48 protein-coding genes and 3 tRNA genes (1 of these 51 running past the window's edge) are annotated in these 57,671 nt (G+C 56.2%); 26 read left to right on the top strand and 25 right to left on the bottom strand.

Annotation, left to right across the window (positions count from 1 at the left end; all coding sequences use genetic code 11):
• Positions 1–1,186: the 5' portion of a cysteine desulfurase gene (locus DC3_RS18650; RefSeq protein WP_146886997.1), read on the bottom strand. Its footprint begins 44 nt before the window's first position; the window shows 1,186 of its 1,230 coding nt (coding positions 1–1,186); the start codon lies at positions 1,184–1,186; its stop codon lies beyond the left edge, outside the window.
• A 491-nt stretch (positions 1,187–1,677) separates the two neighbouring features.
• Here DC3_RS18650 and glnA point away from each other — a divergent pair, with 491 nt between their 5' ends.
• From glnA to DC3_RS18605, 9 genes are all read left to right on the top strand, one after another.
• Positions 1,678–3,018, top strand: coding sequence for a type I glutamate--ammonia ligase (glnA, locus tag DC3_RS18645; RefSeq protein ID WP_146886995.1), 1,341 nt, complete (start codon positions 1,678–1,680; stop codon positions 3,016–3,018).
• A gap of 533 nt (positions 3,019–3,551) precedes the next feature.
• Positions 3,552–4,532, top strand: a complete 981-nt coding sequence (locus tag DC3_RS18640) for a branched-chain amino acid ABC transporter permease (protein ID WP_146886993.1) — start codon at positions 3,552–3,554, stop codon at positions 4,530–4,532.
• 9 nt (positions 4,533–4,541) lie between these two features.
• Positions 4,542–5,855 (top strand): branched-chain amino acid ABC transporter permease, encoded by a 1,314-nt coding sequence (locus tag DC3_RS18635; protein WP_146886991.1) that lies wholly within the window; start codon positions 4,542–4,544, stop codon positions 5,853–5,855.
• A complete protein-coding gene (locus DC3_RS18630; RefSeq protein WP_146886990.1) occupies positions 5,855–6,643 on the top strand; it encodes an ABC transporter ATP-binding protein in 789 nt (262 codons plus the stop codon). The genes DC3_RS18635 and DC3_RS18630 overlap by 1 nt, the downstream gene beginning before the upstream one ends.
• On the top strand, positions 6,643–7,353 hold the full coding sequence (locus DC3_RS18625; protein ID WP_146886988.1) for an ABC transporter ATP-binding protein: 711 nt from the start codon (positions 6,643–6,645) through the stop codon (positions 7,351–7,353). The genes DC3_RS18630 and DC3_RS18625 overlap by 1 nt, the downstream gene beginning before the upstream one ends.
• 227 nt (positions 7,354–7,580) lie before the next feature.
• Positions 7,581–8,747 carry a branched-chain amino acid ABC transporter substrate-binding protein gene (locus DC3_RS18620; protein ID WP_146886986.1) on the top strand — a complete coding sequence of 389 codons (1,167 nt, stop codon included), beginning with the start codon at positions 7,581–7,583 and terminating at the stop codon, positions 8,745–8,747.
• A gap of 347 nt (positions 8,748–9,094) precedes the next feature.
• Positions 9,095–10,678: an ABC transporter substrate-binding protein gene (locus DC3_RS18615; protein ID WP_146886984.1), complete on the top strand. Its 1,584-nt coding sequence runs from the start codon at positions 9,095–9,097 to the stop codon at positions 10,676–10,678.
• A 98-nt stretch (positions 10,679–10,776) separates the two neighbouring features.
• Positions 10,777–11,805, top strand: a complete 1,029-nt coding sequence (locus tag DC3_RS18610) for an ABC transporter permease (RefSeq protein ID WP_146886982.1) — start codon at positions 10,777–10,779, stop codon at positions 11,803–11,805.
• Positions 11,806–11,812: 7 nt separating this feature from the next.
• Positions 11,813–12,778 (top strand): ABC transporter permease, encoded by a 966-nt coding sequence (locus DC3_RS18605; protein ID WP_146886981.1) that lies wholly within the window; start codon positions 11,813–11,815, stop codon positions 12,776–12,778.
• 61 nt (positions 12,779–12,839) lie between these two features.
• On the opposite strand, the gene DC3_RS18600 is transcribed toward DC3_RS18605, so the two are convergent.
• From DC3_RS18600 to wrbA, 16 genes are all read right to left on the bottom strand, one after another.
• Positions 12,840–13,235 (bottom strand): HEAT repeat domain-containing protein, encoded by a 396-nt coding sequence (locus tag DC3_RS18600; protein ID WP_146886979.1) that lies wholly within the window; start codon positions 13,233–13,235, stop codon positions 12,840–12,842.
• A gap of 122 nt (positions 13,236–13,357) precedes the next feature.
• The gene (locus tag DC3_RS18595) at positions 13,358–14,305 is read right to left on the bottom strand and encodes an oxidoreductase (RefSeq protein ID WP_146886978.1); all 948 of its coding nucleotides are present in this window, start codon (positions 14,303–14,305) and stop codon (positions 13,358–13,360) included.
• A 110-nt stretch (positions 14,306–14,415) separates the two neighbouring features.
• Positions 14,416–15,012 (bottom strand): TetR/AcrR family transcriptional regulator, encoded by a 597-nt coding sequence (locus tag DC3_RS18590; RefSeq protein ID WP_146886976.1) that lies wholly within the window; start codon positions 15,010–15,012, stop codon positions 14,416–14,418.
• Positions 15,013–15,176: 164 nt separating this feature from the next.
• The gene (locus DC3_RS18585; protein WP_146886974.1) at positions 15,177–16,457 is read right to left on the bottom strand and encodes a VanW family protein; all 1,281 of its coding nucleotides are present in this window, start codon (positions 16,455–16,457) and stop codon (positions 15,177–15,179) included.
• A gap of 210 nt (positions 16,458–16,667) precedes the next feature.
• Complete coding sequence (locus DC3_RS18580; protein ID WP_146886973.1) at positions 16,668–16,982, bottom strand: antibiotic biosynthesis monooxygenase family protein; 315 nt, start codon at positions 16,980–16,982, stop codon at positions 16,668–16,670.
• Between the two features lie 11 nt (positions 16,983–16,993).
• Positions 16,994–17,563: an RdgB/HAM1 family non-canonical purine NTP pyrophosphatase gene (gene rdgB / locus DC3_RS18575; RefSeq protein ID WP_146886971.1), complete on the bottom strand. Its 570-nt coding sequence runs from the start codon at positions 17,561–17,563 to the stop codon at positions 16,994–16,996.
• A 12-nt stretch (positions 17,564–17,575) separates the two neighbouring features.
• Entirely contained in the window at positions 17,576–18,280 is a 705-nt protein-coding gene (gene rph, locus DC3_RS18570) for a ribonuclease PH (protein ID WP_146886969.1), read from the bottom strand.
• The gene (gene murI, locus DC3_RS18565; RefSeq protein WP_246130735.1) at positions 18,273–19,130 is read right to left on the bottom strand and encodes a glutamate racemase; all 858 of its coding nucleotides are present in this window, start codon (positions 19,128–19,130) and stop codon (positions 18,273–18,275) included. Before murI ends, rph begins: the two co-directional genes overlap by 8 nt.
• A 76-nt stretch (positions 19,131–19,206) precedes the next feature.
• Positions 19,207–20,256 (bottom strand): 4Fe-4S binding protein, encoded by a 1,050-nt coding sequence (locus DC3_RS18560; RefSeq protein WP_146886966.1) that lies wholly within the window; start codon positions 20,254–20,256, stop codon positions 19,207–19,209.
• A 97-nt stretch (positions 20,257–20,353) separates the two neighbouring features.
• Positions 20,354–20,638 (bottom strand): YkgJ family cysteine cluster protein, encoded by a 285-nt coding sequence (locus DC3_RS18555; protein WP_146886964.1) that lies wholly within the window; start codon positions 20,636–20,638, stop codon positions 20,354–20,356.
• Positions 20,635–21,267 (bottom strand): HAD family hydrolase, encoded by a 633-nt coding sequence (locus DC3_RS18550; RefSeq protein WP_146886962.1) that lies wholly within the window; start codon positions 21,265–21,267, stop codon positions 20,635–20,637. Before DC3_RS18550 ends, DC3_RS18555 begins: the two co-directional genes overlap by 4 nt.
• The gene (locus DC3_RS18545) at positions 21,267–21,749 is read right to left on the bottom strand and encodes a GNAT family N-acetyltransferase (protein WP_146886960.1); all 483 of its coding nucleotides are present in this window, start codon (positions 21,747–21,749) and stop codon (positions 21,267–21,269) included. Before DC3_RS18545 ends, DC3_RS18550 begins: the two co-directional genes overlap by 1 nt.
• A complete protein-coding gene (locus DC3_RS18540) occupies positions 21,749–22,225 on the bottom strand; it encodes a GNAT family N-acetyltransferase (protein WP_186816114.1) in 477 nt (158 codons plus the stop codon). Before DC3_RS18540 ends, DC3_RS18545 begins: the two co-directional genes overlap by 1 nt.
• Entirely contained in the window at positions 22,219–22,701 is a 483-nt protein-coding gene (locus DC3_RS18535; protein WP_146886956.1) for a DinB family protein, read from the bottom strand. The genes DC3_RS18540 and DC3_RS18535 overlap by 7 nt, the downstream gene beginning before the upstream one ends.
• A complete protein-coding gene (locus DC3_RS18530) occupies positions 22,698–23,783 on the bottom strand; it encodes a GrpB family protein (protein ID WP_146886954.1) in 1,086 nt (361 codons plus the stop codon). Before DC3_RS18530 ends, DC3_RS18535 begins: the two co-directional genes overlap by 4 nt.
• Before the next feature lie 528 nt (positions 23,784–24,311).
• On the bottom strand, positions 24,312–24,944 hold the full coding sequence (wrbA, locus tag DC3_RS18525; RefSeq protein WP_146886952.1) for an NAD(P)H:quinone oxidoreductase: 633 nt from the start codon (positions 24,942–24,944) through the stop codon (positions 24,312–24,314).
• 494 nt (positions 24,945–25,438) lie between these two features.
• Here wrbA and DC3_RS18520 point away from each other — a divergent pair, with 494 nt between their 5' ends.
• The 3 genes from DC3_RS18520 to DC3_RS18510 all read left to right on the top strand — a co-directional run bounded on the left by DC3_RS18520 (position 25,439) and on the right by DC3_RS18510 (position 29,285).
• Positions 25,439–27,232 carry a PAS domain-containing sensor histidine kinase gene (locus DC3_RS18520; RefSeq protein WP_146886950.1) on the top strand — a complete coding sequence of 598 codons (1,794 nt, stop codon included), beginning with the start codon at positions 25,439–25,441 and terminating at the stop codon, positions 27,230–27,232.
• A gap of 147 nt (positions 27,233–27,379) precedes the next feature.
• Positions 27,380–27,937 (top strand): DUF4384 domain-containing protein, encoded by a 558-nt coding sequence (locus DC3_RS18515; RefSeq protein ID WP_246130734.1) that lies wholly within the window; start codon positions 27,380–27,382, stop codon positions 27,935–27,937.
• Positions 27,938–28,076: 139 nt separating this feature from the next.
• Positions 28,077–29,285: an aminotransferase-like domain-containing protein gene (locus DC3_RS18510; protein WP_146886948.1), complete on the top strand. Its 1,209-nt coding sequence runs from the start codon at positions 28,077–28,079 to the stop codon at positions 29,283–29,285.
• Positions 29,286–29,337: 52 nt separating this feature from the next.
• Here DC3_RS18510 and DC3_RS18505 read toward each other — a convergent pair whose 3' ends face one another.
• A complete protein-coding gene (locus tag DC3_RS18505) occupies positions 29,338–29,925 on the bottom strand; it encodes a TetR/AcrR family transcriptional regulator (RefSeq protein WP_246130740.1) in 588 nt (195 codons plus the stop codon).
• A gap of 114 nt (positions 29,926–30,039) precedes the next feature.
• Here DC3_RS18505 and DC3_RS18500 point away from each other — a divergent pair, with 114 nt between their 5' ends.
• Complete coding sequence (locus tag DC3_RS18500) at positions 30,040–30,882, top strand: N-acyl homoserine lactonase family protein (RefSeq protein WP_146886944.1); 843 nt, start codon at positions 30,040–30,042, stop codon at positions 30,880–30,882.
• A gap of 27 nt (positions 30,883–30,909) precedes the next feature.
• Here the strand turns inward: DC3_RS18500 and DC3_RS18495 are convergent, their stop codons facing one another.
• Complete coding sequence (locus DC3_RS18495) at positions 30,910–31,767, bottom strand: alpha/beta fold hydrolase (RefSeq protein ID WP_146886942.1); 858 nt, start codon at positions 31,765–31,767, stop codon at positions 30,910–30,912.
• A 318-nt stretch (positions 31,768–32,085) separates the two neighbouring features.
• Between DC3_RS18495 and DC3_RS18490 the strand changes: the two genes are divergently transcribed.
• Complete coding sequence (locus DC3_RS18490) at positions 32,086–33,642, top strand: acyl-CoA carboxylase subunit beta (RefSeq protein WP_146886940.1); 1,557 nt, start codon at positions 32,086–32,088, stop codon at positions 33,640–33,642.
• 72 nt (positions 33,643–33,714) lie between these two features.
• Here DC3_RS18490 and DC3_RS18485 read toward each other — a convergent pair whose 3' ends face one another.
• A complete protein-coding gene (locus DC3_RS18485) occupies positions 33,715–35,172 on the bottom strand; it encodes a serine hydrolase domain-containing protein (RefSeq protein ID WP_146886938.1) in 1,458 nt (485 codons plus the stop codon).
• Positions 35,173–35,287: 115 nt separating this feature from the next.
• Between DC3_RS18485 and DC3_RS18480 the strand changes: the two genes are divergently transcribed.
• From DC3_RS18480 to DC3_RS18445, 8 genes are all read left to right on the top strand, one after another.
• Positions 35,288–36,097 carry a hypothetical protein gene (locus DC3_RS18480; protein ID WP_146886936.1) on the top strand — a complete coding sequence of 270 codons (810 nt, stop codon included), beginning with the start codon at positions 35,288–35,290 and terminating at the stop codon, positions 36,095–36,097.
• Positions 36,098–36,320: 223 nt separating this feature from the next.
• Positions 36,321–39,785 (top strand): DNA-directed RNA polymerase subunit beta, encoded by a 3,465-nt coding sequence (gene rpoB, locus DC3_RS18475; RefSeq protein WP_146886935.1) that lies wholly within the window; start codon positions 36,321–36,323, stop codon positions 39,783–39,785.
• Positions 39,786–39,868: 83 nt separating this feature from the next.
• Positions 39,869–44,446, top strand: coding sequence for a DNA-directed RNA polymerase subunit beta' (locus tag DC3_RS18470; protein ID WP_146886933.1), 4,578 nt, complete (start codon positions 39,869–39,871; stop codon positions 44,444–44,446).
• Between the two features lie 78 nt (positions 44,447–44,524).
• Entirely contained in the window at positions 44,525–45,118 is a 594-nt protein-coding gene (locus DC3_RS18465; protein WP_146886931.1) for a hypothetical protein, read from the top strand.
• 140 nt (positions 45,119–45,258) lie between these two features.
• Complete coding sequence (locus DC3_RS18460) at positions 45,259–46,083, top strand: SDR family NAD(P)-dependent oxidoreductase (RefSeq protein ID WP_186816113.1); 825 nt, start codon at positions 45,259–45,261, stop codon at positions 46,081–46,083.
• 38 nt (positions 46,084–46,121) lie between these two features.
• Positions 46,122–46,712 (top strand): hypothetical protein, encoded by a 591-nt coding sequence (locus DC3_RS18455; protein WP_146886927.1) that lies wholly within the window; start codon positions 46,122–46,124, stop codon positions 46,710–46,712.
• Positions 46,713–46,783: 71 nt separating this feature from the next.
• Positions 46,784–47,422: a hypothetical protein gene (locus DC3_RS18450; protein ID WP_146886925.1), complete on the top strand. Its 639-nt coding sequence runs from the start codon at positions 46,784–46,786 to the stop codon at positions 47,420–47,422.
• Positions 47,423–47,480: 58 nt separating this feature from the next.
• A complete protein-coding gene (locus DC3_RS18445; RefSeq protein ID WP_146886923.1) occupies positions 47,481–48,389 on the top strand; it encodes an NAD(P)-dependent oxidoreductase in 909 nt (302 codons plus the stop codon).
• Positions 48,390–48,464: 75 nt separating this feature from the next.
• On the opposite strand, the gene DC3_RS18440 is transcribed toward DC3_RS18445, so the two are convergent.
• The 5 genes from DC3_RS18440 to DC3_RS18420 all read right to left on the bottom strand — a co-directional run bounded on the left by DC3_RS18440 (position 48,465) and on the right by DC3_RS18420 (position 55,796).
• The gene (locus DC3_RS18440; RefSeq protein WP_146886921.1) at positions 48,465–49,904 is read right to left on the bottom strand and encodes an ATP cone domain-containing protein; all 1,440 of its coding nucleotides are present in this window, start codon (positions 49,902–49,904) and stop codon (positions 48,465–48,467) included.
• Between the two features lie 233 nt (positions 49,905–50,137).
• On the bottom strand, positions 50,138–50,740 hold the full coding sequence (locus tag DC3_RS18435) for a TetR/AcrR family transcriptional regulator (RefSeq protein ID WP_146886919.1): 603 nt from the start codon (positions 50,738–50,740) through the stop codon (positions 50,138–50,140).
• A gap of 317 nt (positions 50,741–51,057) precedes the next feature.
• A complete protein-coding gene (locus DC3_RS18430; RefSeq protein ID WP_146886917.1) occupies positions 51,058–51,987 on the bottom strand; it encodes a phosphotransferase in 930 nt (309 codons plus the stop codon).
• A 120-nt stretch (positions 51,988–52,107) separates the two neighbouring features.
• On the bottom strand, positions 52,108–53,964 hold the full coding sequence (locus DC3_RS18425) for an ABC transporter ATP-binding protein (RefSeq protein ID WP_146886915.1): 1,857 nt from the start codon (positions 53,962–53,964) through the stop codon (positions 52,108–52,110).
• A complete protein-coding gene (locus DC3_RS18420; protein ID WP_146886913.1) occupies positions 53,961–55,796 on the bottom strand; it encodes an ABC transporter ATP-binding protein in 1,836 nt (611 codons plus the stop codon). The genes DC3_RS18425 and DC3_RS18420 overlap by 4 nt, the downstream gene beginning before the upstream one ends.
• 353 nt (positions 55,797–56,149) lie before the next feature.
• On the opposite strand from DC3_RS18420, the gene DC3_RS18415 reads away from it, so the two are divergent.
• The 4 genes from DC3_RS18415 to DC3_RS18400 all read left to right on the top strand — a co-directional run bounded on the left by DC3_RS18415 (position 56,150) and on the right by DC3_RS18400 (position 57,545).
• Positions 56,150–57,079 (top strand): L-lactate dehydrogenase, encoded by a 930-nt coding sequence (locus DC3_RS18415; protein ID WP_146886912.1) that lies wholly within the window; start codon positions 56,150–56,152, stop codon positions 57,077–57,079.
• Positions 57,080–57,257: 178 nt separating this feature from the next.
• Positions 57,258–57,333, top strand: a tRNA-Thr gene (locus tag DC3_RS18410).
• A 46-nt stretch (positions 57,334–57,379) separates the two neighbouring features.
• Positions 57,380–57,465, top strand: a tRNA-Tyr gene (locus DC3_RS18405).
• 5 nt (positions 57,466–57,470) lie between these two features.
• Positions 57,471–57,545, top strand: a tRNA-Thr gene (locus DC3_RS18400).
• The last annotated feature ends 126 nt before the right edge of the window (positions 57,546–57,671 follow it).

Raw genomic sequence — 57,671 nt, 5'->3', positions numbered from 1 at the left:
ACAGGTCGATGTCTTCCCGGGTATTGTACAGATAGAAACTGGCCCGTGCAGTGGAACCCACCCCCAGGGCACGCATCAGGGGCTGGGCACAATGGTGCCCGCTTCGCACACAGATGCCCTGCTCATCCAGGAAACCGGCCACATCATGGGAGTGAACGCCTTCGAGGTTGAAACTCAGGACGCCTGCACGGTCCTCTCCGATGGGACCATACTGGGTCAGTTCTGGAACATCCCTGATGCGTTCCAGGGCATACCGCATGAGTTCCTGCTCATGCTGCCAGATGCGCTCCAGGCCAATGTCCTGCAAATACTGGGCAGCCACACCCAGCGCAATCACCTCCGCAATGGCAGGGGTGCCTGCTTCAAACTTGCGGGGCAAGTCTGCATAGGTGGAGTGCTCCACAAAGACCTGATCGATCATCTCCCCTCCTCCCAGGAAAGGAGACATCTTTTCAAGCAATTCAGGGCGGCCATACAGCACGCCTGCTCCTGTGGGTCCGCACATCTTGTGTCCGCTGAAGGCATAGAAATCTGCATCCAGATCCTGCACATTCACAGGCAGGTGAGGGACACTCTGGGCACCATCCACCAGAATGACGGCCCCTGCCTCATGGGCCTGCACAGCCATCTGTTTCACCGGATTGATGGTCCCAAGGGCATTGGAGATGTGGCCTACAGCCACCAGTTTGACTTTGCCTGAACGGAGTTTCTGCTGGTAGTCCTCCTGATCCAGACGGCCCTCAGAAGTGATCCTTACACCAACCACTTCGGCTCCAGTTGCTTTTGCTGCAATGTGCCAGGGCACCAGGTTGGAGTGGTGTTCGAGTTCCGTCACCAGAATCTGGTCTCCGCTCTTCAGGTGGTCCAGGGCCCAGGTGCGGGCAACCAGGTTGATGGCCTCGGTGGTGTTGCGGGTGAAAACCACCCCGGTTTCCGGTGCATGAATCAGGGCCGCAATTCGGGAACGGGCCTGTTCATAAAGATCGGTGGATTCAATGGACAGGGAGTAGGCCCCCCTGTGGATGTTGGCATTGGTGTGCTCATAAAAATGGCTCAGAGCGTCAATGACACATCTGGGCTTCTGGGCTGTGGCGGTGGAATCCAGATACACCAGCCTTTTGCCGTTCACCTCGCGTCTGAGAATGGGAAAGTCCGCGCGGACCTCTTGCCAGCTTCGGGTCATCATGGCTTCAGTGTAGGTCTTCCGGGCAGGGACATTGGTAACCCTTTTCCGATGTGAGAACTCGGGATTGGCAATGAACCCATTTCTATGACCTGGGGCGAGCCAGCGGCCCGCCCCCACATCCGCCTTCTGCCTTCCTCTTGACCCCAAGATGCGCCTTCTTAACCCCACAACGCGCTTGCAGGACGGCCCTCTTCTTGATGCAAAGATGTGCTCGCTGGGCGGCCCGCTTCGCCCTGGGTCGCCCCGAAGCGGTTCGGTTGGCACTTCCTTCGCTGCCTTCTGCTTTTTGCCCTCGGCTCTCAGCTCTCGGCCCTCGGCTCTCTCTTCATTGACACCCACAGGGCATAAATTTAGACTTTGAATGTTGGAAATACCGAGCAGACGACCCATTCTGAAGGTCAGAAGAATTTCTTCTGATCACGAACCTTCCCGACAGGTTCATGGTCCAGAGTCTCGCTGCTTTTGATGAAGCACAGAAAGGATGGAGCGAGATGCCGCACACAAAAGAGAGCATTCTGCAAGCCCTGAACACGAACAATGTGCAATTTTTGCGGTTGCAGTTCACGGACATTCTGGGCATTGTCAAGAACATTGAGGTGCCTTCCAGCCAGTTTGAAAAAGCCCTGAACGGCGAGGTGATGTTTGATGGTTCTTCCATTGAGGGGTTCACCCGCATTGAAGAATCTGACATGCTCCTGAAGCCGGACCTCTCGACTTTCCTGATCTTTCCCAAGTTCAGCCATGAGGAGTACGAGCGGGGCAAGGTGGCCCGTCTGATCTGTGATGTGGCCCTGCCCGATGGCACCCCTTTTGAGGGGGACCCCCGGTATGTGTTGCGCCGCCAGATTGCCCGCGCCAAGAAGATGGGCTTTGAGCTGTTTGCTGGTCCTGAGCCCGAGTTCTTTCTGTTTGAGCATTCAGAGGATGGCAGGGCCAGCACCAAAGTGAACGATCAGGCAGGTTATTTTGATCTGGCTCCCATTGATAAGGGGGAGCGCATTCGCCGGGAGATCACCAACAAGCTTGTGGAGATGGGTTTCGAGATTGAGGCGGCCCACCACGAGGTGGCGCCCGGACAGCACGAGATCGATTTTCGTTATGCTCCTGCCCTGGAAACCGCAGACAACATTTCCACCTTTAAATTTGTGGTGAAACGCGTGGCTCTGGAGTATGGCCTCCTGGCCAGCTTTTTGCCCAAACCTGTGGCTGGAATCAACGGAAGTGGGATGCACGTGCACCTGAGCCTCTTCAAAGATGGCAAGAACGCCTTCTATGACGAGAAGGCAGAATACCAGCTCTCGAACACTGCACTGTATTTTATTGGGGGTCTGCTGGAGCATGCGGATGCCATGTGCGCCATCACCAACCCTCTGGTGAACAGTTTCAAGCGTCTGGTGCCTGGTTATGAGGCTCCGGTCAACATCGCGTGGAGCACCTCCAACCGTTCTGCCATGGTGCGCATTCCTGCCCGCAGGGGTGCCGGAACCCGCGCTGAACTGAGAATGCCCGATCCTTCCTGCAATCCTTACCTTGCCCTGGCCGTGATGCTTGCAGCGGGGCTGGATGGCATTGAGAAACAGATGGAGCCTGCTCCGGCCATCCAGCGCAACATCTATCACATGACCGTGCGCGAGAAGCGCAAGCACAAGATCCGCGAACTTCCTGGGGACCTGAATCAGGCGGTGGACGCCCTGGAGCGCAGTGAAGTCCTGACCGAGTGCCTGGGCCAGCATGTGATGGAGCACTTTGTGGAAGCCAAACGCCAGGAATGGCGTGAGTACAGTGCAGTGGTGCACCAGTGGGAACTCGACACCTACCTGAGCAACTACTGATCGTTTAACCTTCAACCGTTCAACCTCAGGGTTTCTTTGTGGGCCATGGAGAACTTCCATGGCCCCACTTTGTAAGCTGGAAGTTCATTCACAGGTCTACGCTGGGAGTAACAATCCCCTGGAACGCTGGTACAGGTTCCAAATGCAGATTGTCAACATTTTCAGTTACAAAATCCTGTTCGTAAGCGCTTCACCACCACAATTCGATGGCATTTCTTCACATAACTCCGAAAAATCTCTGCACATTGGGCAGAAATGGCGTCCTTCTTACACTAAGCTTTTATGCCTAGTTCAATGAATAACAATAAATGCCGCTCTAAACGAATTTTTCTCAGTACAAGTGTATACAGTACGCCTTTTTTATGCACCCAGAGCCATATTTTCATTGACAAGGATTTTGGGCATCGTTATTATGACCGAGTATTCAGGTCCTGTTCAGCTTGCAAGTCCATTCGGGCTGTCCAGGACAGGTGAAGACAAGGTTGGTGACACACTGAAAATCCAGAGTTTTCGGTGTGATGCGTGGAGGTTCAATGAGCGACTTACAAATCTGGCAACAGATCATCCTGCAAGGACTGATCTTAGGAGTGGTCTACGCCATCATTGCCCTGGGTTACACCATGGTCTATGGGGTGTTGCAACTCATCAATTTCGCCCACTCGGAGGTCTTCGCCACCGGGGCCGTCGTCGGTTATCAGGTTCTCTCTTTGCTGAGCGGCACAGAAATGAATGGTTACGTGAAAATCATCATTGCCCTGCTGGTCGCCATGCTGATTTCCGGAGGCCTGAACATTCTGATTGAGCGGCTGGCTTACAGGCCCTTGCGGGGTGCGCCGAAACTGGTGCCTCTGATCACCGCAATCGGGGTCAGCTTCCTGCTGCAAGACTCTCTGCGTCTGTTCATCAACATCAAGGAAAAAACGGACCGTCTGTCCTACCCCTCCGTGCTGGGCAGTGAAAAAATCATGGGCCTCACCCCCACCGAATTGCTGCTGATCATCGTTGGAGCCATCATGCTGATCGGCCTGAACTTCCTGGTGAACAGAACCAAACTCGGAACCGCCATTCGCGCTGTGGCACAAGACGGCCAGACCGCACGCCTGATGGGCATCAACACCAACAACATCATCTCCCTGACCTTCTTCATCGGGGGTGCACTCGGTGGTGTGGCAGGGGTGCTGTGGGGCGTGAAATTCACCCAGGTGGACGGCTACATCGGCATCATTCCCGGAATCAAGGCCTTCACCGCAGCCGTGCTTGGCGGCATTGGCAGCATCCCTGGAGCTGTGGTCGGGGGTCTCGTGCTGGGCTTCCTGGAAAACCTGATTGGAGCCATCAGCGTCTTCGGGATCAAGATGTCCTTCACGGACAACGCCTTCCTCAAAGGAATTGGCAGCGTCCTGATGAACATTGGCGCGGAGTGGAAAGATGTGGGTGCATTCATGGCCCTGATCGTCATTCTGATCTTCAAGCCCGCTGGTCTGCTCGGCAAAGCCACCACCGAGAAGGTATAAGAGGTCCCCATGACACATGCTGTGAAAAAACAAGGCATCCTGGACAATCCGTCCCTGGCTTCCCTGATCATTCTGATTTACACCGCCGTCACCAGCACCCTGATGCTGACCGTGGCCACCACCGCCAACAACCTGGTGCAGGCACTCTTCTTCGCGGCCTTCCTGGGAACGGTTGTGCTGACCTTCAAGAGCAAAGCCAACACCTGGGCCAAAATCCTTTCGCTGGCCCCTGCCCTGATGGTCGTGATGCCCATCATCGGCATCCGCAACGAGTTCCTGCTGGAAGTGGTGCTGCAGATCGTGATCTACGCCGCTCTGGCCCTCGGCCTCAACATTGTGGTGGGTCTGGCAGGTCTGCTGGACCTGGGCTACGTGGCCTTCTTTGCAGTGGGCGCTTACACCTGGGGGATTTTCGGTTCCGCCCAGATTGGCCGCATCACCGGTGCAGGGGGTGAAGGACTGGACGGCAACTGGTTCTGGCTCTTCCTGGCCCTGGCCGTGATTGTCGCCATCATTGTGGGTGTTCTGATCGGTCTGCCCGTGCTGAAACTCAAAGGGGACTACCTTGCCATTGTGACCCTGGGTCTCGGTGAAGTGATCCGTGTGTTTGCCAACAACCTGACCCCCGTCACCAACGGTCCCAACGGTGTGCTGGGCATCAACCCTCCACACATTGGCTGGTTCCACACCCTGATGAGCCCCATCATCAACCGGTTTGAACTCACCGAACCGCAGGTTTTTGCCCTCTTCCTGTACTTCCTGGTGCTGGTGGTCATTGCCGTCATCGTGCTCTTCAACATGCGTCTGGACCAGAGTCACATTGGCCGCAGCTGGATTGCCATCCGTGAAGACGAGATTGCCGCGCAGGCCATGGGTGTGCCCCTGGTTCGCACCAAGCTGATTGCCTTCGCCACCGGTGCAAGCTTCGCAGGTGTGATGGGCGCCATCTTCGCCATCAAACAGACCGCTGTTTCTCCTGAAGACTTCACCTTCTTCCAGTCCATTGGTGTGCTGGTGATGGTGATCCTCGGGGGCATGGGCAGCATTCCCGGTGTGATTGTGGGTGCCATGGCCGTGACCTGGCTGCAACTGGACTTCCTGAAGTCCCTCTCTGAGTACCTCAACACCCTCCCTGCTTTCCAGAACAACGGCGTGTTTGACCCTGCCAAATACGAGAAGCTGTTCTTCGGTCTGCTGCTGATCTTCATGATGCTGTTCCGTCCCCAGGGCCTGCTCCCTGCCGTGCGCAAACACATCAAGATCCCTGAGAGTGCCACCGTCAACTCCGGTGTGTCCCAGCAACCCGTTCAGGAGGTCAAATAATGCTTCTGTCTGTAGAGAACCTGCGCAAGACCTTCGGGGGTCTGGTGGCCGTGAACGACGTGACCTTTCAGGTGCCCGAGCGCAGCATCATCAGCGTGATCGGACCCAACGGTGCCGGAAAAACCACCTTCTTCAACATGATCACCGGCATCTACCAGCCTGACCGTGGAACCATCAGTCTGGCAGGCAAGGATCTGGTCGGTCTCAAACCCGATGAAGTGACTGTCGCTGGCATCGCCCGCACCTTCCAGAACATCCGCCTGTTCCCCAGCATGACCGCTGTGGAAAACATCCTGGTGGCCCGCAATGTGCGCATGAAGCTCAGTTTCTGGGATGCCCTGCTGCACACCCCCAACTTCAAGCGTCAGGAGAAAGAGGCGCTGGATGCCGCCCTGACCTTGCTGGATTTCGTGGGTCTGCGTCGTGCAGCCAACGAGGGTGCCACAGACCTGCCTTACGGGGACCAGCGCCGTCTGGAGATTGCCCGCGCTCTGGCAACCAACCCCAAACTGATCCTGCTGGACGAGCCTGCTGCAGGCATGAACCCCCGTGAAACCGAAGAACTCAAAGACCTGATCCGCCGCATCCGTGACGATCTGGGTGTGACAGTGGTGCTGATTGAGCACGACATGCGTCTGGTGATGAGCATCAGCGAGAAGATCACCGTATTGGACTATGGCACCAAGATTGCCGAGGGTCTCCCCGAGACCATCCGCACCAACCCCAAAGTGCGCGAAGCGTACCTGGGCCGTGGCCATGCTGCCGGTGAGAAAAGAGGAGGGGCCTGATGCTGCAACTCAGCAATGTGAACACGTACTACGGACAGATCCAGGCCCTCAAAGGGATCAGCCTGGAAGTGAACCAGGGAGAGATTGTTGCCCTGATCGGCGGCAACGGTGCGGGCAAAACCACCACCCTGCGCTCCATCAGCGGAATGGTCAAGGTCAAGTCTGGTGACATCCTGCTCGAAGGCAAGAAAATCAATGGCATCTCCAGCAACGACCTGACCGCACGTGGCATGGCCCACGTGCCCGAAGGACGCCGCATCTTCCCGCGCCTGACCGTCCTTGAAAACCTGGAGATGGGGGCTTATCTGGTCAATGACAAGAAGCTGATCGCCCAGAGAATGCAACGTGGCTTCGAGTTCTTCCCCCGTCTGGCAGAGCGCAAAAACCAGCTGGGGGGCACCCTCTCCGGAGGCGAGCAGCAGATGCTGGCCGTGGCCCGTGCCCTGATGATCGAGCCCAAACTGCTGCTTCTGGACGAGCCCAGCATGGGTCTGAGCCCTCTGTTCGTGGAGGCCATCTTTGACATCATTGTGAAGCTCAAGCAGGAACTGAAGACCACCATCCTGCTTGTGGAACAGAACGCCAGCATGGCACTCGACATTGCAGACCGCGCCTATGTGCTGAGAACCGGTGAGATCATTCTGGCAGGCAAGGCCGCAGACATTGCCAACAACGACAGTGTTAAAGAAGCTTACCTCGGAGAAGCTTAACCCAACCTTTAATTAAAAAGAACACCAGGTTGTAATCATTTGTTGCTGGAACACTAAAAGGCGCTTAACTGCCTTTTAGTGTTCCATGACGCTTTTTGAGATCCAGTTCTCACATGTAATTGACCGTTTGACAAATTGAAATGGAAAAGATAGCATGATCGCAGCTTGCATAAACAGCAGTGTCCTGCCCCTTTCTCCGGGGTGGGAGTTCCATAGGAGGAAAAGGTATGCGTGCAAAAGTTTTAGGTGTAGCTGTACTTGCAGGTCTGGCCCTGGGCAGTGCCAATGCTGCCACAGTCGTGAAAATCGCCACCCTCAGCCCCCTCTCGGGACCTGTGGCCAACATCGGTGAACAGATCAACCTGGGCGCCAAACTGGCTGTGAGCGAAAAAGCCAAGTACTTCCTGGACAAATACGGCATCGACCTGCAGGTGAGCAGCAACGATGACCAGGCCACCGCCTCCGTGGGTGTGGCTGCGGCCAAGAAGATCGCCACCGACCGCAACGTGCTGGCCATTGTGGGAACCCTGAACTCCAGCGTGGTGACTCCTGTCTCCGAAGCAGTGAAGTCCTACAACCTGGCGATCGTCTCCCCCGCCAACACCGCAACCACCGTCACCGACCGTGGTCTGCCCAACATGAACCGCATCTGCGCCCGTGACGACGCTCAGGGTGCTGCAGGCGCCGACTACCTCGCCAAGACCCTGAAAGTCAAGACCGTGTACGTGGTGCACGACAAGACCACCTACGGTGAAGGTCTGGCCACCGAAGTGAAAAAAGGCCTTGAAGCCCAGGGTGTGCGTGTGGTCTTCGAAGGCACCGACGAGAAGAGCAACTTCGCTCCCCTCGTGACCAAGGTGTCTGCCATCAACCCTGACGCTGTGTACTACGGCGGTCTGGCTTCCACCGGTGGCGCACTGTTCGTCAAGCAACTGCGTGAAGCAGGCGTGAAGTCTGCCTACATGGGCGGCGACGGCCTGGACGACAGCGAACTGCAGAAGCAGGCTGGCGACGCTGCCAAGGGTGTGCTGTTCACCACCGCTGCTGCTTCCGTTGACGTGGTGCCCGCTGCCAAGAAGATGGAAGACAACTTCAAGAAAACCTTCAAGAAGGAAATGCTGGGCTACGGCCTGATGTCCTATGATGCTGCCAACGTGGTGCTTGCTGGCATCGAGAAAGCCATCAAGGACAACAAGCTGAAGAAAGGCAAAGCTCCCACCCGCGCCCAGGTCATGAAGGCCATCCGTGGCGTGAAGGTGAACACCCTCTCCGGCACCGTGGAATTCAACAGCGTGGGTGACCGCAAAGCGGGCTACCTGTACATCGCCAAAGTTCAGGACAACCTGGACCTCAAGGTGATTGGCCAGGTTGCCGTCAAAGCACCCAAACCCTGATCCGAAACCAGAAAAAGCGCAGCACATGCTGCGCTTTTTTGTTCCCAGCCTCGTGGACCGAGTTCAACTGTGAATCCAGTTCAAATTGAATACTGGAATGCATAGAAGTCAGACATTTTTATGCATCGATATGCAGGTCACGGACCTGAAATCAGCAGGAAGATTGTCTGCTTCACTTCACAAATTGAGAGCTGTATGCAGGATACACGCTGTTTTTTATTGACAAAAACGGCAAAAAGGCTCTCCTATACATTTAAGTGAAAACGCAGAACGGTTGACAACTTTAAGTCCACTGGGTAGGCTGTACGCAAACGTTAATTCCAGTTACGTTTCTTGAAGGAGGATGTATGAAGCGACTCGCCATTTCTGCCGCTCTCGCTCTCTCCAGCGCTGCTTTTGCTGCTGGTGGGACCCTGGTGTATGGTTCCGGTGGACAGCCCGTCAGTCTGGAATCCGGCAACATCACCGACGGCAACAGCATCATCGTGCAGCGCCAGATTTATGACACCCTGGTGGATTTTGCCGACGGCAGCACCAAAGCCATCCCTGGCCTCGCCACCCGCTGGACCTCCAACAAGGACGCCACCGAATGGACCTTCACCCTGCGCAAAAACGTGAAGTTCCACGACGGCACCCCCTTCAATGCCGATGCGGTGATCTTCAACGTCAACCGCTGGTGGGACCCCAAATTCGAGCATGGCTACCGCGACAGCGGCAAGACCTACGAAATCTGGGGCCAGCTCATGGGCGGCTACAAGGGTGAGGCTGCAGGTTTCCTGAAGAGCGTCACCAAGGTGAACGACTACAGCGTCAAGTTCACCCTGACCAGCCCCGTGACCGTGTTCCCCGACCTGATCGGCTCTGGTTACTTCGGCATTGCCAGCCCCACCGCCATCAAGGCCCAGGGCGCAAAATACGGCACCCCTGCCTCCAAGCCTGTGGGCACCGGTCCTTTCACCTTCGACAGCTGGAAAACCGGTGACCGCATTGTGGTCAAGGCCAACCCCAGCTACTGGGATGCCAAGGCCCAGGTGGACGAAGTGGTCTTCCGCTTCATCACCGACCGCAACCAGCGCCTCAACGAGCTGCGTGCAGGCACCATCGATTTCACCTCTGACCTCGATCCTCAGGCCGCCAAGAGCATGAAGAACGACGCCAAAGTGGACGCTGTACTGAAACCCTCCTTCAACGTTGGCTTCATCAGCCTGAACGTGCGCAACGAATACCTGAAGAACGCCAAGGTTCGTCAGGCGATCAGCATGGCCTTCGACAAGAAAGCCATTGTGGAAGAGTTCTGGGGCGACATCGGTGTTTCCAACGCCAGCTTCCTGCCCCCTGTGCTGAGCTGGGCCAACAGCAAGAAAGTGCCTGCCGATTACAAGTACGATCCCGCTGCTGCCAAGAAGCTCCTCGCCGAAGCCGGTTACCCCAACGGATTCAGCCTCGACTTCTGGTACATGCCCGTTTCCCGTCCTTACTTCCCCAGCCCCAAAGACATCGCTGAAGCCGTGGCTGCAGAGCTCTCCGGCATCGGCATCAAGGTCAACCTGAAGACCAAGGACTGGGCCCAGTACCTGCAGGACCGCAACACCGCGCCTTACTTCGACATCTACATGATCGGCTGGACCGGTGACTACGGCGACCCTGACAACTTCTACAGCGCCTACTACGGCCCCTCTGCCAGCGATGACTCCGGGTACAACCCCAAAGACCTCGCTGACCTGCTCGAACAGGGCAAGGCCGCCAAAGGCCAGAGCGCCAAGGCCAAAATCTACGCCAAGATCCACGAGATCACCTACAACGCCTACGTGCGTATCCCCGTGGTGCACAGCCAGCCCCTCGCAGGCAAGGCCAAGTACGTGAAGGGTTGGGTGCCCAGCCCCCTCGGCTCCGAAGCCTTCAACAAGATCACCATCGACGGCAAGAAGTAAACCGTCTGATTTCAGGGATCTGGCAATAACGTCTATGTAGTGCTTCGAGAAAGGGACATAGTTTAAGGCTATGTCCTTTTCTCTGCAAGGAGAGAAGTTTGACCGCGTATATTCTTCGCAGACTGTTTCGCATGCTCACCGTGTTGATCGGGGTAACCATTGTGGTGTTCGGGTTTGTGCGCCTGATCCCCGGTGACCCTGCCGTGGTGATGCTGGGAGAGCGGGCCAACCCCCAGGTGGTGGAGGCCTTCCGGGAACGTCTGGGCCTCAACAAACCCATTTTCATCAACGTTCAGAACCCCATGGACACCCAGTTTTTCAGATTTGCGGGTCAGCTCAGCAAAGGGGACCTCGGAGCAGGCATCAAGAGCCAGATTCCAGTGTCTGATGAACTGAAAGCCCGCTTTCCTGCCACAGTGGAACTGTCGATTGGTGCTCTGATTTTTGCGCTGGTGATTGGTCTTCCTGCAGGGATCATTGCGGCACTGAACCGCAACAAACCGCTGGACAACGTTGCCATGACCGTCAGCCTGATCGGGGTCAGCATGCCAGTCTTCTGGCTGGGTCTGATTCTGGTGTACCTCTTTGCCGTCACCCTGCCCTGGCTGCCCCCCAGCGGTCGCATGGACCCCAGCATCAACTTTGACAGCATTACCGGTATGAATGTGCTGGACAGCCTGCTCAGGGGGCGCATGGATGGTTTTCTCAGTGGCATCCAGCACCTGATTCTGCCTTCCATTGCCCTGGGCACCATTCCGATGGCGATCATTGCCCGCATCACCCGTTCCAGCATGCTGGAGGTGCTCAGTCAGGATTACGTGCGCACCGCCACCGCCAAGGGCCTCAACCACCGCACCGTGGTGCTCAAGCACGCCCTGAGAAATGCCATGCTGCCTGTGGTCACCGTGATCGGTCTGCAGGTGGGTCTGCTGCTTGGTGGGGCCATCCTGACCGAGACCATCTTCTCCTGGCCAGGCATCGGTTCCTGGCTGGCCCAGGGCATCTTTGAACGCGATTACCCGGTGATCCAGGGAGGCATCATCTTCGGAGCCCTGGTGATTTCTGTGGTGAACCTGCTGGTGGACGTCAGCTACGCCTACCTCGACCCCAGGATTCACTACTCGTGAGGCACACATGACCGCAGTCAAGACAGGCACCACAAACGAACAACCCAGAAAGGCACAGAGCGTCTTCTGGAAGAGGTTCAGAAAATCCAGCCCGGGCAAAGTGGGAGCGGTGATTGTGCTGATCTGGGTGATTGTCGCCCTGATTGGCCCCATCCTCAAACCCTACGATGCCACCACAGACCGCTCCTTCAGGGACAGGCAACAGCCCCCAAGCATTTCTGCCCTGTGGAACACCGAGCTGAAAGAAAAACTCACCGACGAGAACGGCAAAGTGCAGTACTTCAAGCATCCTTTCGGCACCGACAACCTCGGGCGTGATGTGGCGGTGCGCGTGCTGCACGGTTCCCGCATCTCCCTGCAAATCGGTCTGGCGGCCACTGTGCTGGCCATGCTGATCGGCAGTTTTCTGGGGATCATCTCTGGGTTTTTCGGCAAGACCGTGGACAACGTGATTGGCTGGTTCACCGACATCCTGCTGGCCTTCCCCGGGATTCTGCTGGCCATCGCAGTGTCAGCCATCCGCCCACCGGACATCAGTGCCACCGCTGCTCTGTACCTGACCATGGTTGCGGTCTCGGTGGTGCAGATTCCGGTGTACGTGCGTCTGGCCCGTGGGGTGGTCATTGGCGTCAAGGAACGGGAATTCATCCAGGCCGCCCATGCCCTGGGCGCACCCACCGGACAGATCATCTTCAAGCATGTGCTGCCCAACAGCCTGACCCCCCTGATTGTTCAGGGCAGCCTCTCCATCGCGACAGCCACCCTTGAAGCTGCCGCTCTGGGCTTCCTGGGGCTGGGTGCGCAGCCACCCTTCCCGGAGTGGGGCACCATGATTGCAGACTCCAGGGACCTGTACCAACTTGCCCCCTGGACCATGATCTTCCCCGGTCTGGCCATCCTCACCTGGGTGCTGGGCTTCAACCTGCTGGGGGACGGTCTGCGTGACGTTCTGGACCCCAGAAGCACACACTGAGCCTGAACATCGGGCAATCAAACGTAGGGGCGCAGCGTGCTGCGCCCTTTTTGTTTTGAGTTTATTCCCCAAGGCGCTTATGTACCCTTTCCCTGATCTGGTCACAGGGATCGTTGATCAGAATTTGCAAAGTCTCTCTGCTGGATTTTGCATTGACCGCCACCTGCATTCGAATGGAGTCACAGAGATCCCGTGTCAGTTTCTGCAACACATCCTGAGGCGTCTTGCGTTTTGCAGCAATAAAGAACCTGACATCAGAATCGGGATGCTGGGCCAGCAAACGAATGAGCTCCTTGGGAATGGACTTGTTGTGGGCCACCCATCTCACCATGTCAGGATGGTGTTCTATCACTTCCATCCAGACTTCCACAGGAGCTTCTTCCCATGTAGCCCTGTGGTATTCCTCTGGCTGGTCTGAATTTCTGAGGCGAACAAATTCTTTTGCAGATTCAATCATTTTTGGATCTCCTTATTGGAATCCTACAGGGCTTTCTTTTGATTCACCTGCCTGTTGTGGCGTAGGCTGTTTGGCCCGTCAGCAAAAAGGGCGCAACGTGCTGCGCCCCTACAACTCCCGTTTTACTGCACTCCAGCAGGCACACTGAAGCTGTACTGCACTCCCGTCAGGTCCTCAGAGATGGACCACAGCTGTTTTGCCGCTCCGGCATCGTAAGCCCTGGGATTTGCCCTGACCCGCACAGGGTATCCTTTTGTGTCTCTGTGTGGCCCGATGTACTCTCCCCCTTCGATCGTGCTTGAGGTGGCGGCATAAAGTGTGGGCAGCACCCCTTCTGAAGCCGGTTGTGAAAAAAGCTGGTTGGCCAGTTGATTGAGCCGCAGCATGAGACTGGAGCGGGTCATCTGGGGGGCCACATATTGCAGGTTGGTGGCCGACCACCCCGGGTGGCAGCTGACCGCCAGCGTTTCTGCACGGGTCAGTTTCAATTGCCGCTGCAGTTCGAGGGTGAAGAGCAGGTTCGCAAGCTTGCTCTGTCCATAGGCCAGCCACGGAGAATACCTTTTGTTGCCCATCAGGTCATTGAAGTTCATGCGTCCAATCACATGGGCACGACTGCTGACATTGATGATCCGGGACCCCGGGGTGGCAAGCAGGGCAGGCAGCACCTGTCCGGTCAGGGCGAAGTGGCCCAGATGGTTGGTCCCGAACTGCATCTCAAAACCATCTTTGGTGGTTCTGTGGGGAATGGCCATCACACCTGCATTGTTGATGAGGAGGTCCAGCCTGGAGTGCTCCTGCTGGAATTTCTGGGCAAAATCACGGACACTTTTCAGGTCTGCCAGATCCAGGGCCATCACCGTGACCTTGCTTCTGGGGTGCTCTTCCTGGAGTTCAGAGACCACCCGTTCACCTGCTTCGGTGTTGCGGACGGCAAGGATGACCCTGGCATCACGGGCAGCGAAAGCCTTGACAGTTTCCAGACCCAGGCCACTGTTGGCTCCGGTCACGATCACGGTTTTTCCTTTTTGAGAGGGCATCTGTTGTAAGGTCCAGGGTTGTTCGTTCATGGTGCTCCTTGAGGTGTATGGAAAACTGAGAAACAGGGCTACAGGAATCACTGGATGGACTGAATGTTCATTCTATTTGTGGGGCAGGGGCGAGTTTTTGCCAGTCCTGATCAATTCGCTTCTGAAACAGCATGCCAGCAGGCAAGGGCCAGCAGATCAAGCTTTCCTGGGTCCAGAATCTGGTGGCCTGAAATATGTTCCAGACGGGCCACACGGGCAGCAGTGCCAAAGGACATCTCCCAGATCACTTCCAGAGGCAGGTTCTTGAAACGGCCCTCTGGCTTCTCAAAGAGTGGCAGAACGCGGGCAAAAGCCTCATCGATTTCTGGAATGGGGCCGTGCTGCTGGTAGAAAGGAGAATTCTCGAACTGCTCCATGAACAGGGTCTCGCGGGGATGCACCCGGTGGTACTGGTAGCCATTGAGCCACATCTGGCGAAAAGCCCGGGCTGCGGGCAACGCTTCAGGGTGGTCTTTGAGGATCGCACGGGCGTAATCCAGTTTCACTTCACGGTAGAGGGCATGAATCATCTGGTCTTTGTTTTCAAAGTAGTGGTAGATGATGCCTGCACTTGCGCCAGAGCGCTGGGAGATCAGGGTCATGGGTGTATCGTGAAATCCCCTTTCAGCAATCAGTTCCAGCATGGCCTGCAGGATGGCTGCCCTGCGGTCCTGGGATGCGGTTTTGCGGTTGCGGGTCTGCGACATATCCGTACTATACCTGTGGCTGCACTTCCTGAGATGGGAGGCACCGCTGAGCGCCAGATCTTAGATCGAACGTTCATTCTAGTTTTAGCAAGTTCAGGACCTTTCGTCAAGACCACATCAAAAAAAATTCCCTGCACAGGTGCAGGGGACGAGAGTCGGGGAAATCAATCCGCAGCTCTGGGATCGCTGGGGTTCACCGCAAAGATGTTGCCCCACGGCTTGTAAATGCTCTTGATGGAGTCTTTTTTGACCTCTCCACTGTCGTACTTCACGGTGCGGTCAATCACCACCGTGACCCCCTTCTGGGCATGGTCAATCTGACGGATGCCCCCGGGACGCACACTGGGATCTGCCACATACTGCGGCCCCGCAGGAGGCTTCACATTGGACACCTGGGACTTCCCAACCGTCACCTTGCGGTCAGGTTTCGGTCCGAACAGGTCAAACCTCAGGGTCTGCTTCGCTTTGTCCCAGTTGGCCTGAATGAACATGTTGGTGTCGGTGTCATTCTTGAACTTCAGGTTCTTCACTGGAGAGTAGACCGTGGCCTCATATCCAACCGGATCATAATAGTGCACCCAGTAGGAGTGGTAGTGGCGCTCTGTGATGGGCAAACCTGATTCGTAGGCTGCCCTGAAAATGGTGGTGGACACCTGGCAGATGCCCCCTCCATCTTCCTTGCCCAGTTTGTCGCCAAGGATCACATACCCGGGAACAAAGCCATTCTCCTTGCTGATGTCACCCACGGTCTTGTTGAAATCAAACTCCTTGCCTGCCTCAATGTACTGCTCGTGAAGCTTGGAGGCCCCATTGATGATGTTGGTGACGCGGAAATCAGGGCTGCCCTTGAAGCTGGACTCTCCCCCACCGAAATGGTACAGGATGCCCTGATCGGCAAACTTTTGCACAGACCGTCTGGGTTCCTGCTTTTCGATCACCAGGTCACTGCTGGGTTTGTCACCCATGATGGCGTCGAGGAGTTTTTTCTCGGTGGCCTCCTGATCGACTTTCCAGCCTGTCTGCTGCTCTGCCCACCAGTTGCCCTTTTTGTTGGAAAACAGGGCATCTTTCGGTTCACGGGCATTCAGTTGCCTGTAAATCTTCTCCAGGGTGGGACGCAATTCCGTGGAGATTTTCCGGTGTTTCTCAGACCGCTCGATCAGGTTGTTGTCCAGCGAGAAGGACTTGGCGATCACAAAGTTTTCCAGCTGACCACTGCGAATCCGGTACTCGTTGATGCGCAACACCAGCTTGAAATCAGGTTTCTTCTCGGGTTTTTCAGCCTCTTTTTTGCTGGTGTCTTCGGGTTTCTGGTTTTCGGTTTTCGGGTCTTCCTGTCTGGGCTGTTCCTGCTGGGAGGAATCGTCCTGGGCCAGAGCCGTGGTGATGGCCGCCATCAGGACCAGAGCAGACAGAGAAGCTTTGCGCAGTAAAACGTGGTTCATGTTGACCTTTCATGGAGACAGACGGGAGGAAGCACACAAGATGTTCTGCTTTAAATTTTAGACCTGGGGAAATCCCCCACACTCCGATTTTCTCACAATCTCGCCTGAATCTTATCTTTATTTCATGTTCATGGTTAAGAAGGGCCAGGCAAAAACAAAGGGCGAGCCATCGGCCCGCCCCTACAAGGTGCTGCAAATGCAAACAGCAGATCAGCCCTGCTGAGAATCCGTGATGATCTCGTGCACTTCCAGCTGATTGGGACCCGTGAAAGCCTCTTTTGGCAGGGTGCCACTTCTGGCATGTCCCTGTTTGAAGGCGTCCGATTCCGTCCAGGCTCTGAATGCTTCCTGGCTTTCCCAGAAGGTCAGCACCACATAAGGATCTCCGGGTTTTGCAGGACGCAGCACCAGGTTGCGAATGAATCCGGGCATGCTGTCCACCTGGCGGGCACGGTTCTGGAACCGTTCTTCAAATTGCGCTGCAAATTCAGGGTTGACATAAATGCGGTTGGCGACAGTGATCATCTGGGCCTCCTTCAGGAATGGGCTTCAATCAGGGCTTTGAGGGCACGCCCTCTGTGGGAAATGGACTGCTTCTCTTCGGGGGTGAGTTCCGCCATGGTGCAACCAAACTCAGGGACAAAGAAGATGGGGTCGTAGCCAAATCCGCCAGAGCCTCTGGGTTCACGGGTGATGAAGCCCTCCACCTCGCCCCGGTAGAATTCATCCTTGCCGTCTGGATGTGACACCACCACCACACTCACGAATTTTGCCCTGCGGTTCTGGTTGTTGCCCAGATTGGCCAGCAAATGTTCGTAGCGTTCCTGGTCACTGTTCAGGTTGCCATAGCGGGCACTGTACACACCAGGAACGTTGCCCAGACCCTCCACTTCAAGCCCAGAATCATCTGCAAGGGCAGCAATTCCGGTGGCATTGCAGATGGCTCTGGATTTCAGCAGGGCGTTGCCCTCGTAAGTGGTTTCGGTTTCCTCGGGCATCTCGACCTCGAAGTCTTTGAGGTTGAGGGCTTCCCAGCCCAGCGGAGCAATCGCCAGACCGATTTCCTTGACCTTGCCGGGATTTCCGGTGGCAATGATCACCTGCATGTCTCTCCTCCTTCAGATCTGTTCTTTGAGGATTTTCACAATGTCCTGCACACTCAGGACACCAATTTCAACCATTTCATCGAAGGTGGCCTTGTTGATGGGGTCTTTTTCCGTGCCCCCCTGCACCTCAATGAGTTGACCGCTTCCCGTGGCAATGATGTTCAGGTCGGCCTCGGCTTTCACGTCTTCCTGGTAATCCAGATCCACCCGGATTTCCCCATCCACCATGCCCACACTGATGGCCCCGATCTCATGGGTGAGCGCCCAGTCGGTGATCTTTCCAGAGTTGAACAGGCGCTCGGTGAGGTCATGCAGGGCCACATACCCCCCAATGATGGAAGCCACCCGTGTGCCGCCGTCTGCCTGAATCACATCGGCATCAATGATGATGGTCTGGTCCCGGAAGTAGCTGAGGTCCACACAGGCCCGGAACGCCCGGCCCATCAGGCGCTGGATTTCCTGGGTGCGTCCGCCGTTGGCCACGCGCTCCCTGGAGATGCGCTCGTGGGTGGCCCGGGGCAGCAGGTTGTATTCGGCCATCAACCAGCCCTGCTTGGTGCCTTTGACGTGAAAGGGCACTTTCTTTTCCAGTGTTGCTGTGACCAGCACTTTGGTGTGGCCCATTTCGATGAGTGCGCTCCCCTCGGCGTAACGGTTCACTTTGCGGGAGACTTTCAGGGGACGCAATTCCAGCGTGCCACGGGTGGTTCTAGGCATGTTCTTCCTTTCGGTAGACCGCGTGTTTCACGGTCAGGTGTTCACCCCACAGGGTCTGGACCACAGGGGCAACTTCTTCGGGATCTCCGGTGGTGTAGATCTCGATGTGTCCGCTGGCATGTGCAGCCAGCAGGTGTTTTTCGGTGAGGACCCGGCGGGTCTGCTTTGCCACGGCAAACCCCGAATCCAGCAGGTTCAGGTGTGGATACAGGCTGAAAAGCGCATCTCTCAGAAACAGGTAATGGGTGCAGCCGAGCACCAGATGGTCCATGCCTGCGTCCATGAGGGGGTCCAGCGTCTGCCTGAGCACCTGCCGTGTGACCGGGGTGTTCAGTTGTGCAGCTTCCACCAGAGGCACCAGCTGGGGATGGGTGGCTTTCAGCACCCTGACCCCTCTGGGCACAGCAAACTGTTCAATCACATCCTGCAGCAGCCTGCCCCTGAGGGTCCCCTCGGTGGCCAGCACACCCACCGTGTTGCTGGTGGTGCTCTCCACAGCAGGTTTCACTGCAGGGACCAGACCGACCACAGGAAAATCTGGACCCGCATCTTCACGCATCACCTGCAAAGCAGCCGCAGACGCCGTGTTGCAGGGGACCACCAGGGCTTTTGCGCCCTGCTCCTGCAGAAAATGCATGGCTTCCAGAGAAAGCCTCTGGATTTCAGCATCTGACTTCTGTCCATACGGGCAGTTGGCTGTGTCTGCCAGATAGATGAAGTGCTCCTCTGGCAGGAGTTTCACCAGTTCCTTCAGGACCGACAGGCCACCCAGGCCTGAATCAAAAACCCCCACAGCCGCCTGTGCAGGGTGCTGGATTGCGTTTTGCTTTCGGGGCTCGCTCGACGTCACCCCAAGATTGTACAGCATGGGGGCGGTCTGGCCTGCAGACGTTCCTGGCAATGTGGGGCGAGCCAGCGGCCCGCCCCTACAAGTCTTCCTGCCCCGTGCTGGTCCCTTCCTCTTCCAGAGGTTCTTCAAACCAGTTCGGACCCCTGGCCTGTTCTTTCAGAACCACAATCTCCGAGAGGGTGTGAAAGGGCCTGTGGGTCTGCTCGAACATGGCTTCCTGGGGGCAACTGGGAATGCAGGCCCCACAGCCTGTACAGGAAGACACGTCCAGCATGATGCGGAAGTCCCCCTCAGGGGTGATTTCGCGCTTGATGGCCTCGGTGGGGCATACATTCATGCACACGGGGCAGAAATTGCACTCGTCATTGACGGCTGGCGTGACCCAGAAGACCTCTGTTTCCGGGGCAGGGCTGGGTTTCATGGCTTTCTTGCGCCAGATCCAGTCGGAAGGAATGCGTTCTTTTGGGTCAGACCAGTCAATGAAAGGCAGGGGTTGCTCGGGAATCAGGTCTGCAACCACCTGTTTTGCGGTTCCCATCAGGCTTCCCATGATGCCCCTTCTGCTGACGATGGCCCCTTTGTTTTCCTTCGAGGTGTTCTGTCCCTGCTGGAGGGTCAGCTTCAGGGGTCTTCCGGTGGCCTCGCGGTACTGGTCGGCCATGTCCACCACGTCCATCAGGTGCCTGAGCACATCTGGTCCGCCCACAGGACAACTTGCACAGTCTCCGTGCAACAGGGTGACTTCCTTGTCCCAGGCACCTGCGGCAACCAGTGACGCCGGTGTGACCCGGGCCAGACATTTTAACGTCGGATGGGGGGTGCTCAGCTGTGAGCAGGCCAGGGTCGCCTCACGCCCTTGCTGTTTGTGAATGGCATGCATGGTGCTTTCGATGTCAAATTCAAGGGCTCCAGAGGGGCACACCTGGGTGCACAGGCCACACCCGGTGCAGTTGACCTCGCTGATGGTGACGGTGTTTCCCGAGAGGTCAATGGCGTTGTGCGGACAGACATCCTGGCACTTTGAACAGCCACCCACGGCGTAACGTGTCAGCAGGCAGCGTTCAGAGGTGAATCGGGGCGTGGGGTTGGTGAGTTTCAGGAAGGTGTTGAACAGCCCGCCAAGCATATGTTCCCAGCATACTATGCAGACATGAAGCCAAAGGTGACCCAGGACAGGGGTCTGGAGACTTCAGCTGTCAGCAAAAAGACAGCAGGTTCAGCATTTATTCCAGCCCATAGATTTCCAGAAACCGCTTGACCCTGGCCTCCAGTGTGGGGAGTGGGGCCACCTCTCCACAGATCCAGTCTGGCTGGTAGTTGCGGCACACCTCAGGCCTGTTTTCATAGATGGTGCAGAGGCAACTGTGTTGCAGGTTGAGGCAGCGAACACCCAGCGGTTTTTGCAGGGTGCTGATGTCTGGAGCGGTGCAGCAGGCCCCACAGGCGGTGCAATCCCTGAGCCAGGAAGATCTGGGAGGGTATTCGTCTGGGGCCTCAAACCGGTTCATAACAACTGCTTTAATTCTCGCAGATCGGTCATGACTGTTTTCGCACCTGCCTGCAACAGTTGTGCTGCATGACCTTCTGTGCAGTGGCTCCCTCCTGCATACCCCAGCACCTGCATGCCTGCAGCACACCCTGCGAGGACCCCCGGTGTGCTGTCCTCAATGACCAGGCAGACCTCTGGAGACACACCCAGCTGTCTGGCGGCATGCAGAAAAATGTCCGGCGCAGGCTTGCCTTTCCCAGTGTCCTGTGCACTGTAGACATGACCAGAAAAAAAAGAGGCCAGATCAGTGAGTTCGAGTTCCAGGTTCAGGCTCATCATGCTGGCATTGGAGGCCACAGCATGTTTCAGATGCCGGAGTTCCGACAGGACCTCATGCACCCCGGAACTTGCTTGAAGGTGTTCCCTGAAGAGGGCATAAATGCGGCTGCGCACCTCGGCATGGGTTTCTGCTGGAAGGCCTAGATGCTCCAGCACCTGATGGCTGCTGTGACCCACAAAACGCTGGACAAACGCTGGAACACCCACATCATGCCCCCGGGACTGCAGAACATCCACCCAGCCTTGCTGGCACAGAAGTTCACTGTCCACCAGCACCCCATCACAGTCCCACAAGATGGCCTGAACCATCACAGCTGTTTTTCCATGCAGACCGATTCGGGATCATGGATGTAATGGGCATAGCTGGGGATTGGCCTGTAGCCTGCACGTTCATAGAGACGGATGGCTTCAGGCTGCCGGGTCCCTGTTTCCAGACGGATCACGGTAAAGCCTTCAGAGCGTGCGAAGGCTTCCAGCCCCTGAAGCACTTGCTGTGCGATGCGCTTTCCCCTGTGGTCCGGGCGGGTGTACATGCGTTTGATTTCTGCAATGTGGGTTGTTTCCTCGTAAGGATAAGGACGGATTCCCCCACATCCAGCGGGTTCTCCATCTGAGAAAGCGATCAGAAACTGGTGTCTGGGGGCGAGGAATTCATCCATCATCATGCCACCACTGCCATCATCGTGAGGGTAACGGAGCTGCAAGTCGGCAACAAGCTCAGCAATCAGGGCAGTGGCTTCTGCTCCTGTAGGATTTGCTGCCCGAAGGGTCAGCACGTTCTGTTGTTCCATCAGACGATCAGGCGCTCAAGGCAGAGGATCATGGGGTCATCCACAAAAGGGCCATATTTGGGCACACGGTTGTACCCGTGCTCCTCAAAGAAGAACTGGGCTTCCGGATGGTTGAGGTCCAGTTCGACCCGCATCATCACGTATCCCCTTCTGGCTGCAGTGGTTTCGGCTTCCTTCAGCAGAGCGGCTGCCACCTGCCTCCAGCGGTACTCAGGATTGATCATCAGCATGCGCATCTGGGCAATCACATCTGTCTCTTCGAATGGGAATTTCCGGTAGCCCACGCAGCCCACCGCATGGCCCTCCACATAAGCCAGGAAAAAATCCGAGCCTGCTTTCAGAAAGGCATACAGGCTGCCCGTTCCCAGACTTTCCATGTAAGTGTATGCAGCATTTTTCTCGGGACCCAGCTGGTGCAGCAGGTCCTCTGCAGAAATGGACAGCGGGTCCGCAGACCGCACAGCCACGGTCACCATGTCAGGCCTTCGCCGGGTCTGGGCCATTCGGGTTCCATCATGCGGCGAAGCAGGACCACCTGGCCCCAGTGGTAGGCATTGTGCACCATGAAGGACTCCAGGCGAGCCCCCACCGTCTCATTGCTTTTGAGCACGCGGTCCGACTCCTCGAGGGCGTACCTTTTCAGCTGCTCCAGGTTGGAAAGGGTGCTGGTTTTCAGCAGTTCCCACTGGTCTTTTTCGACCGAAGGCCAGCTTTCAATGGCATGTTCCACAGGGCGGGCCCCCACACCACTGAGGGCGTCCAGGATGTGGTTCTGCCAGAAGTCAATGTGGGCAACCACTTCAGCAGCACTGTAGGGTGCTCCCAGAGGACGCTGGCAGGCCACCTCGGCTGTCAGGTTGTCAAGGATCTTTTCTGGATTGACAAAGGATTCTCCACCAAAAAAATAATCGGCCAGAAGTTGAGGGGTGGCCCCTCGCAACAGGTCACTCATAGGTCCTCCACAATCAGGTCATGCCAGGGATGGTTCGGCGGAAGCTGCTGCAACAACCAGGTTTTCTGGGATGCACTCAGGATGGGAAACATGCGCCTTGCATCTTCCGCATCTTTGGTTCTTTCTCCCGCTGTGCCTCCGCTCTTATACAGTAACACCACCTCAGGGGCCAGATACCGGATTCCGTGTGGTCCAGTGCAGATGGCGGCTTTGCGGGTCAGCGCAGGGTTGCGACGGTAAACCCAGTGCTCCAGATCCCCTTCATTAAAGAGCAGGTCCATGGACGGATGGTCCATGTGGGTGGCGTGCACCTGGTGGTCTCCCTCGGGAAGTTCTTCTCCTTCAAGCCAGCGAAAATACTCCCCTTTGTGGATGCGGGAAAGCACCCAGCCCTGGTTGTGCAGGAACCGCTGGAGTCCGAGTTGCTCTTTGCGATACACCATCACATCAATGTCTTCGTGGTGCCGCTGCCCTTTGCCTGTGGCCAGGTCCAGCGCCCATCCTCCTGCAATGGCCCACTGGAAGGGGGTCTGCTGCAGCACCTGCTGAATCTGGCGCACAGGCCCGAAGTGGGATTCCCATTCGATGGCTTCGGCCAGCAATTCATGAATGATCGGGCTTTTGGAGCTGGTGTAAGAAGGGCGGTCATTGGGGAACCGGGCCGCCAGGTCCAGTTTCACCTGCTCATAGCGGCGGGCAGGCTCGGGAAAGGAACGCAGGTAATCCCGGAAAAGCAGGTGTTCCCACCAGAAACCATGGTCGTGACCCAGCTGAACCACATGCACGTGGTGGGTGCGGGGATCGCGCTTGAAGAAGAAACGTCCGGGAATGCCTGCCTCTCCCATGTAGTCGTAGCCCAGTTTTTCAAAGGCCTCGATGGCTTCCTGAGACAGGGGTTGGGTGAGCCCCACCATGATGTCAATCACGTCTTTGGCAGCGATGTTCTTGATGGACGTCGATCCGATGTGCTCAATCAGCAGTGGCCCCGTCACAGGAAAAAGGGCCTCCAGCAGCAACTTGCGTTCATGCTGGTAAGCCCTGGTCCAGAACGGATTGTGTGCCACCAGTTCAATCTCAGGCATGCTCGGTTTATAGCACACCCGGTGAGCAAAAAGCTGCCAGTTGGTCACGTTAAGGGAAATGGCTTAGTTGATCCTGAAGCGTCCACTCGGAGCATGGTGATGTGCCTTGATGAAAGAAAGCCTGTGAAAGGAAACCTTTTCTGCACTGGAGATTGCAAGTGTCAAAAACCCGGAGTCGATTTAATTTTCTTGATTCGATAAAAGCTGTGCCACGATTCTGTCATTTTTTTCTCATTTCTTTAAGTTTACCCGGCAAAATGCTACAGTACAGATGACTTCAAAGGAGTGTGCGAAGTTACTCCCCATCCGCCAATAGGATGGGGTTTTCTGTTCCAGCCACGGTCCATCAGGCCCCATCAAAAAACCCACCCGAAGGTGGGGAGCAGGGCATGCAAGTTGAAGAGAAGACGTTCGTTGCAGAAGAAGGTGGCTGCTCTTGACTTATTGTGCACAATTCCCTCTGACAGGATTCTGACCTGAGCAGATGTCTGGCGTCTCAGCTTCCTGTTGCAAAGAGGACCTGAAAAATCAGTCGGCAGAAACCTGCTGGCTGTTTTCCCGGCCTGAAAGATAGAAACGGGCCACCTCCAGCAACCTGCGGGTCTGGTGCTCGATGGCTTTCTTGCTGGCCTCGTCCACACCCTGTCCAGTGGCTGTCACACTGGTTCCATAAGGATTGCCGCCCGCCTGAAAAATGCTCTGGTCGGTGTACCCCGGAGGCACCAGAATGGCTCCCCAGTGCATCAGACTGATGTACATGTTCTGCAGGGTGGTTTCCTGACCTCCATTGGGGTTTTGTGCACTGGTCATCACACTGACCAGTTTGTTTGCCAGTTTGCCTGTTGCCCAGAGAGGACCCGTGCTGTCCATGAAAGCCCGGGTCTGGCTTGCAGCACCCCCGTAACGGGTGGGGGTGCTGAAGAGGTAAGCATCTGCCCACTCCAGATCTGCCAGCGTCACCTCAGGGATGTTCTGGGTTCTCTCGGTGAGGGCCTTCCACTCGGGTTTGCTGTTGACGGCCTCCTGGGGTGCCGTCTCGCGGATTTTCAGCAGGCGCACCTCTGCACCTGCTTGACGGGCAGCCTGGACTGCAGCCTGTGCCATTTCGTAATTGGTACCGGTGGAACTGTAATAAATCACTGCCAGTTTGATTTTGCTCATGGGTCTGAACCTCCAGAGTCCATGTTATGAAGCTCCTGCTCTGGAGACAGAAAGATCTTTTACATCCGCTCTGTAGGACAACTAGAGCATCTTCACAGAAAATCCGTAACCCGTTTCATAAAGGTGCTCATTGTTCTCACTGAAAGTGCTGAACAAATGTCACCAGGCAGCTTCAAAGGCAAAAACAAACCCTTTTTATGATTTCAGATTTAGACTGAACAACAATACCATTCACCTGTTGCAGCAGTGCACATGTGGCCCGCTGAGAAATTGAGAAAGCTGAGCTCTGGTGGGTGAAAACCATGAGGTCCCTTTCTGGACTTTTTGTGAACTGCTGCATTTCTAGACAGCAGGCATCTCCTGACGGCATTTCTTAAGATCTTCCCCAATACACATCAGACCTGAATTCACGGATAATGGAAGTCCAGCAGCAGGTTCTGTCTTAAAAATGCAGACTCAGCTTCGTCAACACTGGCACAGCATGGGAGGTGGAGGTGGCAGAGAGGACAACCCTGAAATCGCAGCAACTCCAGTGGCTGCAGCACCTGATCCGCACCTTCCGCCTGCAGACATCACTTCCAGCCCATGCAGAGCAGTTGTCCCTCAAACAACTGCTTCCTCAACTGTTTGCGGAAGACGCACGGGCTTTTGTGTTGCTGGACGCCCATGGTCGCATTGAAACCTGCAACCCGGTCTTTCAGGCCAGACAACCTGCAGGGAACAAATTCTGGTTGCGCGCGAACCTGCAGGGCTTCAACTGGACCTGTCATGTGTTTTCCGAGATTCCACACCTGACTTTGCAGGTGGGTGAACCTTTAAAATCAGCAGTCAGCGAAACCCGCATCCGGCAATACCTCTCAGCCATGACGGATGTGATTCTGGTGATGGACCGTGAAGGCAGACACCTCGAAATTGCCCCCACAGAGCCTACCCTGTTTTACCGTCCCTCACAGGAAATGCTGGGCAAAACCATGCATGATCTGTTCCCGAAGGTCTTTGCGGACCGTTTCGTGTCCCGCATTCATGACGCCCTGCAAGGGGAACAGGAGGTGGAACTGGAGTATCCCCTCACCCTGCAAGACCATGAGGTGTGGTTTGGAGCCCGCTTCATTCCGCTTTCCAGAGAGACCATTTTGCTGATCTCCCGCGACATCACCGAAAAGAAGAAGGCGGAAATCGCCCTGAGGGAAAGCGAGCGCCGCTTCCAGTTCGCTGCAGACCATGCACCTGTCCTGATCTGGATGAGTGGCCTGGATGGAACAGCCACCTTCTTCAACCAGCGCTGGCTGGAGTTCACAGGTCGCAGCCCACTTCAGGAGGCCAGCAATGGCTGGATGGAAGGCATCCATCCGGAAGACCTCTCCCACTGCCTCACCACCTTCCAGCAGAATTTTGAACTGCACAGGCCCTTCGAGATGGAGTTCAGGCTCCGAAGGTTTGATGGGGAGCACCGCTGGATCGTGAACCGTGGAACCCCCAGGTACACTCCTGAAGGTGAATTCAAAGGGTTCATCGGGGCCTGCATTGACATCCATGACCGCAAACTTGCAGAGGCCGCCTTGCAGCTCAGCGAACAGCGACTGAGGGTGCTTTCTGAGTCCCAGAAGCGCTTTGTGGCCGATGCCGCCCACGAACTCAGGACCCCCCTCACCAGCATCCAGGGCAACCTCGACATCCTGACCCGCTTTCCTGATCTTTCGGAAGAAGAGAAAAAGGAAATCACTCAGGATGTCCAGAAAGAGGCAATTCGACTGGGACGTCTGGTCCAGGACATGCTGCAACTTGCCAAAGGGGATGCTGGAACCCCCCTGCGTGAAGTGGTGTTTGACCTCGAACCTGTGGTCTCTGGGGCTTGCAAGGAAATTCAGCGGCTTTATCCCCGTCACCAGTTCCACGTGCACGCACAGACGCTCCCTCTGAACGTCTCTGGAGATCCTGATCGCCTCAGGCAACTGGTGGTGATTCTGCTGGAAAATGCAGCGAAGTACACCCCCAGAAAAGGACAGATTTCTGTGGATTTGCAAATCCACGCCGACACCCTGCTGCTGAAGGTCAGGGACAATGGAATTGGCATTGCACCCCAGGATCTGGAGCGGGTTTTTGAGCGGTTTTTCCGGGCTGATCCCAGCCGCTTCCGGGGTGAGGACCCGGGAGGGACCGGACTGGGACTGTCCATCGCCCAGTGGATTGTGCGGGAACACCGGGGAAAAATCTGGCTGGAATCCGAACTCGGTGAGGGCACCACTGTTCATGTGGAACTTCCCAGAGCACTTCCAGATGGGGCATGAAATGGTCTCTGTCTGCTGACATTGCAGGGCTGGACACAGAAAAATTGTGCCCACTTGCATAGAAAATAAAGGAAAAACCAAACTTTGGTAAAGAAAATCATTCTCATTTATCATGTTGAAACGCTGCCCAGCCGCTACTTTGAATGCATGAAAAAGCACATTCTGGCCGCCTCGGTCCTGCTCCTCTCTGTTGCCCTTGCCAAACCCCAGATCAGTCCCCAGCGCATCATTGTGAATCCTGTGCCCACCGATCTTTATGTGAACGTGTGGCTGGACAAAGGCGGCAACACCCCCTCTTATTACCCAGGTGAAAACATCCACATCTACACCCGCGTGAATCAGGACGCTTATGTGTACCTGTTCAACATCGATGCAGACGGTCAGATCGACATGATCCTGCCCAACCGTTATGACAATGGGGACAATTTTGTGCCTGCCAACACCACCAAAGTCTTCCCGGACAGAAATGACCCTTTTGAATACGAGATTGCTGCCCCTTACGGCCTCAACAAGGTGCTGGCGGTGGCCAGCAAAGAGCCCCTGGACCTGCGCAACCTGGCCCGTTTCCGGGACGAGGACGATTACTTTGCCACCATCACCATCCGGGGGGACATGAATTTTGCCCGCAAACTGTCCATCATCATTCAGCCCCTCCCCCAGAAGAACTGGGTTTCTGATACTGCTCGTTACAACGTGCGTTACTGAAGTGCGTGAACATGAGGAGGCCTGAGGGCCTCTTTTTTGGCTTCTGCACAGGCAGTTGTCCTTGACATCCGGGCAAATGTATGACGTTTTTACGCAGTCTAACGAAAAAAACGTCATGAAAAGTTTTATACTGTGTTTCATGACTGCTTCTCTTGTCCAGTGGGACCACCTCTTCGCTGACCGTGCCAGACGCATCACCTCCTCGACCATCCGTGAGCTTCTGAAACTCACCCAGAAACCTGACATCATCTCCTTCGCTGGCGGTCTGCCTGCCCCTGAACTCTTTCCTGTGCAGGAGGTGGCTGCTGCCACCCAGAAAGTCCTGAATGAGCAAGGTGCACAGGCCCTGCAGTACAGCACCACCGAAGGCCACGCCCCTTTGCGCCAGTGGATTGCTGCCCAGCATGGCAACGTTGATGCAGACAACATTCTGCTGGTGAGCGGCTCCCAGCAAGGGCTGGACCTCCTGGGCAAGATCCTGATCAACCCGGGTGACCTGATCGGCGTGGAGACCCCCACCTACCTCGGTGCCCTGCAGGCCTTCAGCCCTTATGAGCCCGAGTACGTCAGCATTCCCACCGACGAGGAGGGCATCAACACCGAGGCCCTCGAAGAGCTTTTGAAGCAGAAGAAACTCAAATTCATCTACGCCATCCCCAACTTCCAGAACCCCACCGGACGCACCATGTCCCTGGAGCGCCGCAAGAAACTGGTGGAAATCACTGGCCGTTATGGCGTGCTGCTGCTGGAAGATGACCCTTACGGCAAACTGCGCTTCCGGGGCGACTTCCCACCCAGCCTGTTCTCTCTGGGTCTGGAATACGCCGGGGGCGACGAGAGCCAGAACCATGTCATTTACATGAGCACCTTCTCCAAGACCCTCACCCCGGGTCTGCGTGTCGCCTGGGTGACGGCCAATCCCACCATCAACCGCAAACTGGTGCAGGCCAAGCAGGGTGCAGACCTGCACACCGCCACCCTCAACCAGATGATCGTGTTTGAACTGGTCCACGAGGTGCTGGGTCGCCAGACCGAACTGGTGCGCAAAGTCTACGGTGAGAGACGGCAGTTCATGATGGAAGCCCTGGGCAAATACCTGCCTGCAGAAGTGTCCCACACCGATCCCGAGGGGGGCATGTTCCTGTGGCTCACCCTCCCTGAGCACATGAAGTCCACCGAACTCCTGAAGCAGGCCGTGGATTACAAAGTGGCTTTTGTTCCGGGTCTCCCCTTCTTTGCCCTGGGAGGCGGCGAGAACACCCTGCGCCTGAGTTACTCCTGCGCCAATGCAGATCAAATTGACCGTGGAATCGGCGCTCTGGGCGAAGTCATCAGCAAGAATCTGTAAATCGCAAGTTTTTAGAGAGGACCTGTGGTCCTCTCTTTTTTGTTCTTCCAACTTATTCCTGACAGATCGAAAGCCCCTGAAACACAGGCTGAATCGCCAGTTGCTTCAGAAGCAAAGTGATCTGGAAAGCGTCCTGAGGCTCTTCCTGACCGAGCCACCACTGCAGCACACTGAGGATGCCTCCAGCCAGAAATTCTGCAGCCAGTTGAGGCTCAGCAGAATCCGGCACATCCTGCCTGATGCGGTTGAGGAAAAATCCTGCGATGTAGGCCCGGATGTGCTGTCCCACCTGCATGGCACTGGGGACCTCCAGGGCCGTTTTGAAAAGCAGTTTTTCCTGTGCAGCCAGTTCAAAAAGGGCCCTGAGCATGGGACTGGGCTCTTCGGGAAGGGCGGCACCACTGTTCGGGAAACGCTCCCTGAGGTCTTCAAGAGGCGCTTTCAGGCTCTGCCAGAGCAGGTCATGCTTGTCTTTGTAATGCAGGTAGAAGGTGGCCCTGCCCATGTTGGCCTCACGGGTGAGGTCCTGCACGGAAATTCCCTCATAACCCTGTTTTTCGATGAGCTGAACCAGGGTGCATTTCAGCAGGTCGCGGGTGCGCTGGATGCGGCGGTCTTCGGTCTTCTCTGCGGTCTTCATGGTGCCCACTGCTCTGCATTGTACCCGAGTTGGCCCTGCAGAACTTGACGTTTTCAGACACACGAAACATAATAGACATATGTCTAGTATCTTACTTGTGTCTGGTTTTTCACCATGAAGGTCTGGGGCCTGAATTCTGCCAACAGCCAGCTGAAAAAAAGCTGGTTCTCCTCTCCCCGTGAAGGCTTCTCACGGCTGATGCAAGTGATGCAGGACCAGGAGTGGAGTGAATCCATCCCAATGCTGAGCTGGGCCATTGAGCACCCCAGAGAGGGCATCATTCTGGTGGATGCAGGTGAACATCCCCGGGCCCTGGAGCAGAAAAATTACCCTGCCCTCAACCGCATGCTGAATCGCAACATGGTCCGGTTCCCCGAACCCTTCCAGCCTGCCCTTGATCAACAACTCAAAGCAAAGGGCATTCATGCATCAGACGTCAGTCACATCATCATCACCCACCTGCATCAGGACCATGTGGGGTATTTGAGCCTATTTCCAAAAGCCAGAGTGCTTGTGTCCAGAGCAGAATTCGAAGCCACCGAGAAGCCTTTCGCCCACATGAAAGGGTACTGGCCTTCCCTGTTCCCTGAAAGCTTCAAGCCTGATCTGGTGGATTTTAAGGATGGAACATTTCACAACTTTGAAAGCAGCAAAATGCTGTTCGATGACCTCTGGGTGGTGCCCACGCCTGGCCACTCTCCGGGGCACCAGTCGGTCATTGTGAAAAGCCAGGGCAGGTATCTGGTTCTTGCCGGAGATGTGACCCCCAGCATGAAGTATTTTGAACTGGACACTGTGGACATGGTTTCCGCTGTGGGTGGCCCTCAGCAGGCAAGACAGAGCAAACAGAAGATGGTCCAGTTCACAAAGGAACAGCATGCCCTGTATCTGCCCTCCCACTGTTCCACATCCCTGCCCCGTCTGGAGGCATTCTACCAGCAAAAAACCCTCGCCTGAGCGAGGGTCTTGTTTTTCGAATTGGATTTACCAGGCGTTCTGGAACAAAAAGCCCAGAAACTGGGGGTAGAACTCTCTGGGCACCTCAATCCAGGGGAAGTGACCGCAGTTGTCCTGCAGCACAAACTTGCCTCCGGTTTTCTCTGCAATGCTCTTGCCCACCTCGTAAGGCAGGGGATCAAGCAGGCCGTGGGCCACATACACAGGAATGCTGCTCAGTTCGCCCAGACGGTCGGTGATGTTGAAGCCACTGTCGACGAGACCCTGGGTGTACACCTCTGCCGTCTTCTGGTTGAAGAAGGACTTCTGGGGCACCATCTCCACGATCTTGTTGGCGGTTCTGCGGTCAAAGACCACACGGTACAGCAGGGTGGTGAGGCCCTCGGTGAAATCCCCATTTCCGGCCTTCCAGTCTGCCAGGATCTCTTTGTCCAGACGGTTCAGGCGGGAATCGGCGACCCGGTTGAACTCTTCGAGGTAACCGGTGTCGGTGCCGGCAGGGTCCAGCAGGGCAATGGATTTCACAAAGTGGGGGTACTTCAGGGCGTAGGCCAGAGCGATCTGGGCGCCACTGGAGTGGGCCACAAAAGAGAATTTGTCCCAGCCGTACTGCTTGCGGATGTTCTCCACATCTTCCACATGAGCATCCAGCGAGAGGTTCTCAGGGGTTTCCTCTACAGTGTTGGTTCCGGTTCCACGCAGGTCGGGGAGAACGGCCTGGTATTGAAGTTCCAGTTCCCTGGCAAGTGGCTCCATGTAATCGGCTGAAAACCCCGGGCCACCCGAGAGCAGCAGCACCGGACTGCCTGCGCCATAGACTCTGATTTTGGGTTGTGCCTTGGGAGTTTCTTGTCCATCGTCCACTACCATCACGTCATCATTCATGAAAGGAAACCTCCTCAGCTCCTTGTGGGTGTGTTGCTTCTCGAAAGCTTCCTCAGCATATCGTATTTTTCTGACAGAAGTACCACAGGAAGGACTTCAACCGGGCCAGGGTCACAACAGGCAACCGTTGGGTCTCCTTTTTCTTCAGTGAACAACACACCTTTTTCAGGATGGCAGAAAGAGAGGCTTCAGCTCTGCCTGAAGTCTCGCTATTTTCACATTGAACAGGGACAGACATCCTGGTTGTCTGCGTTCCTCAGGAAGGAACGGACAAGTGACCTAGGCAAGTTCGGGCAAAACAGGGTTTAATAAAGACAAATGTACAACCCAGAACTAGAGGCTTTGATCGCGGAACTCGAAAAACGCAGGCAGAAAGTCGAACTCGGCGGTGGAAAGGAACGCCAGCAGAAACAACACCAGCAGGGCAAACTGACCGCCAGGGAACGCATTGAGGAACTGCTCGATGCAGGCTCATTCATGGAGCTCTCCACTTTTGCAGAGCACGTGGGTGGCATCCTGATGCGGGAAATTGAAGCCCCCGGTGAAGGGGTGGTGACCGGTGTGGGCACCATCCACGGCAGACGGGTCTATGTGTTCAGTCAGGACTTCACGGTGCTCGGCGGATCACTGGGCAAACGCAACGCCCAGAAAATCACCAAGATCATGGACCTGGCCGCCAAAACCGGATGTCCGGTGATCGGGCTCAATGATTCCGCAGGTGCCCGCATTCAGGAAGGGGTGGACTCTTTAAGCGGTTATGGCGAGATCTTCTACCGCAACGCCATTTATTCAGGCTGTGTCCCCCAGATCAGCGCCATTCTGGGACCCTGTGCAGGTGGAGCGGTGTATTCCCCGGCCATGACCGACTTCGTGCTGATGACCGAGGGCAGCAGTTACATGTTCATCACCGGTCCAGAAGTGATCAAGAGCGTCACCCGCGAGCATGTTTCTTTTGAGGACCTCGGGGGCGCGGAAGTGCACATGAAAAAATCTGGGGTGGCCCACCTGTCCGGCAAAAACGACAAGGACACCCTCGGAATGATCAAGACGCTTCTGGAGTACCTGCCCCAGAATGCAAAAGAGAAACCCCCTTTCAAGGCCACAAAAGACCCCAGCAACCGGGGCACTGAAAAACTCACTGAAATCATCGATCCCAGTCCCAAAAAACCCTACAGCATGGTTGAAGTGATCCGGGAGATTGTGGATGACCACTTCTTCTTTGAGGTGCAGCCTGACTTTGCCCGCAACATCCTCACTGGATTTGCCCACCTTGGAGGTCAGCCTGTGGGCATCGTGGCGAACAATCCCAAATTCATGGCGGGCACCCTCAACATTGACGCATCAGACAAGGCAGCACGCTTCATTCGCACCTGTGACTGCTTCAATGTGCCCATCCTGACCCTGGTGGATGTCACTGGCTTCCTTCCAGGTGTGCAGCAGGAACACGCAGGGATCATCCGACACGGGGCCAAGATGCTGTATGCCTACGCAGAAGCCTCTGTGCCCAAAATCACCCTGATCACCCGCAAGGCCTACGGTGGCGCGTACCTCGCCATGAACTCCCGCGACATGGGGGCCGATCTGGTTTTTGCCCTTCCCACCGCAGCTGTGGCCGTGATGGGCGCAGAAGGGGCCGCGAACATCGTGTACCGCAAGGACATCCAGCAGAGCCCCAACCCTGAAGCCACCCGGGCCGAGAAAATCAAGACCTATAAAGAGGCCTTTGACAACCCTTATGTCGCCGCTGCACGGGGTTACATCGACGATGTGATCATGATGGAAGACACCCGCCGGGTACTCATTGAAGGTTTCACCATGCTGGCCAACAAAGAAGAAAGCAGACCTTTCAAAAAGCACGGGAACATCCCACTGTAACTTCCTGCTACAAATGAAGCCCAGAACATTTCTGGGCTTCTCTGCTTTAACAGTCAGCTTTGCAATCCGCTTTTAAGCTTTTTCTCTTTCCATCACTCGATGACCCACCACCTCAGGGCGCTCGGTGGGACCAAAGTGAATGGCTCCACGCAGGTCCACAGAGACTTCATCCCTGGAGAATTTCAGGGTGATGGTGGGGGTAAAAGGGGTTTCCAGCAGGCACACCCTGAGAGAAAAGGTGGTTTCATCGGTCCAGGCACCTCTGGCAGCCACAGGCCAGGGCTGATCTGTCTGGGGAAAAGTGGGCCACACCCAGTCCTGAAACAGCCTGCTCTCGGAAGGCACCCACTGGGCAGCACCCACCAGCACCTCATGGGTGCCAGATGCGTCTTCCCAGGAGAACAGGTGGTCTGCACCCTGCTGGACGAGCTTGATGGTTTTAAGCCCCAGCTTGTTTTCAGCAAAATGGTAAGTCTGCAACAACTGAGGATGAGAGGTCTGGCGTGTTCCTTCAGGGCTGGGAAGTTGCAAGTGCTGCAAACGCTCCAGCAAGGCCTGATGGGCCGTCTCATCTTCAGACAGAAGATCCTGCTGGAAATGAGGCAGCAATTCGTCCCAGATGGCCTGCAAAATCAAATCGGTGCGACTGGATTCTCCGGAAGTCAAAACCACCACTGCATCCTGCTCAGGCAAAATCACACAAAATTGTCCAAAAGCCCCGTCTGCCCGGTAAGCCCCATGACGACAGCGCCACATCTGGTAACCATAGCCCTGGTTCCAGTCAGAATTGAGGTCGTCTCCAGGACCCGTATGATCTCTGGAAGCCTCCTCAACCCAGCTTTCGGACAGCAATGGCCTGCCTTCCCACTGGCCTTTTTGCAGCATCATCTGGCCCCACTTTGCAAGTTCTTCGGTGCGCAGAAACAGTCCCCAGCCTGCCATGTTCCAGCCTTCAGGCCCCACTTCCCATCTGGGGGTGTCAAAACCCAGCGGTTCAAACAGTCTGGGCGTCAGGTACTCCACCAGCGTTTGCCCGGTGGTTTTCTGGAGGGCAGCCCCCACCATGTAGGTACCAATGCTGTTGTACAGGAAATGGGTTCCTGGCACATGGGGCACAGGCCAGGACAGGGCAAATTTCATCCAGTCGTGACGGTCCGACCAGGGTTCCTGATCGTGACCACAGGTCATGGTCAAGAGATCCTTCAGGGTCATGGCTTTCAAGTTCTCACTGGGGTGCTCTGGGAGGTCTTCTGGGAAAAAGGACACCAGCGGATCATTCACAGAAAGCAGTCCTTCTTGAACGGCAAACCCAATGGCTGTCGAGGTGAAACTCTTGCTGACCGAGTACATCATGTGCTGCACATCTGATCGGTACGGCGCCCACCAGCCCTCGGCGATCACCTTGCCATGCCGCAGCAGCATGAAGCTGTGGGTTTCCAAATTGTTTTGCTGTAGACGCTTCAAAAATGCAGAAATGGCTTGAGAGGACAACCCCTGAGACTCTGGAGTGGAACGCAGGAATTCTGGCATGGGTTTACTTTAAACCTCCCCTGAACCTCCCCCATCCGCACAATCACTTAATGCTCGGCGCTCATGAGGAAGAGGCTGCAACTCCCTCTAATCTTCGCCCTTTAGGATGGGTGTCATGCGCAAAGTGGTTCCTTTTCTGCTGTTTTCCCCGTTGCTTTCATCTGTGGCTTTTGCCCAGGTTCCCACACCCAATCCTTTTCCTGCTTCATTCACAGCCACCCTCAAAGCTGACGCTTGCAAAGGGTACCTGACCACACTGGAAAAAAATGCTCCAGCCAGCATCTCTATTCCTGGCAAGCTCGGATCAAAAGGTTGCCTGCAGAGCAGCAAAGAGGGGGATGGTGCAGTCAAGAAAGGGCTGTGGGCCCAGGGATATGATGTGCAGGTGGACCAATTTGATGCACTCGGCCATTATTATCAGGTGTGGCAGAAAGTGGGAGGCAAAGATGGCTACCTCTTGCAGTATTACTACGATAAGGTCACCAAAGTCATGCAGGTCTACTACATCCAGATCACCGACATGACCTCGGTGATGTCAAGCAGCCTCTTTCGCCCTCAAAACCAGATTCCCCTGAGTTTCACCCCACCCAGTGACAATCTGGTGTACAACACCTGGTCTGTGGGGCAGTGCTTTGATGTGCAGGAGGCCCTCAAGAAAGTGGTCAATGATCCCAAGGCCACTGCTGAAGTTCTGGCCTCAGGGTGCCAGGCTTTTGAAACCACCCGCGAACGACTGCTGGACTCCATTTACAAGATCAACACCTATCAGACCGCTGTTTATGGTGGGAAAGACCAGTTTTCCTGGCTGGGGGCCCTGAAAGCTGATCCCAGTCAGATCCTGTACCTGAACCTGCAACCTGTTCCAGAAAACCCGAAAGTCATGGTGCTGGCCTGGATGAGTTACAAGGTCTCGGTCAAGAACTAAAAGACTTGACAGGTTTCACCTGCAGGCTCTATACTCGAGTTTGGTGGCCATGATGGGCTATTCAGGAGTCTCTTGAAAGAGCAGACACCACAACTTTAAAAGCGTGCAATGGAGGGTAAGAGATTCTTACCCTCCTCCTGGCCTTGTTTATCCACGATGGGCTCTGACGAGGGCAAAGGGCACACAGGCGCAAGTTTTCAGTCATAAAGTGACAGGAGAGTGAATGACGAAACGCATCGAACGCTTCGGTGAGATCACTGAGGTCATCCCACTTCCCGAACTGACGGAAGTCCAGATCACATCGTTTGATCAGTTCCTCCAGAAGGGCGTGCGCGCCCAGAGCCGTCAGAATGTCGGGTTGCAGGGTGCTTTCAAGGAAGTCTTCCCCATCGACGAATCAGACAAGAACCGTGGTGGCGGTCTGGTTCTGGATTTCCTTGAGTACAACATCGGTGACGCCCCTTACAGCCCCGAAGAGTGCCGCGAGAAGGACCTGACCTACCAGGCCCCTCTGTACGCCAAACTGCAACTGATTCACAAGGATACGGGACTCATTAAAGAAGACCAAGTTTTCCTGGGCGACCTGCCCCTGATGACCGTGGACGGGTCTTTCGTGATCAACGGTGCAGACCGCGTGGTCATTTCCCAGATTCACCGCAGCCCTGGCGTGTACTTCACCCCCATGTACCGTGGAGCCAAGAAGTACTACACTGCTGCCATCATCCCCATGCCCAAACGCGGACCCTGGATTGAAATTGAATTCAACAACCAGGACGTGCTGGAAATGAAGGTCAACAAACGCAAATTCCCCGTCACCATGCTGCTGCGCGTGCTGGGAATGAACGATGAGAGCATCCGTGTGCTGCTCAACGAGTACGGCGAAGTGGACCTCACCGACGACAAGAGCGCTGGCATGAACGCCGATGAGGCCCTCCTGCGCCTGTTCACCGTGCTGCGCCCCGGGGACCCACCGAAGCGCGACAAGGCCATTGCCTACCTGTACAGCCTGCTGGCCGATCCCAAGCGTTACGACCTGGGCGAGCCTGGCCGCTTCAAGATGAACCGCAAACTCGGTCTCACCACCGAGGAGCGCACCCTGCTGGGCTTCGAAGACGGCAAGTTCACCGACGCAGGCCTCATCGACACCATCCGTTACCTGCTTGCCCTGCACAATGGCCGCGAAGAGTTCGTGACCACCACTGCAGATGCAGACGGCGTGGTCGTTGAGAACAAAGTGCCTGTCGAAGAAGACGACATTGACCACCTCGGCAACCGCCGTGTGCGCACCGTGGGCGAACTGCTGGCAGACCAGCTCCGTGTGGGTCTGGGCCGCATGGCCCGTGGTGTGCGCGAGCGCATGCTGCTTGGCAACCCCGATGCAGCCACCCCTGCAAAACTGGTCAACAACCGTCCCATCGTTGCTGCAATGCGCGAATTCTTCGGACGCAGCCAGCTGTCACAGTTCAAAGACCAGACCAACCCCCTCGCAGAACTGCGTCACAAGCGCCGTGTGTCTGCCCTGGGTCCTGGCGGTCTGACCCGTGAACGCGCAGGCTTCGACGTGCGTGACGTGCACAGAACCCACTACGGTCGGGTGTGCCCCATCGAAACGCCCGAAGGTGCCAACATCGGTCTGATCTCCTCCCTGGCTTCCTTCTCCCGTGTGAACGCCCTGGGATTCATGGAAGCCCCTTACCGCAAAGTGATTGACGGCAAGGTCAGCGAGCAGGTCGAGTACATGACCGCCGACATCGAAGACCGCTACATCACCGCACAGGCGAACACCCCCCTGAATCCAGATGGGTCTTTCGCTGTGGACCGTGTGATTGCCCGCAAACGCGGCGACGTGGTCATCGTTCCCCCGGACGAAGTGGATTACATGGACGTGTCTCCCAAGCAGATCGTGTCCATCTCCACCTCCCTGATTCCCTTCCTGGAGCACGACGACGCCAACCGCGCGCTCATGGGATCGAACATGCAATCCCAGGCTGTGCCTCTCGTGCGCGCCCAGTCCCCCGATGTGGGCACTGGCGTGGAAGAGCGTGTTGTGCGCGACTCCGGCACCAGCGTGGTCTGCAACGTCAACGGACAGGTCACCTACGTGGACGCCACCCGTGTGGAAGTCACCCTGACCGAGGACCACCCCGAACTGGGCATGAACAAGGGCAACGTCAGAACCTTTGACCTTGTGCGCTTCACCCGTTCCAACCAGGGCACCAACCTCGACCAGCGTCCCATCGTCAAAGTGGGCGACCAGGTCAAGAAGGATCAGGTGCTCGCCGACGGTCCCGCTTCCGAGCAAGGCCGTCTGGCCCTGGGCCACAACATCACCATTGCCATCATGCCCTTCGATGGATTCAACTTCGAAGACGCCATCTGCATCTCGGAAGCCCTGGTTCGCAAGGACTTCTACACCAGCGTCCACATCGAAAAAGATGAAATCGAGGCCCGTGACACCAAACTCGGTCCCGAGAAGATCACCCGCGACATCCCCGGTCTGTCTGAAGCCGCCCTGCGCGACCTCGACGAAGACGGCATTGTCCGCGTTGGTGCAGAAGTCAAACCCGGCGACATCCTCGTCGGCAAGACCAGCTTCAAAGGCGAGTCCGAACCCACCCCTGAAGAGCGTCTCTTGCGCTCCATCTTCGGTGAAAAAGCCCGCGAAGTGAAAGACACCTCCCTGCGCGTGCGTTCCGGTGAAGGTGGAATCGTCGTGAAGACCGTGCGTTTCCGCCGTGGGGATGAAGGCGTCGACCTGAAACCCGGCGTGCGTGAAATGGTCCGCGTGTACGTGGCCCAGAAGCGCCGCATGCAGGTGGGCGACAAGATGGCCAACCGCCACGGAAACAAAGGGGTTGTCTCCAAGATTCTGCCCCCCGAAGACATGCCCTACCTCGAAGACGGCACCCCCGTGGATCTGGTGTTCAACCCCCTCGGTGTGCCTTCCCGCATGAACCTCGGTCAGATTCTGGAAACCCACCTGGGTGAAGCTGCCCGTGTGATGGGCGTGAAGTTCGTGACTCCCGTGTTCGACTCCGCCACCGAAGACGACATCAAGCGCATCCTGGAGCAGTCTGCCCGTCAGCGTCTGGACGCCCGCAAAGAAGGCGGCCTGGGCATCGACAAGCGCGAACGTGAAGTGATCACCCGTGCCGGCAAGCTCGGCGTGGTGGACCGCATCACCGACGACTCCGACGAGACCTTCGAGAAGGCCCAGGTGGCCCTCGCCCGCACCGGGAAGAGCGTGCTCTTCGACGGACGCACCGGGGAACCCATCAACGGTCCCGTGGTGGTCGGCACCATGTACGTGATGAAGCTCTACCACATGGTGGAAGACAAGATGCACGCCCGTTCCACTGGCCCCTACTCCCTCATCACCCAGCAACCCCTTGGTGGTAAGGCCCAGTTCGGTGGACAGCGTTTCGGAGAAATGGAAGTGTGGGCCCTCGAGGCTTACGGTGCTGCCCACACCCTGCAGGAGATGCTCACCATCAAGTCCGACGACATCGAAGGACGCGACGCCGCGTACCAGAGCATCGTCAAGGGTGAGGAAGTCACCAACACCAACGTCCCCGAGTCCTTCAAGGTGCTCGTGAAAGAGCTGCACTCCCTGTGCCTTGACGTGCAGGTGCTCGACGAAAGTGACAAGGACATCGACATCTTCGAAGGCATGATGCCCAGACGGTGAACACAACACGAGGGGTGAGCCACCGCCCACCCCTCTCTGGTCCCTGAGCGGACCAGTCGGAATCTTTCAACCAAGGAGATTCAGTGAAAGACTTCAAAAAAGTCAGAATTGCTCTGGCCAGCCCCGAGAAGATCAGAGATTGGTCCTTCGGAGAGGTCGAGAAACCTGAAACCATCAACTACCGCACCCTGCGCCCCGAGCGTGAAGGTCTGTTCGACGAGCGGATCTTTGGTCCCACCAAGGACTACGAGTGCGCCTGCGGGAAGTACAAGAGACAGCGCTACGAAGGCAAAGTCTGTGAACGATGCGGCGTGGAAGTCACCAAGAGTGTCGTCCGTCGTTACCGCATGGGTCACATTGACCTCGCCACCCCCTGCGCCCACATCTGGTACGTGAAGGACACCCCCTCCAAGATCGGTACCTTGCTCGACCTGACGGCGAACCAGCTGGAGCAGGTGCTGTACTTCAGCAAGTTCATCGTGATTGATCCCCAGAACGCCATGCGCGATGGTCGCCCCCTCAAGCGTGGCGAACTGCTCTCCGATGAAGAGTACCGCGAACTGCGTTATGGCCGTCAGGAAACCTACGGGATTCCTGCTGGAACCGAAGCCGAAGTGCGCGACGGCGAGTACGTGACCAAGGGTCAGGTGCTGGCTGGCAATGTGGTGAGCCGCATTGACGGTCTGGCCCAGTACCGCTTCCCCCGCCGCACTGAAATTCACTACCGCGAAAGCAAAGTGGCCCAGCTGAACCTGCCCGCAGGCAGCCTCGTGGACATGGACGCCTTCCGCGCTGGTGAAATTCTGGCCGACCTGACCGCCGATTTCGAACTGACCGCTCCTGTGGCCGGAACCGCTTTTGTGACCGACCTCGGTGAGGACAGCGTCCTGATCGAAATCAAGGACCCCAACAACAAGATCCTGGCCACCCTGTACGTTCCCCACGGCACCGAAGTTTTCGTGGCCCACGGTGAAATTGTCGAGGAAGGCACCCTGCTCGCCAAGGCAGCCGCTGGCAAGACCCTGCGCACCAGCCGCGTCAGCAACCTGAGCGGTGTGGGCACCAGGAAGAAGTCCGGCCTGACCGAAGTGACCGTGAACTGGACCCGCATCGCCTCCTACGATGTGAAGCCCAGCATGCACTTCCTGGTCGGGGACGGCACCGAAGTGGTCTCCGGTCAGAAAGTGGTCGGGGCCATCGACGAGGAAGAGGAAATCTACGCCGAAGCAGACGGTACGGTCTACCTGCACCAGCCTGCTTCCGTCGTGGTCTCCAAAGCCCGCGTCTACCCCTACAACGATGAACCCCTCGTGGTGAACGGTGACCGCGTGGCCCCCGGTGATGACCTCGCCGACGATGGCCGCGTGAAGAGCGAAATCTCCGGTCGCGTGGAAATCGACCTGGTGCGCCAGCAAGTGCGCATCATCGAGTCCTACGACTTCACCGCCAAGATGGGTGCCGAAGCCATCAAGGAACTGCTGGACGATCTGGACCTCCCCACCCTGGAAGCCGAACTGGCCGAACAGATGAAGGACTCCAGCCGCCACAAGCGCGCCAAGGCCAGAAAACGTCTGGAAGTGGCCCGTTCCTTCGTGAGGAGTGGCAACAACCCCAGCTGGATGATCCTGGCCACCGTGCCTGTGATGCCCCCGGATCTGCGCCCCATGGTTCAGGTGGACGGTGGACGCTTTGCGACCTCCGACCTCAACGACCTGTACCGTCGCCTGATCAACAGAAACAACCGTCTGAAGAAGCTGATGCAACAGGGCGCTCCAGACATGATCATCCGCAACGAGAAGCGCATGCTGCAGGAAGCTGTGGACGCGCTGATCGACAACGGACGCCGTGGCACCCCCGTGACCAACCCCGGCTCTGAACGTGCGCTGCGCTCCCTCACCGACCTGCTCGGTGGTAAACAGGGTCGCTTCCGTCAGAACCTGCTGGGTAAGCGTGTGGACTACTCCGGTCGTTCCGTGATTGTGGTCGGTCCCCAGCTGCGTCTGCACCAGTGCGGTGTGCCCAAGCGTATGGCGCTCGAACTCTTCAAGCCCTTCCTGTTCAAGGTGCTCGAAGAGAAAGGTGAAGTCTCCAACATCAAGCAGGCCCGCAAGATGCTGGAACGTTACCGCGACACCCGTGACAGCGTGTGGGACGCCCTCGAAGAAGTGATTGAAGACAAAGTGGTGCTGCTGAACCGCGCACCCACCCTGCACCGTCTGGGGATTCAGGCTTTCGAGCCTGTGCTGGTGGAAGGTCAATCCATCCAGCTTCACCCCCTGGTCTGTGAAGCCTTCAACGCCGACTTCGACGGTGACCAGATGGCCATCCACGTGCCCCTGTCTGCCCAGGCGCAGGCCGAGGCCCGCATCCAGATGCTGTCTGCCCACAACCTGCTCTCCCCTGCACACGGTGAGCCCAACGTCAAACCTTCCCGTGACATCATTCTGGGGATCTTCACCCTGACCCAGATTCGCACCGACAACCTCGGTGCAGGCAGCGAATTCGATTCTCCTGCTGATGTGCTCTCAGCCCTGGAATCTGGTCAGATCAACCTGAACAGCCCCATCAAGCTGCGCGGCAAGGACACCAGTGCAGGTCGCATCAAGTACGTGTTCTCCAGCCCCGAGGAAGCCCTCCACGCTGTTGAACGCGGCGAGATCGACATGCAGGACCACGTGCGCATCCGCTTCAAAGGGAAACTCGAGGAAACCACCGCTGGCCGCGTGTTCTTCTACAACATCGTTGCAGAGGCCGTGTCCGAGGACGGCACCACCGTTCCCGAGAACCTGATGAACATCCACACCGTCTACGAAAAAGACGCCCTGAGGGACATCATTGTCGATTCCTTCAAGCGCCTCGGTGTGGAGAAAACCGCCCGTTTGCTGGATGCCTTGAAAGACTCCGGCTTCAAGCTGTCCACCACCTCCGGTGTGACCATCGGCATCGACGACGTGGTGATCCCTGGCCAGAAAGCCGAGATCATTGCCGAGGCCGACGAAAAGCTGGACGAAATCAACACCATGGCCGACATGGGCTTCCTCACCGAAGAGGAACGCTACAAGCAGGTCATCCAGCTGTGGAACGAAACCACCGACCGCGTGAAGAACGCAGTGTTCAAAAACTTCGAGCAGAACTACCCCTTCAACCCCCTGTGGATCATGTCCCAGTCCGGTGCCCGTGGTAACCCCCAGCAGATCCGTCAGCTGGCCGGGATGCGCGGTCTGATGGCTCGACCTGACGGCAGCACCTACCCTGTGCCCATCAAGGCGAGCTTCCGTGAAGGTCTGACCGTTCTGGAGTACTTCATCTCCACCCACGGTGCCCGTAAAGGGGGTGCAGACACCGCTCTGCGTACCGCTGACTCCGGTTACCTCACCCGTAAACTGGTGGACGTGGCCCACGAAGTGGTTGTGCGCGACGAGGACTGCGAAACCACCGACTACAGCGTGGTCGCTGTGGGTCACTACGACGACCGCTCCGGCAAGTGGACCGCCCGCAAGACCAGCGAGATCGAAACCAGCCTGTATGGCCGCACCCTGGCCATGGATCTGGATTCCTCCAACCTGAGCCTGCCCACCGGACACATGCTCTCTGTGGAAGACCTCCGCATCCTGGTGAAAAACACCGAGGAGATCAAGGAAGTCTACGTCCGCACTCCCCTCAACTGCCGCGTTAAGAGCGGTGTGTGCCAGAAGTGCTACGGTTACGACCTGTCCCAGGCCAAGACTGTGTCTCTGGGTGAGGCTGTCGGTGTGGTCGCTGCAGAGTCCATCGGTGAACCTGGTACCCAGCTCACCATGCGTACCTTCCACACCGGTGGTGTGGCAGGTGGAAGCGACATCACCCTGGGTCTTCCCCGCGTGATTGAACTGTTCGAAGGCCGCAAGCCCAAGGTCAAAGCCGTGCTTGCCGACCGCGATGGTGTGGCCCAGATTGTTGAAGAAGAAGACCGTTACCTGGTGAAAATCCAGGCCGACGACGAGGCCTTCAGCAGCAAGACCGCCATCAAGATCGACCGTGACCAGTACCGCATGATCGTGCGCGATGGGGACCGTGTCGAAGCAGGTCAGCCCCTCACCCGTGGTGCCATCAACCCCCACGAACTCCTCGAGTTCAAAGGGACCCAGGCCACCGAGCAGTACCTCGTGGACGAAGTTCAGCGTGTGTACCGCAACCAGGGCGTGAAGGTGCACGACAAGCACATCGAGATCATCGTGCGCCAGATGCTCAAGTTCGTGGAAGTCACCGACGGTGGCGACACCGACCTCCTCGAAGGTCAGGTTGTGGAGCGTCAGGAAGTGGACGGCCTCAACGACACCCTCGCAGAAGGTCAGACCCCCGCAAGCTGGAAACCCGTGCTGCTCGGCATCACCAAGTCCAGCCTCTCCACCCAGAGCTGGCTCTCCGCTGCAAGCTTCCAGCACACCACCCACGTGCTCACCGAGGCTTCCATCGCAGGCCGCGTGGACGAACTGATCGGTCTGAAGGAAAACGTGATCCTCGGGAAACTCATTCCCGCCGGAACCGGCCTCGACCTGGTGCGCAAGCTGCAGATCGCAGACGCCCGCACCCTGGAACGCTACGCCAAACCCAGCGTGGAGCAGGAAAGAACCCCTTCAAGTCGCACGGACACCGGAATCCAACCTGGTCTGGCTGATTAAGCTCCCCACCTTGCTTTGCTTTCCTCCCCCAATTGGGGGAGGTTTTTTGTTGTTGAGGAGCGGTGCTAAAGTGAGATCATGACCAGTCAGGTTCCAGATGTCTTTATTTTTGAAAATCAAAAATGGACCATTCAGGGTGTAGAAAATCCACCGTTGCTTCCTGATGGCTTGGTGGATGACCTGAAAACATATGGCTGCTCTGCATGGACCAGGGGTTATCTGACCACTTTTGGTTTGCAGGGCGACCAATTGATTTTTGATGGCCTTGAAGCTGACCTTTTTTCAATGGATCAGGTTTTGCTCGGTCACTTGCCAAAGCCTTCAAGTCAGCCTCATCTGATCGGTCATGTGTATGAGAATCTTTCGCACCCACTGACATATTCAGGAGGACTGTTGATCTGTCAGGAGAGCATCGCAGGATTGTCAGTCAACAGTGGATTCCAGCGTCCCTGGAAATTCAGAAAAGTCATGGAACTGACGTTAGCCAGTGGTATCCTGACAGACATCAGAAATGTCTCTTCAAAGATGGAGTCCATCAGAGACGAATACGCTGCTGGTGGCAACCCTACGGGCAAGTATGTTTCTGGTTCTGATATCAGCGCCTGGTTGGAGGCAGTATGGTCTTTAAAATATGACCCTGTGACCTTAAGACATCCATCAAAGTGGCCTTAAGTGCAAATTTTCAGAATTCTGTTTGGCCCATCTTAAAACCTATTTCAGAAATGCATCTGGTCTTTCTGTTTTTTAAGCAGGATTGTGCACCTCTTGCAAATTCGTTACACTCTTAGATAACCCTCATGCAAGGAGTGCCCATGAACCAGACGGTCCTCATCACCGGAGCCACAGGAGCCATTGGCAGTGCCACCGCCCGAGTCCTTGCCAGACAGGGATGTCACCTGATTCTGCTGGCCCGCAATCAGGAAAAGCTGGAAACCGTAAAAAACCAGATCAGACAGGAGTCTGCTCAGGCAGAGGTCAAAACTTTCGTGGTGGACTTCACCGACCTTGGGGCATTGAAAAAGACCGCTCTGGAAATCCAGAAAGACCTTGCTGAATTGCATGCCCTGATTCACAATGCTGCTGTATTTAAATCCACGCGCACCCTCACAGGTGACGGACTGGAAACCATGTTTGCAGTGAACCATCTGGCCCCTTTCATGCTCACCAAGGTGCTGTTTGAGACCCTTCACCAGACCCGTGGCTCCAGAATATTGACCGTCACAGCCCCCTCCACCACCCGCATTGACTTTCAGGACCCGATGGGAGAACGCAGGTTCAACGCCCTGAATGCTTTTGGGGCCACCAAGATGGCAAACCTGCTTTTTGCGTTCAAGCTCGGACGGGCAGGGGTCACCTCCCATGCCCTGCATCCCGGTCTGGTGCGCTCAGATTTGCTCAGGGAAGCCAGTCCTTTCATTCGAATCATGGGATCGCTGGTTTCAGGTTCGCCAGAAAAAACCGCTGCAGCCTTCAGTGAAATTGTTCTGGAACCCAGGTACATCCAGAGCAATGGTCAGTTCTGGCACCTGAAAAAACCCATTCAGGCCCCTGCATACGCCCGGGATCCCCAGAATCAGGATGCCCTGTGGGACCTGTCTCTGAAGTGGATCAACACCCTGGAAGTCCGCTCAAGGTAAGACTTTGGTAACCTTGAGCGGTCTAGACTGGAGGCAGCATGGAACTGCACCAGATCGCATGGGATCAGCTTGGCGGATTTGCCTCACAGCACGGAGAGCAGGTCCAGTCCAGGCTCGACCGCACCCGGGCCATTGCACTCTACGATGAAGCCATCGTCAAATTCACCCGAAATGGGTTCCGGATTGGGAATGCCTACCTGAACGCAGTCCGTGCTTTTGAGCTTGCCGGAAACCTGCAGTTCCATTTCAAGGGCCCTTTCAGGCTGGGAGGCTGGAACACCGAATCCAGTTTTACCCTGCAGATTGTGGATGATTACGGCTACATCATCTCCGACATGCTGCAACTCGGACAGCAACTGATGGGGGAAACCCTGGCTCCTGTGGGATACGGTTCGCTGAATCTGGAAAATTACCTGCACCTGAACCCCCAACTCACTCCCTTCGCTTATGGTCTGGAGGTTTTCGATGCTTTCATGGACAGCCAGTCTGCCATCTACAGCATGTCCAGCTTCCAGGGAGAGTATGTTTTCAGACGCTGGGGATGGGATGTGCTGGATTCACTGGAGCGCTTTGTGCAGGGCAACATGCTGTGGGTGAGCAGTCCTGAGCACCATGTGTATCACGGCTGACTGCAAGGGTCGTCAAGCCCCTGACAGGCAATCGCTTTCATGCTCTTGATGTAGAGTGAGGCGAGGTTGCCATGAAGATATTGCAGACCATCCCCCTGGACAGAATCAGTGATCCCGTCATGGCCATGGCCGTGTTCATGCAGCAGAAAATGGATCTCGACATCCTGCAGGTCACCGAGAATGAGGTGCATCTGGGGAGCAATGCCCGGAAACAGCACATGTTCACCCTGAAGAGCTCCTTTCACAATCAGGTGCTTTTCATCTGGGTGCACCATTACCGTGCCGACCTGAGCGGTGAAGAATACCTGAGCACAGCCATTCACCTTCCCGAATTCAGTGAGGCCCTGCGCAGCAACACCCTGATCCAGTTCATCCAGCAGCAGACCCAGTTGCAGTTCCACGAGTACAGCGAGGCCCTGAGAAAAATCACCGACATTGTGCGGGACTACCTGCACTCACATGATCCCCACCTGTACATCACCCGGCGCACCCTGATCAGCCTGATCATGGCGATTCATTATGAAAGCCATGCAGATTTCAGGGGCCGTTTTGAAGAAATCGTCCATCAGGACATCATCGACCTGTACGAGAACAAGCTGTACTTCAAGTACCACATTCAGGACATGAAGGCCATGGTGAACCTGTTTGAAGATGCAGACCTGCCTGGCCCCCTGAAGAACCTGTACATCCTCTTTGACCTGCAAAATTGAACCCGGCTTGTGAGGACAACCCCTCGGACAAAGTGACCTGTCATGTTAGTCTGGCCCCATGAAAACCGCTTTTATTGGTCTGGGTGCAATGGGCTACCCCATGGCAGGTCACCTCAGTCAGCGTTTTGAAACCCTGGTCTGGAACCGTACCGCAGAAAAAGCCCGGCAGCATGCTGCTGAATTCAAAAGTCAGGTGCTTGAGGACTTTTCAGGGCTGAAAGATGTGGATGTGATCTTCACCTGCCTTCCCACCACATCAGAAGTGATCCAGGTGCTCAATCAGGTGCTGTTCTTCCTGAAACCTGGGTCTTTGTGGGTGGACTGCACATCAGGTGACCCGGTGAAGAGCCTGGATGTGGCCCAGACCCTTGCGGAGCATCAGGTGACCTATCTGGATGCACCTGTGAGTGGAGGCACAGCAGGGGCCATCAATGGTGCCCTCAGCGTGATGATCGGTGGCCCGGCTGAATCCATTGAACAGGTTCGTGAAGTTCTTTCCACCTTTGCTGGCAAAGTGGTCCATGTGGGCAAGGTGGGCTCCGGTCATGCTGTGAAGGCCATCAACAACATGCTGCTGGCCATCAACCTGCTTTCTGCAGGTGAGGGTCTGGTGGCTCTGGCAAAAATGGGGGTGGACCTTGAGGCCGCGCTGGAAGTCATCAATGTCAGCAGTGGGCGCAGCAACGCCACCCAGAACCTGATTCCCCAGCGTGTCCTGACCCGCGAATTTCCAGCCACTTTTGCACTGGGGCTGCTCGCCAAAGATGCTGGAATTGCGCTGGATGTGTCCAGATCAGCAGGAGCCCCAACACCCCTCTTTGCCATCACCGAGAGCCTGTACCGTGCCGCCAGGGACACCATAGGGGCCAGTGAGGATCACACTGCAGTGGTGAAGATGCTGGAACACTGGGCTGGAGTAACCCTCTCCAGTGCCCCCTCCGCTGTCTTCGACAGGTCTTCCCCCTGAGGTTTCCCCTCCGCTGTCTTCGACAGGTCCTCCCCCTCAGGGGGAGGAAGGCGAGTGTAACGAGCGAGGTGGGGGTCAACGGCGTTGCGGCATCCCAATCGGCACGCTCTGAAGCACCCTGTTGGCAATCACTTCCATGGCCTGCTCCACGTTGCGGTCCTGCCCGTCGGACTGCAGAATGGGAACACTGGTTTTTTCAGCCAGTCCCATGATGTAGTCCTGCAAGGCACGGATTTCCAGAAAGTGGTTGAGGTAGCGCTGTTTGGGCCTGAGCTGGTGGGTTTCCTGATCGCGGCTGTAGAAGCGGGATCTGTGGGCTTCTTCGTCTGGCAGGGCCATCAGCATCGGAATGAACAGCGCTCCAGGTTCCTGAATCATGCCGAAGTATCCTGGGACAATGTGCACCCCTTCCAGCACAATGCTGGTGTTCTCCTTGATGGCCCGCTGGATGATGGCATGGATGCCCAGACTGACCTGCTGCACCTGCTCACGGAAGCCCTGAAGGAGTTGCTCCTCGGTGGGGAGTTCCCGGTCATCGTCTGGACCCAGCAGGCTCTGCCAGGCTTCGAAGGTGCTGGCATGCAGGGTTGGGGTGAGCTGGGGACTGATCATGGCCCGCATCACCTCGCGGATGGAGTCGGTGGACACCACACGGGTGATGCCCAGACGGTAGGCAATCTCGGCTGCGATGTAGCTCTTCCCTGTTCCCGAGACCCCTCCCACCAGCACCACCAACGGACGTTCTGGATTGCGAATCACCCGCATCAGGCGGTACCTGAGGGCGATGTCCTCTCCGACTTCACGGATCAGGGCCTGTTCCACTTCATGCCGGATCTGGGCACGGGTGACGCTCTTGAGCCGGAGTTCCCGGAGTTGCAGTTCGGTGTCGCGGGCAATTCGGTGGGCCACCAGAGAGGTGAGGCCTGTGGCAAGCAGGGATTGGGCCAGAATGCCCTTGGAAAAGGGATACATCAGGCCACTGGGGTCCTGAACCATCAGGGCTCCGGTGGAGTGGTACCTGTCGCGGTACGCAGAACGCCCGGCCGCACCCACCGTTTCTTCCAGCACATCTTCAGTGAGGGCCTCAATTTCGGCAGAGGTGATCTCCTCCACACCCTTCATGCGCAGCCTGCGGTCCACTTCCTTGGCAGTCTCATAGGCCTGTCTGGGGGTGAGCCTGGCCACTTCCAGACTGCGTGCCAGAATCCCTCTGGAGAACGGGAGTTTGAGGCCACTCTGATCCTGCACATTGATGTCCGTGAAAGTGGGGATCTGGTGGGTGAACTGGTCTGCGTACTTCTTGCCCAGCCGTTTGCGGGTGAACTCGGTGACCATGTCCTTGAGTTCTTCCGGGGTAACGTTGCGTTTCTTCTTGTTGCGGATGTACTGTTCCACACTGCGAGCAATGGCGGTCGCTGCATCCTGGTCAATGCCGACATTCAGGAGGGATTCGACCACCAGCCCTTTTGAAAACGGCCACTGGTGCTTCCCACTGCTGATGAAAATCTTGCGCATTGCCTGTCTGTCCTTTGCACGTGGATTAGACCTGAATTCTACATCAATTGGGGAAAGCGGTCAGCCTTCACAGCAAGCAGTCAGCTTTTGACGCTCAGGCACAGGCCATGGTCTCCTGCAGTCGCCTTTCCCTTTCCATCCTCAATCCGTCTCCAAACAGAACACGCCAGACAGAGACTTTCTGAACTGGCATGTTTTTTACTTGCTGATCGCTGATGGCTGACCGGTGTCAACTACCTCCTGAACACCCCTTCGAGCATCAGGGAAAGGGATTTTTTCAGTTCCTGTTCCAGGTCCCCTTCAGAGTTGTAGGCACTCCAGCGCAGCGCAACCATCAGGAAGGTGTCTGCGATGAGGTTGCACATGCGTTCCAGCGAGAGGTCTTCCCTGAGGCGGTTCTGGTCCTTGAGGGGTCGCAGGCACATCTCGATCACCTTGGAGAGGGGAAGGGCCTGATAAGCTGTGCGGGCACGCTCTGGATCGGGGTTCAGGACCTCGTAGGCCAGAGGGGGGAACAGGTCCCGGTCTTTGATGCAGAAAGCTGCGAGCTGCTTGAAGGTGTCCTGCAGAACCTGCTCCGGAGTGACGCCATTTTGCAGGTGCCTCTCCGCCTGATCTGCAAGGGTATCGACAAGTTCTGCCCCGTAGTCGAGCAGAACGGCTTCTTTGTAGGGGTAGTAATTGAAGAATGTGCCTCTGGAGACGTGAGCACCTTTTGCAATGTCGGTGGCGGTGGTTTGTTGAAAACCATTGCGCTTGAAGAGGTCAATGGCCACGGCGTAAATGCGGTTACGGCGTCGTTCTTTCTGGCGTTCCCGTAAGGTGATCGGCTCCATGTCAAGAATTGTAGCGCGTCTCCAATTTCATGAAAATCTTGTTCTCTAGCTCAGCTGTGATTCAGCCTGATCTGACAGATGGCGTACAGCAACTCTTCCGTGGTCATCAGGTTTTTTTGACTTGAGTTCAAGAAAAGACCGAGTCTAAAATGTATAGACATGCTTGAACTCTGAGTCCAAAAATCACCCGAAAATCTCGCGCTGCTGCCCTTCCAAGTGAAAGTATGTTTCACAAATTGTTGATCCCGGTCAAAGAATCAAATGTAAGGACAGAGAACGAACAAATTCCGATGGCAACAGAATGTGCCTGGACCAGATCAGCACAGAATCAGGTTGAACCAGTGCCGCACATAAGCTTCTTCTGAAGGGTTCCTTTTCCAGGCAGAGAGGGCAGACCACATGTTGGCAAATCCAGCGTAATGACAGGCCACCCGGTACTTGTCCCTGAATTCGCTCAGCGACACACTGACCCCTTCACGCACCAGGGCCCGGCGGTAAGGTGCAGTGCTCTCAAAAGTGGGCATGTGGGGCGGCAGGTCCATGTAAAAAGACCCATACCTTGCCTCCTGCCAGTCCAGAAAGAAAACCTGCTTCTCCGGCGTCACCAGCACATTGGCCGGGCACAGGTCATTGTGAATCAGGGTCAGGTTCCGGTAATCCTGATTCAGGCTTGCCACTTCAATGAGCATCTTATCTGCTGCAGACTCCACCCGGGGAATGTAGCTGGCAAAAGTGCGCCGGAATTCTGGAATCTGCATGACCTTGTGCCACGGTCCACGCCACCACTTCTCCAGGCTCTGGGTGAGAAAGTTCCAGTCCACCTTGGGAAGCCAGGCCAGTTCAGCCTCCTGACGCAGATTGCGGGCATGAATGGCGGCCAGGGCCGCAGCTTCATTGCGCTGCACTTCCGGGTCAATGTAGGACAGCACTTCTGGACGGTGCTCGCCACGGATGTCCTCCATGGCAATGGTCAAGGGGAGCAAAGACTGCACATCCCGGATGTGGCTTCTGGGAACGGCCTGCCCCTGCTGTTGCAGGCGTTGCAGCACCCGCCTTTCAACCACGCCTGCTTCCTTGGTCACCAGTGTGAAAGACCTCTCCCCTTCTGGAGAAATCTTGTATCGGCCCACAGTGGCTCCAGAGCGGCCCTGCAAAATGGCCCCCTCTTCAATCCTCGCGACAGGACGGTCCGTGACCAGCACACTGGCGGTCTCTCTGAGCAGGCGTATGGTGTCTTCAGCAATCATCTTTGTCTCATCCTAAAAGCTGTTTTTCAGGGAAAACAGTCCCCATCCCACAAATGATACTTTACGTTTTCAGAACAAAAAAGCAGGGTACATGACCCTGCTTTCAGCTTTGTAACATCCTCAATCTGCACTCATGGCATGGCCAGAATACTGCAACTGGTGCAATTTGGCGTAGTAGCCACCTTTCACCAGCAGTTCTCTGTGACTGCCCTGCTCCACAATCTTGCCTTTGCGCATCACGATGATGCGGTCACAGTGTTCGATGGTGGAAAGCCTGTGCGCAATGATGATGCTGGTGCGTCCCTGCATCAGTTTCGCCAGAGAGTCCTGGATCAGCAGTTCGGTCTCGGTGTCCACACTTGCGGTGGCCTCATCAAGCACCAGCAGGATGTCCGGGTTCTGGATCAGGGCACGGGCAAAGGCCAGAAGTTGCTTCTGTCCTGTGGAGAGGGTGGCTCCACGCTCACGCACTTCACTCTGGTATCCATCTGGCAAAGACATGATGAACTCATGCACCCCGACGTATTTGCATGCGTTGATGATGCGTTCCATCGGAATGGCTTCATTGCCCAGACGCAGGTTGCTCTCGATGGTCCCGGCGAACAGGAACACATCCTGCAGCACCACGCCAATGTGCTTTCTCAGACTGTGCTGGCTGTACTCCCGCACATCGATCCCATCCACCTTCACACTCCCCTTCTGGATGTCGTAAAAACGGGACACCAGGGAGATGATGCTGGTCTTTCCTGCTCCGGTGGCCCCCACCAGGGCAACACTCTCACCGGGTTTGATGTGCAGGTCAATGCCCCTCAGAATCCAGCGGTCGTCTTTTTCAGGTGCATCTGCAGGGGTTGAGCTGTCATAGGCAAACCAGACATTCTGAAAATGCACATCCCCTTTGAAGCTCTCCACCGTTTTGGGCTGGGCAGGATCTTTGATTTCCTCATCGGTGTCCAGCACCCCGAAAATGCGTTCTGCACTGGCCATCGCCATCTGCATGTTGGTGAACACATCTGCAAGATCCTGAATCGGCTGGAAAAGCTGGGTGATCCATGCCGTGAAAGCAATCAGCAGACCCAGGGTGATGCCCTGGCCTTCCAGGATTTCCCGTCCGCCGTACCAGATCACCAGGGCCATGGCCACGTTGGAGAGCAGGGACACGGTGGGCATGTACAGGGAGAACCATTTGACGTTTTCCAGCATCCCACCCAGAAATGCACGGTTGGCAAGGTCAAATTTGGCCTGGTTGCGCCCTTCACGGTTAAAAAGCTGCACCGTCAGCATCCCGGTGATGTTCTCGTTGAGCTGGGTGTTCACAATGGCCTGTTTGATCCTCACATCCCGCGAGGAAATCCGCATCTTGCCCCGGAAGTACGCAGAGGCCCAGTACAGGATGGGCAGCACCACAAAGGACACCAGGGCCAGTTTCCAGCTGAGGGCCAGCATGATCACCACGTAGGCAATGATCAGCAGGGTTGAGGTCACCAGGGCCGAAAGACCGTTGGTGATGAACTGGTTGATGGCGTCCACATCACTGGTCACACGGGTGATCAGACGGCCCACAGGGTTCTTGTCGAAGTACCCGAGATGCAACCTCTGCAGTTTGCTGAAGATGTCACTGCGGATGTCGTAAAGCACATGCTGACCGATCCAGTTCAGGGCATAGGTGAAGCCGTACTTGAACAGGAACTCAAAGACCTTGAGGCCCAGGTAAAGGAGGCCAATCTGCACCACACCCTGATAAAGGGCCTCTGTGGTGCTGCCCACATTGGCACAATTGGCAGAGTGGGTGGGAGCCAGATAACAGTCAATGGCATTTCTCTGCAACACCCCGAAGTAGGGCTGCAAAGCGGCCATCAGCACTGCAGCCAGCATGGTGAAACCCACCAGACCCTTGTAGGGTTTCAGGTATGTGAAGATCCGTTTGACCAGATCCCAGTCAAAGGCCTTGGCCCCGATGTCATCAGGCTGGGTCATGCATTTACCTCTTTTTCGTTCTCCAGATCGCTGGCCAGGGATTGCAGGCGTTCCAGCTCGGCGTATTCGCCGCCCAGGGACACCAGTTCCTCGTGGGAGCCCTGCTCGATGATCTCGCCATTCTGCAGCAGGATGATGTGATCTGCATGCCGGAGGGTGGACACCCGGTGGCTGACCAGCATCACGGTTCTGCCGGGCATCACTTTCTTCAGGCCACTCAGGATGCGGGCTTCGGTTTCGGTGTCGACGGCGCTCATGCTGTCGTCCAGAATCAGCACTTCGGGTTCACGGGCAATCGCACGGGCCAGAGCGGTGCGCTGTTTCTGCCCTCCACTCAGGGAGACCCCACGTTCACCAATCTCGGTGTCAAAGCCTTTCGGGAAGCCTTCGATGTCGTTGGTCAGACCAGCGATGTCTGTTGCCCAGCGGACCTTCTGCATGTCGATGACAGGCTCCACCTTCTCAGGGGCAGAAGATTTCAGCACCGACACCCCCACTGGAATTTCAGGATAGTTGTTGGTGCTCACCCCGAAAGCAACGTTCTGGGCAATGGTCTCGCTGAAAAGGAAAGGCTCCTGAGGGACCACCCCGATGTGAGAGCGCAGCACCTGCAAGGGAATGCGCTTGATCGGCACCCCATCGATCAGGACCTCCCCTTCAGTGGCATCGATCAGGCGGGTCACGAGTTGCATCAGGATGGTTTTGCCTGAACCTGTGGCTCCAGTGATCCCGAGGGTCTGGCCTGCAGCGACTTTCAGGTTCAGGTTCTTCAGGATGGTGCGGTTGCCATAGCGGACCGTCACATCCCTGAATTCAATGTCCCCTTTGAGGGTCTTGATGCTGCGGTCCACATTCTCGTCTTTGATTTCGGGTTTTGCTTCCAGCAGTTCCAGCAGACGCTCCCAGGAACTTGCTCCACGCTGGGTGATGGTCAGAATCATCCCGGCAGCCATGATGGGCCAGGTGAAGCGCTCCAGGGTCATGGTGAACTGGGTGAACTCCCCGATGGTCAACTGTCCATTCAGGATCATCCGTCCACCATTGATCAGCACCAGCACATAGGCAATCCCCATCAGCATGCTCAGGAAGGCCCAGAGGGGACCTTCCACCATGGTCACTTTCAGGTTGCGCTTGATGAGTTCGTCGTTCATCGCCTTGTACTCGTTGATCTCGACATCCTCAATGGCATAACCCTTGACCACACGGACACCAGAAAAGTTCTCCTGGGCCTTGGCACTGATCAGGGAAGACTGCTCCTGGGCTTTGACGTAGCGTCTGGCAATCAGGCGCATCAGCAGGGCCAGCACGATGATCATGATGGGAATCACCGTGAGCACCAGCCAGGTCAGGGTCGCAGAAATGTTGAACATCACCACCAGCGAAGCCCCAAACACCGATATGACCGAGGCCCCCTGAAACGCACCAAACCCGAGCATCTCGCGAACAGCGCTCAGGTCGGCAGTCAGGCGGTTCATGATGTCTCCGGTGCGACTGCGATCAAAAAAGGACTTGTCGAGGTGGGTCATGTTGGCAAAAATGTCACGCCGGATCTCATAGTCCATCTGGCGGCTTGCCACCACCAGTTGCCTGCGGACCAGCAGCATCAGACCTCCAGACACCAGCACGGCTCCCACAATGCCCAGCGCATAGATCCACAGGTTGGGAAGGTCAGATTTCGTCTTGAATGCTGCACTGATGGCATCGATGGCCAGCCTCACCACATAGGGACCAAGCAGGACAGCGATGTTGGACACCAGCACCGCGAGAACGCCGATCACGTACTGCCGCGCATGGTTGCGCAGGTACGGAGCGAGCTTCTTCAAATGGTTCACTGTTCACCTCAGGGGAAAAGCGGCTCCACGCAGAGCCTTGTCGATCAGGACGGGTTTGCAGGGGTTTAAAAGCCTATCACGGCTCATGTGCGGTCAGTCTAATCCTTTTGACGTAAAAGAAACATAGAACGAATGACATATTTGGGTGTAAGCAGGTCGGTATAATCATGCACAGGAATGTGATTTTAGACATGTTTTTAAGGGCAGAAGGCTGAAGGCCAAGGCAGAAGGCAAACAGAGCTTAAGCATAGGCCTGCTGTAAAGCAGAATGACTCTTAAAAACCATTTGCTGGTCGACCCCTGGCCTTCTGCTTTCTGCCTTCAGCCTTCTGCCCTCCTGAAAGGAGACTCCCATGAAAGTCGGAATCGTCGGAACAGGTTTTGTAGGTGCCTCAGCAGCTTACGCCCTCACCCTGAGGGGCAGTTGCACGGAACTGGTGCTGGTGGACATCAATGAGAAAAAAGCCCTTGCAGAGGCTGAGGACATCCAGCATGCCACTCCTTTTACCCATCCAGTGCGGGTCACGGCAGGGAACTACAAAGATCTGGCGGATGCAAAAGTGGTCATCCTGACCGCAGGGGTGAACCAGAAGCCTGGAGAGACCCGCCTGCAACTGCTGGAACGCAATGTGAAAATCTTTGCCGAGATGGTGCCCCAGGTGGTCAAGGCTGCAAAGGACGCCATTCTGATCGTTGCCACCAACCCGGTGGATGTGCTGACTGCGGTGACTGCAAAAATCGCTGGTCTCCCAGAGGGACGGGTGCTGGGCTCAGGCACAACCCTGGACACTGCCCGTTTTCGAGCCCTGGTCGGACAACATGTGGGGATTGATCCACAGCATGTGCATGCTTTCGTGCTTGGAGAACATGGTGACAGTGAGGTCCTGGCGTGGTCGGGGGCCAGCATCTCCGGGATTCCCATTGGGGAATACTGCGTGCAACGGGGCATTGAATGGAACGACAAAACCCGAAAAGACATTGACGAGAAGGTGCGCAAAGCGGCTTACACCATCATTGAAGGCAAAGGGGCCACCTATTACGGAATTGGTGCGGCCCTTGCTCGCATTACCGAAGTGATCACCCGGGACGCCAGGGCCATTCTTTCTGTCACGGCCCCGGACAGTGACGGTCTGGCTTATGCCCTCCCGCGAATTGTGGGCGGTGAGGGAATTCGAGAAACCCTGGAGGTCCCCCTGAGCACCCGTGAGGCCATTGAACTCTCGAAAAGCGTGGAGGTTCTGAAGGAAGCAACAGGGCAGGCCATGGGGTATCTCAATGATTAAACTCAGTTCAAAACAATTGGTTTTTTTCACTGCACACAGGCATCTACTCAAAGTCCAGACATGTCATGAACACATCAGAACGTGACCCGACCCCATGTTGCTTGACACCCCTATGGTGGTATGCTACTATTCCTCCTCGGAAAGCGCAGTAGCGAATTCCAAGCCCAGAGGAACGGTCGCCACCCTAGCTCAACTGGTAGAGCACCCGACTTGTAATCGGAAGGTTGTCGGTTCAATTCCGATGGGTGGCTCCAAACCTTAAGCGGGTTTGTAGTGTAGGATAAGTGTGGTATAAAACTCGGGTAGGTAGCCAAGCGGCCAAAGGCATCAGACTGTAAATCTGACGGGTTTCCCCTTCGCTGGTTCGAATCCAGCCCTGCCCACCAGGAACGCTCGTGTAGCTCAGTGGTAGAGCACTCCCTTGGTAAGGGAGAGGTCGTCGGTTCAATCCCGACCACGAGCTCCAAACAATTTGGTTCGATGAGGGGGGTCCGTGAAGAGCGGGCCACATCATCATGATATATAGGAGGAAATTAGCATGGCTAAAGGCACGTTTGAACGCACCAAGCCCCACGTGAACGTGGGAACCATT

The organism is Deinococcus cellulosilyticus NBRC 106333 = KACC 11606 (genome assembly GCF_007990775.1).
GTDB classification, from domain to species: domain Bacteria; phylum Deinococcota; class Deinococci; order Deinococcales; family Deinococcaceae; genus Deinococcus_C; species Deinococcus_C cellulosilyticus.
Note: the sequence above shows the minus strand (reverse complement) of the source record. Positions and strands in the feature narration are given on the sequence as shown.

Bases quoted from the DNA above. Each gene is read 5' to 3' on its own strand.
- DC3_RS18640 (WP_146886993.1), top strand. From the start codon at position 3,552: ATGAGCGACTTACAAATCTGGCAACAGATCATCCTGCAAGGACTGATC.
- DC3_RS18495 (WP_146886942.1), bottom strand. From the start codon at position 31,767: ATGAATGATGACGTGATGGTAGTGGACGATGGACAAGAAACTCCCAAG.
- DC3_RS18585 (WP_146886974.1), bottom strand. From the start codon at position 16,457: ATGAACCACGTTTTACTGCGCAAAGCTTCTCTGTCTGCTCTGGTCCTG.
- DC3_RS18440 (WP_146886921.1), bottom strand. From the start codon at position 49,904: ATGCGCAAGATTTTCATCAGCAGTGGGAAGCACCAGTGGCCGTTTTCA.
- glnA (WP_146886995.1), top strand. From the start codon at position 1,678: ATGCCGCACACAAAAGAGAGCATTCTGCAAGCCCTGAACACGAACAAT.
- DC3_RS18465 (WP_146886931.1), top strand. From the start codon at position 44,525: ATGACCAGTCAGGTTCCAGATGTCTTTATTTTTGAAAATCAAAAATGG.
- DC3_RS18600 (WP_146886979.1), bottom strand. From the start codon at position 13,235: ATGATTGAATCTGCAAAAGAATTTGTTCGCCTCAGAAATTCAGACCAG.
- DC3_RS18505 (WP_246130740.1), bottom strand. From the start codon at position 29,925: ATGAAGACCGCAGAGAAGACCGAAGACCGCCGCATCCAGCGCACCCGC.
- DC3_RS18550 (WP_146886962.1), bottom strand. From the start codon at position 21,267: ATGGTTCAGGCCATCTTGTGGGACTGTGATGGGGTGCTGGTGGACAGT.
- DC3_RS18580 (WP_146886973.1), bottom strand. From the start codon at position 16,982: ATGATCACTGTCGCCAACCGCATTTATGTCAACCCTGAATTTGCAGCG.
- DC3_RS18500 (WP_146886944.1), top strand. From the start codon at position 30,040: ATGAAGGTCTGGGGCCTGAATTCTGCCAACAGCCAGCTGAAAAAAAGC.
- DC3_RS18615 (WP_146886984.1), top strand. From the start codon at position 9,095: ATGAAGCGACTCGCCATTTCTGCCGCTCTCGCTCTCTCCAGCGCTGCT.
- wrbA (WP_146886952.1), bottom strand. From the start codon at position 24,944: ATGAGCAAAATCAAACTGGCAGTGATTTATTACAGTTCCACCGGTACC.
- DC3_RS18605 (WP_146886981.1), top strand. From the start codon at position 11,813: ATGACCGCAGTCAAGACAGGCACCACAAACGAACAACCCAGAAAGGCA.
- DC3_RS18535 (WP_146886956.1), bottom strand. From the start codon at position 22,701: ATGAGTGACCTGTTGCGAGGGGCCACCCCTCAACTTCTGGCCGATTAT.
- DC3_RS18630 (WP_146886990.1), top strand. From the start codon at position 5,855: ATGCTTCTGTCTGTAGAGAACCTGCGCAAGACCTTCGGGGGTCTGGTG.
- DC3_RS18540 (WP_186816114.1), bottom strand. From the start codon at position 22,225: ATGGTGACCGTGGCTGTGCGGTCTGCGGACCCGCTGTCCATTTCTGCA.
- DC3_RS18625 (WP_146886988.1), top strand. From the start codon at position 6,643: ATGCTGCAACTCAGCAATGTGAACACGTACTACGGACAGATCCAGGCC.
- DC3_RS18545 (WP_146886960.1), bottom strand. From the start codon at position 21,749: ATGGAACAACAGAACGTGCTGACCCTTCGGGCAGCAAATCCTACAGGA.
- DC3_RS18595 (WP_146886978.1), bottom strand. From the start codon at position 14,305: ATGAACGAACAACCCTGGACCTTACAACAGATGCCCTCTCAAAAAGGA.
- DC3_RS18490 (WP_146886940.1), top strand. From the start codon at position 32,086: ATGTACAACCCAGAACTAGAGGCTTTGATCGCGGAACTCGAAAAACGC.
- DC3_RS18430 (WP_146886917.1), bottom strand. From the start codon at position 51,987: ATGATTGCTGAAGACACCATACGCCTGCTCAGAGAGACCGCCAGTGTG.
- DC3_RS18450 (WP_146886925.1), top strand. From the start codon at position 46,784: ATGAAGATATTGCAGACCATCCCCCTGGACAGAATCAGTGATCCCGTC.
- rph (WP_146886969.1), bottom strand. From the start codon at position 18,280: ATGCCTAGAACCACCCGTGGCACGCTGGAATTGCGTCCCCTGAAAGTC.
- rdgB (WP_146886971.1), bottom strand. From the start codon at position 17,563: ATGCAGGTGATCATTGCCACCGGAAATCCCGGCAAGGTCAAGGAAATC.
- DC3_RS18485 (WP_146886938.1), bottom strand. From the start codon at position 35,172: ATGCCAGAATTCCTGCGTTCCACTCCAGAGTCTCAGGGGTTGTCCTCT.
- DC3_RS18415 (WP_146886912.1), top strand. From the start codon at position 56,150: ATGAAAGTCGGAATCGTCGGAACAGGTTTTGTAGGTGCCTCAGCAGCT.
- DC3_RS18460 (WP_186816113.1), top strand. From the start codon at position 45,259: ATGAACCAGACGGTCCTCATCACCGGAGCCACAGGAGCCATTGGCAGT.
- rpoB (WP_146886935.1), top strand. From the start codon at position 36,321: ATGACGAAACGCATCGAACGCTTCGGTGAGATCACTGAGGTCATCCCA.
- DC3_RS18635 (WP_146886991.1), top strand. From the start codon at position 4,542: ATGACACATGCTGTGAAAAAACAAGGCATCCTGGACAATCCGTCCCTG.
- DC3_RS18620 (WP_146886986.1), top strand. From the start codon at position 7,581: ATGCGTGCAAAAGTTTTAGGTGTAGCTGTACTTGCAGGTCTGGCCCTG.
- DC3_RS18555 (WP_146886964.1), bottom strand. From the start codon at position 20,638: ATGAACCGGTTTGAGGCCCCAGACGAATACCCTCCCAGATCTTCCTGG.
- DC3_RS18435 (WP_146886919.1), bottom strand. From the start codon at position 50,740: ATGGAGCCGATCACCTTACGGGAACGCCAGAAAGAACGACGCCGTAAC.
- DC3_RS18425 (WP_146886915.1), bottom strand. From the start codon at position 53,964: ATGACCCAGCCTGATGACATCGGGGCCAAGGCCTTTGACTGGGATCTG.
- DC3_RS18510 (WP_146886948.1), top strand. From the start codon at position 28,077: ATGACTGCTTCTCTTGTCCAGTGGGACCACCTCTTCGCTGACCGTGCC.
- DC3_RS18530 (WP_146886954.1), bottom strand. From the start codon at position 23,783: ATGCCTGAGATTGAACTGGTGGCACACAATCCGTTCTGGACCAGGGCT.
- DC3_RS18445 (WP_146886923.1), top strand. From the start codon at position 47,481: ATGAAAACCGCTTTTATTGGTCTGGGTGCAATGGGCTACCCCATGGCA.
- DC3_RS18560 (WP_146886966.1), bottom strand. From the start codon at position 20,256: ATGCTTGGCGGGCTGTTCAACACCTTCCTGAAACTCACCAACCCCACG.
- DC3_RS18590 (WP_146886976.1), bottom strand. From the start codon at position 15,012: ATGTCGCAGACCCGCAACCGCAAAACCGCATCCCAGGACCGCAGGGCA.
- DC3_RS18455 (WP_146886927.1), top strand. From the start codon at position 46,122: ATGGAACTGCACCAGATCGCATGGGATCAGCTTGGCGGATTTGCCTCA.
- DC3_RS18515 (WP_246130734.1), top strand. From the start codon at position 27,380: ATGAAAAAGCACATTCTGGCCGCCTCGGTCCTGCTCCTCTCTGTTGCC.
- DC3_RS18480 (WP_146886936.1), top strand. From the start codon at position 35,288: ATGCGCAAAGTGGTTCCTTTTCTGCTGTTTTCCCCGTTGCTTTCATCT.